At 67.0% G+C, this 56,729-nt stretch carries 49 protein-coding genes, 2 pseudogenes and 1 riboswitch; of the genes and pseudogenes, 22 read left to right on the forward strand and 29 right to left on the reverse strand.

Features of this window, described 5'->3' with window-relative positions; genetic code table 11:
* Positions 1–255: 255 nt before the first annotated feature.
* The 3 genes from BQ8420_RS16300 to BQ8420_RS16310 are packed head-to-tail and all read left to right on the forward strand — an operon-like array spanning position 256 to position 3,884.
* Positions 256–1,839, forward strand: a complete 1,584-nt coding sequence (locus tag BQ8420_RS16300; protein ID WP_087099984.1) for an MmgE/PrpD family protein — start codon at positions 256–258, stop codon at positions 1,837–1,839.
* A complete protein-coding gene (prpB, locus tag BQ8420_RS16305; protein WP_087099985.1) occupies positions 1,839–2,732 on the forward strand; it encodes a methylisocitrate lyase in 894 nt (297 codons plus the stop codon). The genes BQ8420_RS16300 and prpB overlap by 1 nt, the downstream gene beginning before the upstream one ends.
* A gap of 15 nt (positions 2,733–2,747) precedes the next feature.
* A complete protein-coding gene (locus BQ8420_RS16310; RefSeq protein ID WP_200815957.1) occupies positions 2,748–3,884 on the forward strand; it encodes a bifunctional 2-methylcitrate synthase/citrate synthase in 1,137 nt (378 codons plus the stop codon).
* Positions 3,885–3,896: 12 nt separating this feature from the next.
* On the opposite strand, the gene BQ8420_RS16315 is transcribed toward BQ8420_RS16310, so the two are convergent.
* Positions 3,897–4,628: a dienelactone hydrolase family protein gene (locus BQ8420_RS16315; RefSeq protein WP_087099986.1), complete on the reverse strand. Its 732-nt coding sequence runs from the start codon at positions 4,626–4,628 to the stop codon at positions 3,897–3,899.
* A gap of 134 nt (positions 4,629–4,762) precedes the next feature.
* Here BQ8420_RS16315 and BQ8420_RS16320 point away from each other — a divergent pair, with 134 nt between their 5' ends.
* Both BQ8420_RS16320 and BQ8420_RS16325 read left to right on the forward strand, forming a co-directional pair.
* The gene (locus BQ8420_RS16320) at positions 4,763–5,773 is read left to right on the forward strand and encodes a methyltransferase (protein WP_087099987.1); all 1,011 of its coding nucleotides are present in this window, start codon (positions 4,763–4,765) and stop codon (positions 5,771–5,773) included.
* 141 nt (positions 5,774–5,914) lie between these two features.
* Entirely contained in the window at positions 5,915–7,090 is a 1,176-nt protein-coding gene (locus tag BQ8420_RS16325; RefSeq protein WP_087099988.1) for a beta-1,3-glucanase family protein, read from the forward strand.
* Positions 7,091–7,154: 64 nt separating this feature from the next.
* Here the strand turns inward: BQ8420_RS16325 and mmsB are convergent, their stop codons facing one another.
* The 5 genes from mmsB to BQ8420_RS31975 form a co-directional block, all read right to left on the reverse strand.
* Positions 7,155–8,060, reverse strand: a complete 906-nt coding sequence (gene mmsB / locus BQ8420_RS16330) for a 3-hydroxyisobutyrate dehydrogenase (protein WP_087099989.1) — start codon at positions 8,058–8,060, stop codon at positions 7,155–7,157.
* A complete protein-coding gene (locus BQ8420_RS16335) occupies positions 8,057–9,133 on the reverse strand; it encodes an enoyl-CoA hydratase/isomerase family protein (RefSeq protein WP_087099990.1) in 1,077 nt (358 codons plus the stop codon). Before BQ8420_RS16335 ends, mmsB begins: the two co-directional genes overlap by 4 nt.
* On the reverse strand, positions 9,133–10,275 hold the full coding sequence (locus BQ8420_RS16340; RefSeq protein ID WP_087099991.1) for an acyl-CoA dehydrogenase family protein: 1,143 nt from the start codon (positions 10,273–10,275) through the stop codon (positions 9,133–9,135). Before BQ8420_RS16340 ends, BQ8420_RS16335 begins: the two co-directional genes overlap by 1 nt.
* Positions 10,272–11,771 carry a CoA-acylating methylmalonate-semialdehyde dehydrogenase gene (locus BQ8420_RS16345; RefSeq protein ID WP_087099992.1) on the reverse strand — a complete coding sequence of 500 codons (1,500 nt, stop codon included), beginning with the start codon at positions 11,769–11,771 and terminating at the stop codon, positions 10,272–10,274. Before BQ8420_RS16345 ends, BQ8420_RS16340 begins: the two co-directional genes overlap by 4 nt.
* A gap of 48 nt (positions 11,772–11,819) precedes the next feature.
* Positions 11,820–11,889, reverse strand: a riboswitch (cobalamin riboswitch).
* A gap of 35 nt (positions 11,890–11,924) precedes the next feature.
* Complete coding sequence (locus BQ8420_RS31975; protein ID WP_087099993.1) at positions 11,925–12,278, reverse strand: hypothetical protein; 354 nt, start codon at positions 12,276–12,278, stop codon at positions 11,925–11,927.
* Positions 12,279–12,309: 31 nt separating this feature from the next.
* On the opposite strand from BQ8420_RS31975, the gene BQ8420_RS16355 reads away from it, so the two are divergent.
* Together BQ8420_RS16355 and BQ8420_RS16360 are read left to right on the forward strand one after the other, a co-directional pair.
* Positions 12,310–13,644 (forward strand): hypothetical protein, encoded by a 1,335-nt coding sequence (locus BQ8420_RS16355; protein ID WP_087099994.1) that lies wholly within the window; start codon positions 12,310–12,312, stop codon positions 13,642–13,644.
* Positions 13,645–13,696: 52 nt separating this feature from the next.
* Positions 13,697–14,590, forward strand: a complete 894-nt coding sequence (locus BQ8420_RS16360; RefSeq protein ID WP_087099995.1) for a hypothetical protein — start codon at positions 13,697–13,699, stop codon at positions 14,588–14,590.
* Between the two features lie 21 nt (positions 14,591–14,611).
* On the opposite strand, the gene BQ8420_RS16365 is transcribed toward BQ8420_RS16360, so the two are convergent.
* Both BQ8420_RS16365 and BQ8420_RS16370 read right to left on the reverse strand, forming a co-directional pair.
* Positions 14,612–16,816, reverse strand: coding sequence for a hypothetical protein (locus tag BQ8420_RS16365; protein WP_087099996.1), 2,205 nt, complete (start codon positions 16,814–16,816; stop codon positions 14,612–14,614).
* Between the two features lie 169 nt (positions 16,817–16,985).
* The gene (locus BQ8420_RS16370; protein WP_087099997.1) at positions 16,986–17,579 is read right to left on the reverse strand and encodes a TetR/AcrR family transcriptional regulator; all 594 of its coding nucleotides are present in this window, start codon (positions 17,577–17,579) and stop codon (positions 16,986–16,988) included.
* A gap of 504 nt (positions 17,580–18,083) precedes the next feature.
* Between BQ8420_RS16370 and BQ8420_RS16375 the strand changes: the two genes are divergently transcribed.
* Positions 18,084–19,187: a sialidase family protein gene (locus BQ8420_RS16375; RefSeq protein WP_087100026.1), complete on the forward strand. Its 1,104-nt coding sequence runs from the start codon at positions 18,084–18,086 to the stop codon at positions 19,185–19,187.
* A 1-nt stretch (position 19,188) separates the two neighbouring features.
* On the forward strand, positions 19,189–19,473 hold the full coding sequence (locus BQ8420_RS16380; protein ID WP_087099998.1) for a MoaD/ThiS family protein: 285 nt from the start codon (positions 19,189–19,191) through the stop codon (positions 19,471–19,473).
* Between the two features lie 4 nt (positions 19,474–19,477).
* Here BQ8420_RS16380 and BQ8420_RS16385 read toward each other — a convergent pair whose 3' ends face one another.
* Positions 19,478–20,653 (reverse strand): DUF418 domain-containing protein, encoded by a 1,176-nt coding sequence (locus BQ8420_RS16385; RefSeq protein ID WP_235006292.1) that lies wholly within the window; start codon positions 20,651–20,653, stop codon positions 19,478–19,480.
* A 149-nt stretch (positions 20,654–20,802) separates the two neighbouring features.
* On the opposite strand from BQ8420_RS16385, the gene BQ8420_RS16390 reads away from it, so the two are divergent.
* From BQ8420_RS16390 to BQ8420_RS16400, 3 genes are all read left to right on the forward strand, one after another.
* Positions 20,803–22,023: a sensor histidine kinase gene (locus BQ8420_RS16390; protein ID WP_087100027.1), complete on the forward strand. Its 1,221-nt coding sequence runs from the start codon at positions 20,803–20,805 to the stop codon at positions 22,021–22,023.
* On the forward strand, positions 22,020–22,670 hold the full coding sequence (locus BQ8420_RS16395) for a response regulator transcription factor (RefSeq protein ID WP_087100000.1): 651 nt from the start codon (positions 22,020–22,022) through the stop codon (positions 22,668–22,670). The genes BQ8420_RS16390 and BQ8420_RS16395 overlap by 4 nt, the downstream gene beginning before the upstream one ends.
* 131 nt (positions 22,671–22,801) lie before the next feature.
* On the forward strand, positions 22,802–23,815 hold the full coding sequence (locus BQ8420_RS16400) for a zinc-binding dehydrogenase (protein ID WP_087100001.1): 1,014 nt from the start codon (positions 22,802–22,804) through the stop codon (positions 23,813–23,815).
* Between the two features lie 8 nt (positions 23,816–23,823).
* Here BQ8420_RS16400 and BQ8420_RS16405 read toward each other — a convergent pair whose 3' ends face one another.
* Entirely contained in the window at positions 23,824–25,290 is a 1,467-nt protein-coding gene (locus tag BQ8420_RS16405; protein ID WP_087100002.1) for an SDR family oxidoreductase, read from the reverse strand.
* A gap of 186 nt (positions 25,291–25,476) precedes the next feature.
* Here BQ8420_RS16405 and idi point away from each other — a divergent pair, with 186 nt between their 5' ends.
* Entirely contained in the window at positions 25,477–26,034 is a 558-nt protein-coding gene (idi, locus tag BQ8420_RS16410; RefSeq protein ID WP_087100003.1) for an isopentenyl-diphosphate Delta-isomerase, read from the forward strand.
* A gap of 21 nt (positions 26,035–26,055) precedes the next feature.
* Here idi and BQ8420_RS16415 read toward each other — a convergent pair whose 3' ends face one another.
* From BQ8420_RS16415 to BQ8420_RS16460, 10 genes are all read right to left on the reverse strand, one after another.
* Positions 26,056–26,355, reverse strand: coding sequence for a DUF6221 family protein (locus BQ8420_RS16415; protein ID WP_087100004.1), 300 nt, complete (start codon positions 26,353–26,355; stop codon positions 26,056–26,058).
* A gap of 131 nt (positions 26,356–26,486) precedes the next feature.
* The gene (locus BQ8420_RS16420; RefSeq protein WP_087100028.1) at positions 26,487–27,314 is read right to left on the reverse strand and encodes a glutamate ABC transporter substrate-binding protein; all 828 of its coding nucleotides are present in this window, start codon (positions 27,312–27,314) and stop codon (positions 26,487–26,489) included.
* A gap of 43 nt (positions 27,315–27,357) precedes the next feature.
* Positions 27,358–28,959, reverse strand: coding sequence for a hypothetical protein (locus BQ8420_RS16425; protein ID WP_235006294.1), 1,602 nt, complete (start codon positions 28,957–28,959; stop codon positions 27,358–27,360).
* A 9-nt stretch (positions 28,960–28,968) separates the two neighbouring features.
* Positions 28,969–29,646, reverse strand: a complete 678-nt coding sequence (locus tag BQ8420_RS16430) for an FHA domain-containing protein (protein WP_087100005.1) — start codon at positions 29,644–29,646, stop codon at positions 28,969–28,971.
* Between the two features lie 9 nt (positions 29,647–29,655).
* Positions 29,656–31,005, reverse strand: coding sequence for a VWA domain-containing protein (locus tag BQ8420_RS16435; RefSeq protein WP_087100006.1), 1,350 nt, complete (start codon positions 31,003–31,005; stop codon positions 29,656–29,658).
* Positions 30,989–32,176, reverse strand: a complete 1,188-nt coding sequence (locus tag BQ8420_RS16440; protein ID WP_087100007.1) for a PP2C family serine/threonine-protein phosphatase — start codon at positions 32,174–32,176, stop codon at positions 30,989–30,991. The genes BQ8420_RS16435 and BQ8420_RS16440 overlap by 17 nt, the downstream gene beginning before the upstream one ends.
* A gap of 17 nt (positions 32,177–32,193) precedes the next feature.
* Positions 32,194–34,533 (reverse strand): serine/threonine-protein kinase, encoded by a 2,340-nt coding sequence (locus BQ8420_RS16445; RefSeq protein WP_087100008.1) that lies wholly within the window; start codon positions 34,531–34,533, stop codon positions 32,194–32,196.
* Positions 34,530–35,786, reverse strand: coding sequence for a hypothetical protein (locus BQ8420_RS16450; RefSeq protein ID WP_087100009.1), 1,257 nt, complete (start codon positions 35,784–35,786; stop codon positions 34,530–34,532). The genes BQ8420_RS16445 and BQ8420_RS16450 overlap by 4 nt, the downstream gene beginning before the upstream one ends.
* Positions 35,787–35,951: 165 nt before the next feature.
* Positions 35,952–36,497: an AAA family ATPase gene (locus tag BQ8420_RS16455; protein ID WP_087100010.1), complete on the reverse strand. Its 546-nt coding sequence runs from the start codon at positions 36,495–36,497 to the stop codon at positions 35,952–35,954.
* Between the two features lie 90 nt (positions 36,498–36,587).
* The gene (locus BQ8420_RS16460; RefSeq protein ID WP_087100011.1) at positions 36,588–37,766 is read right to left on the reverse strand and encodes a macrolide family glycosyltransferase; all 1,179 of its coding nucleotides are present in this window, start codon (positions 37,764–37,766) and stop codon (positions 36,588–36,590) included.
* Positions 37,767–37,941: 175 nt separating this feature from the next.
* On the opposite strand from BQ8420_RS16460, the gene BQ8420_RS16465 reads away from it, so the two are divergent.
* Positions 37,942–38,250 carry a putative quinol monooxygenase gene (locus BQ8420_RS16465; RefSeq protein ID WP_087100012.1) on the forward strand — a complete coding sequence of 103 codons (309 nt, stop codon included), beginning with the start codon at positions 37,942–37,944 and terminating at the stop codon, positions 38,248–38,250.
* Positions 38,251–38,263: 13 nt separating this feature from the next.
* Here BQ8420_RS16465 and BQ8420_RS16470 read toward each other — a convergent pair whose 3' ends face one another.
* From BQ8420_RS16470 to BQ8420_RS16485, 4 genes are all read right to left on the reverse strand, one after another.
* On the reverse strand, positions 38,264–39,118 hold the full coding sequence (locus BQ8420_RS16470) for an HdeD family acid-resistance protein (protein WP_087100013.1): 855 nt from the start codon (positions 39,116–39,118) through the stop codon (positions 38,264–38,266).
* Positions 39,119–39,324: 206 nt separating this feature from the next.
* Positions 39,325–40,611 (reverse strand): citrate synthase, encoded by a 1,287-nt coding sequence (locus BQ8420_RS16475; RefSeq protein WP_087100014.1) that lies wholly within the window; start codon positions 40,609–40,611, stop codon positions 39,325–39,327.
* A gap of 774 nt (positions 40,612–41,385) precedes the next feature.
* Positions 41,386–43,008 (reverse strand): peptide chain release factor 3, encoded by a 1,623-nt coding sequence (locus BQ8420_RS16480; protein WP_087100015.1) that lies wholly within the window; start codon positions 43,006–43,008, stop codon positions 41,386–41,388.
* A 140-nt stretch (positions 43,009–43,148) separates the two neighbouring features.
* Positions 43,149–43,856: a TetR/AcrR family transcriptional regulator gene (locus tag BQ8420_RS16485; protein ID WP_087100016.1), complete on the reverse strand. Its 708-nt coding sequence runs from the start codon at positions 43,854–43,856 to the stop codon at positions 43,149–43,151.
* A gap of 147 nt (positions 43,857–44,003) precedes the next feature.
* On the opposite strand from BQ8420_RS16485, the gene BQ8420_RS16490 reads away from it, so the two are divergent.
* Entirely contained in the window at positions 44,004–45,158 is a 1,155-nt protein-coding gene (locus BQ8420_RS16490) for an acyl-CoA dehydrogenase family protein (protein ID WP_087100017.1), read from the forward strand.
* A gap of 64 nt (positions 45,159–45,222) precedes the next feature.
* Here BQ8420_RS16490 and BQ8420_RS16495 read toward each other — a convergent pair whose 3' ends face one another.
* Positions 45,223–46,038: an SDR family oxidoreductase gene (locus tag BQ8420_RS16495; protein WP_087100030.1), complete on the reverse strand. Its 816-nt coding sequence runs from the start codon at positions 46,036–46,038 to the stop codon at positions 45,223–45,225.
* Between the two features lie 96 nt (positions 46,039–46,134).
* Positions 46,135–46,377: a hypothetical protein gene (locus tag BQ8420_RS16500; RefSeq protein WP_087100018.1), complete on the reverse strand. Its 243-nt coding sequence runs from the start codon at positions 46,375–46,377 to the stop codon at positions 46,135–46,137.
* 179 nt (positions 46,378–46,556) lie between these two features.
* Here BQ8420_RS16500 and BQ8420_RS16505 point away from each other — a divergent pair, with 179 nt between their 5' ends.
* On the forward strand, positions 46,557–47,732 hold the full coding sequence (locus BQ8420_RS16505) for a sensor histidine kinase (RefSeq protein WP_087100019.1): 1,176 nt from the start codon (positions 46,557–46,559) through the stop codon (positions 47,730–47,732).
* The gene (locus tag BQ8420_RS16510; RefSeq protein WP_200815958.1) at positions 47,729–48,418 is read left to right on the forward strand and encodes a response regulator transcription factor; all 690 of its coding nucleotides are present in this window, start codon (positions 47,729–47,731) and stop codon (positions 48,416–48,418) included. The genes BQ8420_RS16505 and BQ8420_RS16510 overlap by 4 nt, the downstream gene beginning before the upstream one ends.
* A gap of 138 nt (positions 48,419–48,556) precedes the next feature.
* Here the strand turns inward: BQ8420_RS16510 and BQ8420_RS16515 are convergent, their stop codons facing one another.
* Both BQ8420_RS16515 and BQ8420_RS33060 read right to left on the reverse strand, forming a co-directional pair.
* Entirely contained in the window at positions 48,557–49,354 is a 798-nt protein-coding gene (locus tag BQ8420_RS16515) for an IS5 family transposase (RefSeq protein ID WP_087100031.1), read from the reverse strand.
* A 16-nt stretch (positions 49,355–49,370) separates the two neighbouring features.
* A pseudogene (locus BQ8420_RS33060) lies at positions 49,371–50,136 on the reverse strand (transposase family protein).
* A gap of 1,171 nt (positions 50,137–51,307) precedes the next feature.
* Here BQ8420_RS33060 and BQ8420_RS31455 point away from each other — a divergent pair.
* From BQ8420_RS31455 to BQ8420_RS16545, 5 genes and pseudogenes are all read left to right on the forward strand, one after another.
* Entirely contained in the window at positions 51,308–52,108 is an 801-nt protein-coding gene (locus BQ8420_RS31455) for a hypothetical protein (protein ID WP_143847341.1), read from the forward strand.
* Positions 52,109–52,380: 272 nt separating this feature from the next.
* A pseudogene (locus BQ8420_RS32795) lies at positions 52,381–52,536 on the forward strand (transposase family protein); the annotation flags it as partial.
* A 542-nt stretch (positions 52,537–53,078) separates the two neighbouring features.
* Positions 53,079–54,254, forward strand: a complete 1,176-nt coding sequence (locus tag BQ8420_RS16535) for a peptidoglycan-binding protein (protein WP_235006298.1) — start codon at positions 53,079–53,081, stop codon at positions 54,252–54,254.
* Positions 54,251–54,928, forward strand: a complete 678-nt coding sequence (locus BQ8420_RS16540) for an ABC transporter ATP-binding protein (protein WP_087100023.1) — start codon at positions 54,251–54,253, stop codon at positions 54,926–54,928. The genes BQ8420_RS16535 and BQ8420_RS16540 overlap by 4 nt, the downstream gene beginning before the upstream one ends.
* Positions 54,925–56,193, forward strand: a complete 1,269-nt coding sequence (locus tag BQ8420_RS16545) for an ABC transporter permease (protein WP_087100024.1) — start codon at positions 54,925–54,927, stop codon at positions 56,191–56,193. Before BQ8420_RS16540 ends, BQ8420_RS16545 begins: the two co-directional genes overlap by 4 nt.
* 79 nt (positions 56,194–56,272) lie before the next feature.
* On the opposite strand, the gene BQ8420_RS33220 is transcribed toward BQ8420_RS16545, so the two are convergent.
* A complete protein-coding gene (locus BQ8420_RS33220) occupies positions 56,273–56,608 on the reverse strand; it encodes a transposase family protein (RefSeq protein WP_369825508.1) in 336 nt (111 codons plus the stop codon).
* Positions 56,609–56,729: the final 121 nt, after the last annotated feature.

Consider the following 56,729-nt stretch of genomic DNA (forward strand, 5'->3'; position numbering starts at 1 on the left):
CTCGTGGGCTCGGAGAAGACTATAAGAGACAGCCCAAAGAACGCCCCACAACCCCAGCAGCCCTTACAGCTCCAGCAGCCCCCACAACCCCAGCAGCTCCCACAACCCCCACATCTCCAGAAGCTCCCACAGACTTAACAGGCTTAGCTGAATCACCCCTCACCCTTAGCCGAACTCAGCAGATTTAGGGCCTTCCACCTGCACGTTCACCCATGCCAACCTCGGCTGCACAACAACAACGTCGAGGGGAAGAACATGGTGCAGCACCGCGTCCGGGTCCACCGGAGCTCCGAGGGGCCCGCCAAGGAGGAGCAACTGGCTCACCGGATCGCGTCCGTGGCGACCGACCCGGTGAAGGTCGAGCCGGCCGTGGTGGAGATGATCGGAAACCGGATCATCGACAACGCCGCCGTGGCCGCCGCCTCGCTGCACCGCCGCCCCGTCCGGAGCGCGCGGGCGCAGGCCACCCGCCACCCACTGACCCCGGGCACCACAACCCCGGGCACCACAACCCCGGGCACCACGACCACAGACACCACGGCCACAAGCACCCCGGCCACGGGCGCCGCGATCATGGGCATGCCTTCCTCCACCCGGGTCTCTCCGGAGTGGGCGGCCTGGGCCAATGGGGTCGCCGTCCGTGAACTGGACTTCCACGACACGTTCCTGGCCGCCGACTACTCCCACCCCGGCGACAACATCCCGCCGATCCTGGCGGTGGCCCAGCACCTGGGCAGGGACGGCCACGCCTTGGTCCGGGGGATCGCCACCGGTTACGAGATCCAGGTGGCGCTGGTCAAGGGCATCTGTCTGCACGAGCACAAGATCGACCACATCGCCCACCTGGGCCCCTCGGTCGCAGCCGGGGTCGGCGCGCTGCTGGAGTTGGACACCGAGACCGTCTATCAGGCGGTCCAGCAGGCTCTGCACGTCACCACCACCACGCGCCAGTCGCGCAAGGGTGAGATCTCCAGCTGGAAGGCGTACGCCCCCGCGTTCGCCGGGAAGACGGCGGTGGAGGCCGTGGACCGCGCGATGCGCGGCGAGGGCGCCCCCTCCCCCGCGTATGAGGGCGAGGACGGCTTCATCGCCTACCTGCTCAGCGGCCCCGGTGTGGAGTACGTCGTCGAACTCCCCGCCCCGGGCGAGGCCAAGCTCGGCATCCTGGAGACCTACACCAAGGAACATTCCGCCGAGTACCAGAGCCAGGCCCTCATCGACCTGGCCCGCCGGATGGGTCCCAGGGTCGGCGACACCGCCGAGGTCCGCGCGATCACCATCCACACCAGCCACCACACGCATTACGTGATCGGCACCGGTTCGGGCGACCCGCAGAAGATGGATCCCTGGGCCGGCCGGGAGACCCTGGACCACTCCATCCCCTACATCTTCGCCGTCGCCCTCCAGGACGGCGAGTGGCACCACGAACGTTCCTACGCCCCCGAGCGGGCCCGGCGTCCGGACACCGTGGAGCTGTGGCGGAAGATCTCCACGGTCGAGGCCCCGGAGTGGACCAAGCGCTATCACGCCACCGATCCGAACGAGAAGGCCTTCGGTGGCCGTGTGGTCGTGGAGATGGTGGATGGCACGGTCATCGAGGACGAGATCGCCATGGCCGACGCCCACCCGCTGGGGGCCCGCCCCTTCACTCGTCCGGACTACGTCGCCAAGTTCCGCACCCTGGCGAACGGTGTGGTCTCCCCGAAGGAGCAAGATCGTTTCCTGGGGCTGGTGGATCGGCTGCCCGAGCTCACCGCCGAGGAGGTCCGAGAGCTGACCTTCACCGAGGACGCCGCCACCGCCCCGAACGACCTACCGACTTCGAAGGGGATCTTCTGATGCTGAACGCCACCGCCGCACCGAACGCCAAGCGCCGCCGTCTGCGCGAGGACCTGGCCTCGGGCCGGTTGTTGCGGGTTCCCGGCGCCATGAACCCGCTCACCGCGGTCCTCATCCAGGAGCTCGGCTTCGACGCCGTGTACGTGTCGGGCGCGGTGATCGCCGCCGACCTGGCCCTGCCCGACATCGGCCTGACCACCCTGCCCGAGGTGGCCGGTCGCGGGCACCAGATCGCCCGGGTCACCGACCTGCCGACGATCATCGACGCCGACACCGGTTTCGGTGAGCCGATGAGCGCGGCCCGCACCGTCCAGTCCCTGGAGGACGCGGGGATCGCGGGCTGCCACCTGGAGGACCAGGTCAACCCCAAGCGCTGCGGTCACCTGGACGGCAAGACCGTCACCGACACGGCCACCATGGTCCAGCGGATCCGCGCGGCGGTGAGCGCCCGCCGCGATCCGGACTTCGTGATCTGCGCGCGTACCGACGCCGCGGCGGTGGAGGGGGTGGACGCCGCCATCGAACGCGCGAAGGCGTACGTGGACGCGGGTGCCGACATGGTCTTCCCGGAGGCGATGCGCGGACCGGCCGACTTCGAGGCGTTCCGAGCCGCGGTGGACGTGCCGCTGCTGGCCAACATGACCGAGTTCGGCAAGAGCGAGCTGCTCACCGCCGAACAGCTCGAATCGCTCGGGTTGAACCTGGTGATCTATCCGGTCACCACACTCCGCCTGGCCATGGGCGCCGTCGAGGACGGGCTGCGCACCATCCACGACGAGGGCACCCAGGCGGGGATCCTCGACCGGATGCAGACCCGTCAGCGCCTCTACGAGCTGCTCGACTATCCCGCCTACAACGCCTTCGACGGCGACGTCTACAACTTCTCTCTCTGAACGGATGTGGTGAGCATGACCGAGACGGCGATCCGTAAGGGCCTGGCCGGGGTGGTGGTCGACACCACCGAGATCTCCATGGTCGACGAGGCCTCCAATTCCCTGACGTACCGGGGGTACCCGGTGCAGGATCTGGCGGAGTCGTGCACCTTCGAGGAGGTCGCCTACCTGCTCTGGTACGGGGAACTGCCGAACTCCACCCAACTGCGCGGGTTCACCGCGCGTGAACGCGCCACCCGGTCCTTGGATCGGCACACCCTGGAGCTACTGCGGAAGCTGCCCGAGACGTCTCATCCCATGGACGTGCTGCGCACCGCCATCAGCTACCTGGGCGCGGACGACCCGACGGAGGACGACGGTTCGGTCGCCGCCAACCGGGCCAAGGCGGAGTCGATGGCGGCGAAGCTACCGACGGTCGTGGCCGCCGACCACCGGCGTCGCCAAGGCTTGGAGCCGATCCAGCCGGATCCCGAGCTGGGCTACGCCGACAACTTCTTCCACATGTGCTTCGGGGAGGTGCCCGACCCCGAGGTGGTGCGCTGCTTCGAGGTGTCGATGATCCTGTACGCGGAGCACAGCTTCAATGCGTCCACGTTCACCGCCCGGGTGGTGACGTCGACCCTGTCGGACATCTACAGCTCGGTGACGGCGGCGATCGGCGCGTTGAAGGGGTCCCTGCACGGGGGTGCCAACGAGGCCGTCATGCACATGTTCGACGAGGTCGGTTCGGCGGACCGGGCCGAGGCCTGGTTGGACACCGCGCTCCGGGAGGAGCGCAAGATCATGGGCTTCGGGCACCGCGTGTACAAGCGGGGGGATTCCCGGGTTCCGACCATGCGCGCGGCCCTGGGCCGGATGGCGGACCGCCAGGGCGCGGACGATCTGATGGCGTTGTACGAATCCCTGGAGAAGGCGATGGTGGATCGCAAGGGCATCCACCCGAACCTGGACTACCCGGCGGGCCCGGCCTACCACCTGATGGGGTTCGAGACCCCCATGTTCACGCCGCTGTTCGTGATGGCCCGGATCACCGGGTGGACGGCGCACATCCTGGAGCAGCAGGCGGCGAACGCGCTCATCCGCCCGCTGAGCAGCTACACGGGTCGTGAGCGCCGCCCGGTGCCGCTGCCCGCGCAGCGTCTCGCCGGTTGACGCGTTCTCCGGTCACTCGGGTCCTGGTCCGATGTGTTCGGCGAAGAACGTCTCGATGCGCTGCCATGCGTCGGCGGCGGATTCCGGGTGCGGTCCGGTGCCCATCGCCCGCAGCACCACGCGCAAGGGTTTGGGGCCGTTGGGCGCTTCGTTGAGGAAGGAGTGGCCGGCGTGGGGATACTCCTTGACGTCGTTCGGCACCCCGGCTTCGAGAAGCGCGCGCCGCAGGCGGTCGGCCGCGCCGGCGAGCTGGCGGTCCTTGGCGCCGTAACTCGCCACCATGGGGCAGGAACGGGCGGCGACCGCCTGAACGTCCTCGGGCAGGAACCCGTAGTTGGGCGCGGAGACGTCGAAGTCGGGGGCGGCGGCGATCGCGAAGCCCCCGCCGAGACAGAACCCGATCACCCCGACCCTGCCGGTGCAGTCGTCCTGGGCCCGCAGCCAGTCGCGACCGGCGGCCAGGTCGGTGAAGGCCCTGCCGTGGCCGGCGTTGAGCGCCCCCATGACCCCGCGGACACAGCGCAGCATGCCGCCCTCGCTGTAGAGGTCGGGAACGATGGTGAGGTACCCGGCCCGCGCCAGACGGTCGGCGTGCAGGCGCATCTGTTCGTCGACCCCGAAGGCCTCGTGGGCGACGACCACGCCGGGCCAGGGACCTGAGCCCTCAGGGCGGGCCAGGTAGCCGCTCAGGCTCGGTGAACCGTCACCGTCTCGGGTCATGGCGCTGAGATCGATGTCCGGCATGGTGTCGCCTCTCGTGTTGGTCCTCTCTTGAACCTAGAGACCTGAGCGCCGTTGGGAAGGGGGTTCTATCGAAAAATCCGATTGACCGGATAGCCTCCCGGGAAAGTTCAGGGGCGTCACAGGGGGGGGTTCGGATGGGTGGAGAACGCGAACGGGAGGCGGCCGGCCGGCTCTGGGAGCTGGCCAGCCCGGTGACGCCGATGGCGATCCGGGCCGTGGCCACCCTGCGGATCGCCGACCATCTGGCCGAGGGACCCCGCACGGCGGAGGAGCTCGGCGCGAAGGTGGGCGCCGATCCGGAAGGTTTGGGCCGAGTGCTGCGGTACCTGGCACAACGCGGGTTGTTCGGCCAGTACGGTGATCGCTTCGGTCTCACCGAGGTGGGCGCGGCCCTGCGCGCGGACCACCCGTACTCGCGGCTCGGCTGGTTCGCCGGGGACGGCGCGCACGGGCGGGCCGACGAGTGTCTGACCGAGCTGGCCGAAGCGCTGCGCACGGGAAGGAGCGCCTACTCGCTGCGCTTCGAGGGTTCGGACTTCTGGTCCGACCTGTCCGCCGACCCGACACTGTCCCGTTCCTTCGACGAGCTGATGGGGGCGCGCATGGTGGCGCAGTCCCAGACCCTCGCGGGGATGTTCGAGTGGGATGCCCTGGAGCATCTGGTGGACGTGGGCGGCGGGGACGGCACCCTGCTGCGCACCCTGTTGGAGCGTTTCTCCCGCCCCCGAGGGACCGTCCTGGACCTGGCCGGGCCCGCCGAGGCGGCCCGCGCGAACTTCCGTGCGGCCGGCCTGGACGCCCGGGCCGACGCTGTCGGAGGCAGCTTCTTCGATCCCCTGCCCGAGGGCGGGGACGCTTACCTGCTGTGCTGGATCCTGCACGACTGGGACGACGCGTCGGCCATGGCGATCCTGCGTCGGTGCGCGGAGGCGATCGGCGCGGACGGTCGGGTCCTGGTCGCCGAGTACACGGGTGGAGACGAGGTGAGCGAACTGGACCTTCGGATGCTCGCCTACTTCAACGGCCGGGAGCGGAGCGCCTCGGCACTGGTCGCCCTCGCTGAGCAGGTGGGACTCAGTCTCGCGGGGAACCATGTCTCGAAAGGTGTCGCCCTGCTGGAATTCACGAGGAACCAACCAGTGTGAAGTAAGTCACATCCCACCCTCGTCACCATTGGTAACGCGAGCACCACACAAACACCTTCGCTCACCCCATTGACGCGCACTCTCCACCCCTGGCTCTATGGGTCCACCTCTTCAACCCGCTACTGAGGAGAAGCACGAATCATGATCAATCGCAGGCTCTTCCTGGGCGGGGCGTCGATCGCCGCCGCCACTCCCCTGCTGGGCACCGTCGGCTGCGCCGGACAGACCCAGACGGCCAGTACGGTCAACAACGCCGCCAATGCGGGAGCGCTCCCAGTCAGCGTGACCAATAACAGCGGTCGTTACGGAGACGACGAGGTCCTCCTGTACATCGTCGGCACCGACCTGACGACCGACCAGCACTGCTGGGTCGACTCCAACGGCACGCCCCACCCCGTCAGCGTCGACGACAACACCGACGACGGCTACACGGACTACTCGATCCCCCTGGGCGCCCTTCCCGCCGACATGACGCTCCCGTACATGTCCGGCCGGATCTACCTGGCCACGGGCGGCAAGCTCGGCATCCGCATCGTGGAGGACGGCAATGGCAACCCCGCCCTCCAGTTGCCCGCCGGCTGGGTCGAGGAGGACGACTCCTTCGACATCCTGCACGACACCGTGGAGTTCACCCACAACGAAGACGGGATGTTCTGCAACACCTCGATGGTGGACCAGTTCAGCGTGCCGCTCGGCATCCGTCTGACCGGTGACGACGACCAGAGCACCGGGTTCCTGCTGCCCGGCGGACGCGACGCGATCTTCGAGACGCTCGCCGCCGATCCGGTCTTCTCCTCGTTGGTCTTCGAGGACCGCATCATCGCGCCGGGACACGGCCTGAACAGCGGGATCTTCCCGACCGACTACTTCGATCCGTACATCGACCAGGTGTGGTCGCACTACGCGGGCACCGACCTGAGCGTCACCACCAACGCCGGGACCTTCACCGGCCGGGTGGAGGGCGACGAGCTGCTGTTCGACGGCGGGGTGTCCCCCATCGCCAAGCCCAGCACCCGGGACGTGCTGTTCTGCGACGGCGCCCTGGCCGCCCCCAACGACGGGATCACCGGGCCGGTCGCCGCCATCGTCGGCGCCGCGCTCAACCGTTCCACTCTGTTGGACTCCGCCGAGCAGCCCACCAACGACCCGGCGCAGTTCTACCTGAACGAGATCGCCAACCACTACGCCGCCGTCTTCCACGAGCACACCGAGGACGGCAAGGCGTACGGGTTCGCCTTCGACGACGTGGAGGACTTCGCGTCCTACGTCCAGGACCACGGAGCCAGCGGTCTGGAGATCACGCTGACCCCGTTCTGACCAGGGACAGAACGGAAGGAGAGGCGCCCCGCCACCCGCTCGCGGGCGACGGGGCGCCCTTCGTCTACGACTCCGACCGCGAGCGTTCGCGCACGGTCTCCACGATGGCGGAGAAGTCCCTCGGCTCACCGTCCAGGGCGTCGGCGAAGGCGCGGTAGACCTCGGCGGCCCGACCACCGATCCGCGCGTCCACCCCGGTCTGTTCCAGCGCGCTCATCGCCAGCGCCAGGTCCTTGGCCATGAGCGTGGCCGCGAACCCCGGCTTGTAGCCGTTGTTGGCCGGACTGGTGGGCACCGGCCCCGGCACCGGGCAATAGGTGGTCAGCGACCAGCACTGTCCGGACGCGGTGGACATGACGTCGTACAACGCCTGGTGGGTCAGGCCCAGCCGCTCTCCCAGCACGAACGCCTCGCTCACCGCGAGCATGGACGCGCCCAGGACCATGTTGTTGCAGATCTTCGCGGCCTGACCACCACCGGGACCGCCGCAGTGCACGACCCTGCCGCCCATCACCGACAGCAGTGGCTCGGCGGCGGGCAGGTCGTCCGCCTCCGCGCCCACCATGAACGTGAGCGTTCCGGCCTCGGCACCTGCCACACCCCCGGAGACGGGAGCGTCCACGGCCCGGTGCCCGGCCTCGACGGCGGCCGCGTTGGCGGCGCGGGCGTCGGCGACGTCCACCGTGGAGCAGTCCACGAAGAGCGTGCCGGGGCGGGCCGTGGCCAACAGTCCACCGACTCCTCGATAGGCGTCGAGCAGGTGACGGCCGCCGGGCAGCATCGTGATGACCACGTCGGCCCCGGACACCGCGTCCGCGGCCGATACGGCGACCCGAACCCCGTTCCGCTCGGCGCGGGCCAGGGCGTCGGGGGCCAGGTCGAACCCGTGGACCTCGTGCCCGGCGGCCACCAGGTTGGCGGCCATCGGACCGCCCATGTTCCCCAACCCGACGAAGGCGACGGTGCTCATACGCGACCTCCCGGGCCGCCGAGGTCGAGCGGACCGTCCGGCGCGGGCGCGAACGCCGCCTCGACGACGTCCGCGTCGACCTCCGCCAGGGTGGCCGGGGACCACTTCGGCGAACGGTCCTTGTCGACGACCTGCGCCCGGATACCCTCCACCAGGTCCGGCCAGGTGAGCGTGGCACGGGAGACCCGGTACTCCTGTTCCAGGACCTCCTCCAGCGAACCCAGGGCCCGGGCCCGGCGCAGTGCGGCCAGGGTGGTCTTCACGGAGGTCGGCGACTTGCCCGCGATGGTGTCGGCCGCCTTGGCCGCCTCGGGGTCACCGTGGGCGCGCAGCCGTTCGACGATCTCCTCGGCGGTGTCGGCGGAGTAGCAGGCGTCGATCCACGCGCGCCGGTCGGCGAGCGTGCCCGCCGGGGCGATCTCCGCGAAACGTCCCACGGCCTCGGTGACGGCGCTCCGCGAGTCCACGTCGGCGAGCGCGGCTACCAGGTCGGGCAGCCGCTCGGAGGGCACGAAGTGGTCGGCAAGGCCGACGTACAGGGCATCGGCGGCCCCGATCGGCGTGCCGGTCAGCGCCAGGTGGGTGCCGGTCTCTCCGGGCGCCCGCGACAACAGGAAGGTGCCGCCCACGTCCGGGACGAACCCGATGGTGGTCTCCGGCATGCCCACCTTGGAGCGTTCGGTGACCACACGGACGCCGCCGTGCGCGGACACTCCGACGCCGCCGCCCATGACGACGCCGTCCATGAAGGCGACATAGGGCTTGGTGTAGCGGGCGATGTGGGCGTTGAGGTGGTACTCGTCCCGCCAGAAGCGGGCGGCTCCGTCGTCGCCGTCGATGGCGCTGGAACGGATGGCGCGGATGTCGCCGCCCGCGCACAGGCCGCGGTCGCCGGCGCCGTCGACGAGCACCACGGAGACGGACTCGTCCTTCTCCCAGGTGTCGAGGGCGTCGGCGAGCGCCCGGACCATGTCGTGGTCGAGGGCGTTGATGGCGCGCGGCCGATTGAGGGTGGCGTGGGCCAGCCCCTTGTCGACCCGCAGGAGCACCGTGTCTTCAATGGCGTTGGACATCAGGCGGCCCCGGTCAATCCGCGAGCGATGATCAGGCTCATGATCTCGTTGGTTCCTTCCAGGATTCGGTGCACCCTCAGGTCGCGCACGATCTTCTCAATTCCGTATTCGGCGAGATAGCCGTACCCCCCGTGCAGTTGGAGGGCGTGGTCGGCGACGGTGTAGCCGGCCTCCGTGGCGAACCGCTTGGCCATGGCGCACAGGTGCGCCGTGTCGGGATCACCGTTGTCCAGGGACGTGGCGGCCCGCCACAGCAGGGAGCGGGCGGCCTCCAGTTCGGTGGCCATCTCCGCCAGCCGGAAACGCAGTGCCTGGGCGTTGATGAGGGGGGTTCCGAAGGCCTCGCGTTCACCCAGGTAGGACACGGTGTCCTCCAAGGCTCGCCGGGCACCGCCCAGCGAGCAGGCGGCGATTCCGAGACGGCCGCCGTTGAGGCCGTTCATGGCGACGCGGAATCCCTCGCCCTCCGCGCCCAACCGCCGATCTTCGGGCAGGCGGACCTCGTCCAAGAGGACCTGGCGGGTGGGTTGGGCGTTCCAGCCCATCTTCGCCTCGTCGACCCCGAAGGACACCCCGGAGTCATCACGGTGCACGACGAACGCGGAGATGCCCGTGGCGCCGTCGCCGCCGGTGCGGGCCATGACCACGTACACCTCGGAGGCACCCGCCCCGGAGATGAACTGCTTGGTACCGGAGAGTACGTAGTCGTCGCCGTCCCGGACCGCGCGTGTGCTCAGGGCGGCGGCGTCGGAACCGGCCCCCGGTTCGGTCAGGCAGTAGCTGCCCAGGGTCCGCATGGTGCACAGGTCCGGCAGCCATCGGGCGCGCTGGGCGTCGTCGCCGTAGCGGTCGACCATCCAGGCGACCATGTTGTGGATCGACAGGTACCCGGCAATGGACGGACACCCGGTGGCCAGCCCTTCGAAGACGAGGGCCCCGTCCATCCTGGTCAGGCCGGTTCCCCCGAACTCCTCGGAGACGTAGAGACCGCCCATACCGAGTTCGGCGGCCTTGCGGAGCACGTCGACGGGGAAGTGCCTGGCCCGGTCCCACTCGACGGCGCGCGGTGCGAGGTGTTCGTCGGCGAACGCCCGCGCGGTCTCGGCGAGCGCGCGCTGTTCGTCGGTGCGGGCGGCGTTCATCGGACGACCGGGATCGTGAACTCCGCGCCCTCCTTGACCCCGGAGAACCAACGCGAGGTGACGGTCTTGGTGCGGGTGTAGAAGCGGATCGAGTCCGGCCCGTGCTGGTTGAGGTCGCCGAAGCCGGACCGCTTCCAGCCACCGAAGGTGTGGTAGGCGATCGGCACCGGGATGGGCACGTTCACGCCGACCATTCCGGTGTTCACCCGGTGCGAGAAGTCGCGGGCGGTGTCGCCGTCGCGGGTGAAGATAGCGACCCCGTTGCCGTACTCGTGTTCGCTGGGCAGGCGCAGCGCCTCCTCGTAGTCGGCGGCGCGCACCACGCACAGCACGGGGCCGAAGATCTCCTCCTGGTGGATCCGCATGTCGGGGGTGACCCGGTCGAACAGCGACGGGCCGGCGAAGAAGCCCTCCTCGTGACCGGGCACGGTGTGACCGCGACCGTCCACGACCAGTTCGGCGCCCTCCTCCACGCCGAGCGTGACGTAGTCGTCGACCCGCTGGAGGGCCTCGCGCGAGACCAGCGGACCGAAGTCCGCGTCGGGGTCGTCGGAGGCGCCCACCCTGAGCCCCGCGATACGTTCCTTGAGCTTGGCGACCAAGGCGTCGGCGATCTCCTCGCCCACCGGGACCGCCACGGAGATCGCCATGCAGCGCTCACCGGCCGACCCGTACCCGGCCCCGATCAGCGCGTCCGCGACCTGGTCGAGATCAGCGTCGGGCATGACGATCATGTGGTTCTTGGCGCCGCCGAAGCATTGGGCGCGCTTGCCGTGCGCGGTGGCCGTGGAATACACGTACTCCGCGATGGGGGTGGAGCCCACGAACCCCACGGCGGCGATCCGCGGGTCGGTGAGCAGGGTGTCCACGGCCTCCTTGTCGCCGTTGACCACGTTGAACACACCCGGGGGCAGCCCGGCCTCGACGAACAGTTCCGCCAACATCGACGGCACCGACGGGTCGCGCTCCGAAGGCTTGAGAATGAACGCGTTACCGCAGGCCAGAGCGGGCGCGACCTTCCACAGCGGGATCATGGCGGGGAAGTTGAACGGGGTGATGCCGGCGACCACGCCCAGGGGCTGACGCATGGAGTGCACGTCGATGCCGGTACCGGCGTTGTCGGTGAACTCGCCCTTGACCAGGTGCGGGATGCCGGCGGCGAACTCCACCACCTCCAGACCGCGCTGGAGGTCACCGTGGGCGTCGGCGACGGTCTTGCCGTGTTCGGCGGACAGGGCCCGCGCGATGTTCTCCCGCTCGGTCTCGACCAGTTGCAGGAAGCGGAGCAGAACCCGGGCCCTGCGCTGGGGGCTCCAGGAGCCCCACTCGACCTGTGCCTGCTCGGCGTCGGCGATGATCTGCTCGGTCTCGGCCCGGTCGGCCAGGGGCACCCGCGCCTGGACCCTTCCGGTGTTGGGGTCGTAGACGTCACCGAAGACGCCCGATCGACCGCGGACCTTCCTGCCCTGCACGAAATGCGTCAGCTCGCTGACCATACGTGTTCGCTCCATCCTCGTGGATCACACGGTTCCTTGGCCGCGGGCGGTGACCTGACTTCCGGGGTCCTCCCCCGGTCACAGTGGCGGGACCGCGCCGGACTCGCACCGGCTTCCCCGCTCCGCGGTGGGGTCACCATATAGTTTGATGTCCTAGTAAATCCAGACCCATGCGCCCGGTAGGCTCTGCGATCTGTGACCGCCAAGGACGACACCCCCACCGGCAGACCCCTCGCCCTCACCCCCGCGTGGCGTACCGCCCGCGCCGATCTGCACGTCCTCCTGGTGGTTCACAGCCTCACCGCCGCCACCCGCATCGCCGACGTGCTCCCCGCCCTGCACGACCCGCGCGTGCAGCTCCACCTCACCCGGACCACCGGCGGCGTCTTCGCCAACGGCCTCGACGAATACCTCCGAGAAACCCGGATCCGGCGCATTTCCTGGGAAGAAGCGCGAGAAACAGAATTCGATCTCGCGGTCACCGCAAGCCTCGGAGACGACCTCCACGAATTAAAAGCAAAAGTCCTGCGCATTCCCCATGGCAACGGATACAATAAGAAATGGTCGCAGGAGTCAGGAGTCAGGAGTCAGGAGTCAGGAGTCAGGAGTCAGGAGTCAGGAGGTCTTCGGGCTCTCCGACAACACCCTCAAACACCAGGGTCGCCTGGTACCCAGCTCCATCGCCCTCTCCCACAGCGAACAGTTCGACCGCCTCGCCCAAGGCTGCCCCGACGCGCTCCCCCTCGCCTTCCTCTCCGGTGACCCCTGCTACGACCGGCTGCTCGCCGGCGTACCCCACCGACTCACCTACCGAAAGGCCCTCGGCCTACGCCCCGGACAGAAACTCGTCGTCGTCAATTCCACCTGGAAGGACGAATCCCTCTACGGAAGTCACCCGGGTATCGTCACCGAACTACTCGACCGACTTCCCTATGACCATTACCGGGTCGCGCTCATTCTGCACCCGAACATCTGGTCCTCGCACGGGCCGCGACAGATCAGGATCTGGCAGGACGAGGCCCTGCGTTCCGGTCTCCTCCTGATCCCGCCCCACGAGGGTTGGCGTGCCGCCGTCATCGCCGCCGACCTCGTGCTCTCCGACCACGGGTCCGTGAGCGTCTACGCCGCCGCCCTCGGTCGCCCGATCCTCCTCAGCGCCGAGGGCCGGGGCTCCGTCGACCCGGACTCCGCTCTGGGACGGCTCTACGAGGTCGCCCACCCCCTCGACCCCCACGCCGACCTCGTCCCCCAGTTCCGTCGGGCCGAGGAACTGCGCGAACGCACCCATGAGACCGCCCGTACCTGGGTGAGCTCCGCCCCGGGCCAGGCCCTCGACCTCATCCGCGCCGAGGCCTACCGGCTCATGGACGCCACGCCCCCACCCGGCCGTCCTCGCCTCCTGGCCCCACCGGAACCGGAGGTCCAGAGTCCGGAGCCGACCTCCCTCTGGATCCGGGTGCGCCCCACCGACGACGGCCTCTCCGTGCACCGCGGCCCCGCTCCCGAGCTCGGCGGTGTCCTGATCTGTTCCGATGCCGAGATGGACCACCGACTCGCCTCCGCCGCCGACGCCCTCGTCATCGCCGAGGACACGTTGCCCGCCGACGAACGCTTGTGGTCCGACACCGTGTTCGCGCACCGCCCCGGCGCCTGCCTCACCGCCGTGTACTCGGCCGAGGAGGTCCGCCTACGCACCCGCGACGGTGCTCTCCTTCAGGCCCGGTTCACCGGCCCCGTCGACGACCCCCACCTGGTCGCCCACGTGCTCGCCGAACGCCTGATCACCGTGGGCCGGCTACCGAGCGGCCCGCTCCACCTGCGCCTCTCCGAGGAACGAACCCTCACGATCCCCTTCGAGCACACCTCGGGCTGATTTTTTCCGTGTTTGCCGGACACCGGGCGATCACCGTCTGTAGTTTCCTGTCATGCCCGGATTCGAACACGAGCTTCAAGTACGCCTGCTCCAGAACAGGCCTGAGCTCGTCCCCCTCATGCTCCGCGACACCCTCGGCTTCCCCGTACCCGACTTCGCCCACGCGGAGCTCGGCTGCGGTGACCACACCAGGTTGAAGCCGAAGCCGTTCAAGTCGGACAACGTGGTCATTCTGTACGACGAGAGCGGTCGCAAAGTACTCGCCATCATTTCGGAGGTCCAACAAGGCAAGGATGACGACAAGCCCTACACATGGCCCCTGTACCTGGCCACCGTGCGTGAACAGTTGCGCTGCCCCGTACGCCTGATGGTCGTTTGTCCGGACATCGGCACCGAACGATGGGCGCGCCGCCCCATCGAACTCGAGACCGGCGGCGCCACTCTCAGGCCGGCGGTCCTCGGTCCCAGCAACACCCCGTACATCGACGACCTGGAGAAGGCACGGGCCCTCCCAGAACTGGCCGTACTCTCGGCTGCGGCCCATGGGTCGCACCTGCCGGTCCTCAAAGCAGCCGAAGCCGCTCTGGACAAGCTGCCCGAACACACCCAACTTCTTTACAATGACTACATCGAGTCGAAGCTGAACGCTGCGGCACGGAAAATGTGGGAGGACCTGATGGCGACCGGCACCTACGAGTGGCAGAGCGACTTCGCCCGCAAGTACGTCGGCCAAGGCCGTGAGGAAGGCCGTGAAGAAGGCCGTGAAGAGGGTCGTGCGGAAGGCAAGCAGGAAACGCTGATCCGTTTCTTGGAAGCCACCTCGGCGACCATCAGCCTCGACTCACGTCGACGCATCGAGGAGTGCGACGACGTCGCCCGGCTCGATGACTGGCTGGACAAGGCCTTCAAGTCCAAGGTCTCCGACGCCGACGAGCTCTTCGACTGATCTCTCGCGGCCGGGTCCGGTTCAGGCCCGGCCGTCGAGCTTCTCCCGAACGCGGCGGGCGGCCCCGACCGCGCCCACCAGCTCGAAGACCTCCAACGCCTGTCCCCACCGTTCCCGTGGGTTCCGGCCCAGCTCACCGAGGCGTTCCAGGACCTTGCCCGCCTGGTAGGCGCGGTCGGCCGTGACGAACCGTTCCAAGGCCTCCTCCAAGAGCCCGACCGCCTGGTCGGGGTGTTCCTCGGCGATGACGCGCGCCTGGTTGACCAGGAGCTTGCCCTCGTTGGCGTGGTCCCGCCGGCGCGAGGCCGCGTGCTCCCGGAAGAACGACAGCGACGTCCGGTAGTACTCCAGGGCCCGCTGGGGTTCCTCGGCCAGAAGCGCCACGTCGCCCATGTGCATGTGGTGCAGCCCGAGCGCCTTGGGGCGGGTGTGGTCGAGCAGCGGCAGCGACTCCTCCAGGTGGGCGCGGGCGGCGCCCACGTCACCTTCACGGCGTCCCAGGATCCCCAGCCACTCCAGGGCCGCCCCTTGGCCGCGCGGGTCCGCCCCATCGCCGCGAGCCGCCGCCAGCGAGCGTTCCAGGCATGTGCGCGCCTCGGTCAGGCGTCCCTGTCCGAGCATCGCCTCGCCTCGCTGGGCCAGTACCCGGGCCAGGGCATCGTCGTTCCCCTCGGCGTCGCGTTCGGCCAGGGCCAGCAGGGTGAGCCGCTCGTCGACGCGCCCGTTGGCGGTGAAGTAGCCGTTGGTGGCCTCCGCCATTCGCCAGGCGTAACCCGGTTCGGGACGGGTGCCCTGCCAGACTCGGCCCGAGCGTTGGACGAAGGCCAGGATGGCGTCCATGTTCGCCTCGAACCACTCGTCGGGGCTCGGAACGCCCGGCGTCTGTCGGGCACTGCGTTCACGCACGTGGCGCCGGTGTTCGAGCCAGGCGTCGAGGTCCACGGAACCGGCTTCGCGTTTGGTGGCCGCAAAGTCCGGGAGAGAGCAGGGCGCCTCCGCCCGGTACAGGTCGCTCACCCGCCAGCGGTCGGTGCGCACCTTGTCGGCGGCGACGGCGCCGAACAGGTAGTAGTCGGCGAAGCGCCGGTGGACCTCCCGGCGTTCGGCTGGCTCCTCACCCTCGGCGACCAGCCGCGCGTGTTCGTAGGTGAGGTCCTCCATGACGTAACGGCCCGCCCAGTCCACCTTGACCAGACTGCGGCGCAGGAGCACGTCCAGGGCCTTGTCGCCCTGGTCCGCGTCCCCGGGGAAGACCGCTCGGGCGAGCCAACGGTCGAAGTCACGGGTGGGATGCACCCCCAGGGCCCGGTACAGCAGTCGGGCGTCGGGGTCGAGTTCCCGGTAGAACACGTCGAAGACGGCGGCCGGGCGGGTGGCGGTCCGGGCGGCCTCCTCCAAGTGGGCGAGTCGACCCGTGTCCTCCATCCGGGCCACCAGGTCGGCGATGGCGAGTGCGGGTTCGTCGCTGAGCAGGCCACCGGTGTGCCCGGCCAGCAGCGGCACCCCGGCGCACAGCCGGACCAGCCGGGTGAAGGCCTCGGGTTCACGGACCGGGCGCTCGTCGCCGATCAGGTCTCGAAGGAGCTCTTCGACGGCCTCGTCCCCGAGAGGCCCCAACGGTGCGACCACGGGGCGGCGTTGGGCCAACCCGGGCACGGGCTCACGGCTGGTGACGACCACCACCATGCCCGCCAGGTCGGACAGGAACGGCTGGACCTGGGCGGCGGTGCGCACGTCGTCGAGGAGCACCACCACGGGCTGTTCGGCGATCTCCCGGTGGAACCGGTTGAGCTTGCCCTGGAGGGTGCCGAGTCCGGGTGCGTCGGTGTCCACTCCGACCGCGTGCAGGTACTGGTCGCAGAGTTCCTCGATGCCGCGTCCCTGGCCCTCACCGGGGTCGCCGCCGCAGGCCACGGCGAGCTGAGCGTGACCGAAACGGCGCCGGTTCCGCAGGATCCAGGTGAGCGCGGTGGTGGTCTTACCGATGCCGGGCGGTCCGACCAGGTTGAGCAGCAGGCTCTGTTCGGACTCCAGGGCGTGGTCGAGGTGGGCGTCGAGCCCGGCCAGTTCGTCGGTGCGGTTCTGGAAGAGGGTGGTCTCGCGCTGGGGGACGATCCGGATGGCCTTCGCGGCGCGCTGGTGCAGGTCCATCGAGGCGTGCACCACGCCCGCCTGGATGTGGACGCCTTGATTGTGGCCGTGGGAGGTGTTGTATGTGCCGCTCACAGCGCCCCATCCTGACCGAGAAGGCCCGCACCCACCAGCCCCACAGGTCAGGACGGATTGTCCGGTACCGGTCACGGTGCGTTCCCGGCCGCCGGTTCCGGGCCGGGTGAACGCCGCCATGCGCACGGTCAGCTGAGGTGTGAGCGCCGTGTGCATGGCGGCCGGTGGCTCAGCTCCCCAGGGTGCGGAGCATCCGGTGTGCCTCGTCCATGCGATGCGGGTAGGCATCCGGGCTGTCGGCGAGTTTCATGGCGGTGAGTTCACAGGCCATGGCGGTGTGCGCGGCCAGGACCGCGGTGGTCTCCTCCGCTCCCGCGTCGACGAGGGCCCCGGCGAGGCGAAGCGCCCGTTGCTGGCGGGTGAGCAGGTAGCGGGAACGCAGGTCCACGCTCTCCCGAAGCAGACGGACCAGGACCGCCGAGTGTGCCGGGGACAGGGACGCGTAGGGCCGGGCGACGGCGCCGGCTTCCCGGAGCAGACCGATCGCCGCCGCGAGGTCGGTGCCGAGGGTGCGTCCGGCCTTGTCCCGAACATAGGCGCACATGTGGTCCACCTCGGCGGCGTCGTCGGCGAAGAGGACCTGTTGCTTGTCGCCGAAGTACCGGAAGAAGGTGGTCCGACCGACCTCGGCCCGTTCGGCGATGGCCGCGACGGTCACGTTGTCGAATCCGTGTTCGGAGAAGAGTTGGAAGGCGGCTGACACGATCATGGCTCGCGCCTTACGTCGTTTGCGCGCGTGGAGCGTGTCCGGGGGGTGTTGCATGAGGCGACCCTATCGATGGGAACTCGGTGCTGATCGGTACGCGGGACCGTCCATAGGGACAGTGGTCCCGAAACGGACCGAGAGCCCGAGAGAGCGGGAAGTCGTCCGGGTTGTTGAAGTGGTGGGATACGACCGGCGACCGTGGGCCTGGGGGAGCTTCGGGTAACCGCCGGTTGGCCCGGGATTTTATTGCAAAGAGGTAGGGGACTGACAACCGCCTTCCACTAACCGGTGAACCCCTGCCCGGAAAGGGTTCCCCCCTGGCGTAAGTTATGCCTCCCAGGAGTGCCCTTTTCCCACGAGCTCCACGGCGCCTCGGATAAAACACCGAGGGAAAACCGTTCGGGTTCCTACCTATTAACTTTCCGAGACATCCGGAACCCCTACACACGGCACAATCGGTCCTCCGCCGACATCTATCGGACACCCGTTCACCGCCGGTCGTTCCCCGATTGTCGGCGCCCCGTGCCACAGTGGAGATATCCATCACACTTGGGGTTCGACATGGCATATCTCCTGGTCATAGGCACACGCAAGGGGCTGTTCACCGCGCGCAGCGAGAACCGGCGCACGTGGGAGCTGACCGGTCCGCACCGACTCGACGAAGCCGACGACGCCGGGATGAGCCCGGTGTACACCGTGGGCATCAATCCGCGCTCGGGACGCCTGCTCGCCGGCACCGAGAGCTGGCACTTCGGTCCCAGCGTCTGGCACAGCGACGATCTCGGCGCCACATGGTCCGAACCCGCGGAGGCTCCGATCCGCTTCCCCGAGGACACCGAGGCCTCGCTCACCCGCGCCTGGCAGTTCGCGTTCGGGGAGGAGGCCGACACCGTCTACGCCGGGGTGGAACCACACGCACTGTTCCGCTCCACCGACGGTGGCGACAGCTTCACCCTGGTCAGGGCTCTGTGGGATCACCCCCACCGGGCCGAATGGTTCCCCGGCGCGGGTGGCGGCGCGATCCACACGATCCTGCCCGGCACGATCGGCGCCGGCGAACGCTCACCCGAGGCCATCACCGTGGCCATGTCCACGGGTGGTGTTTACCAGAGTGCCGACTCGGGCGCGAGTTGGGCGCCGGCCAATCGGGGTATCTCCGCCGGGTTCCTCCCAGGCGAGGAGCCCGAGTACGGCCAGTGCGTGCACAAGGTGGCCATGGCCCCGGACGGTTCGTTCTACGCGCAGAACCACCACGGGGTCTACCGCAGTTCCTCCCCGGCCACCGAGGGGTGGAGCCGGATCAAGTCGGGTCTGCCCACCGACTTCGGCTTCGCGGTGGTCGCCCACCCGCACCGACCGGAGTCCGCGCTCAACTTCCCGGTGGTGAGTCAGGATGTGCACCTGCCACCGGACAACCGGTTGGGCGTCTACCGCACCGACGACTCCGGAGCCACCTGGCGGGCGATCGACGCCGGTCTGCCACGGGACCCCTACTTCGGGATCGTGCTGCGCGACGCGGCCTGCACCGACGGCGCCGACGTGCCCGGCTTCTACTTCGGCACCCGCAACGGCGACGTGTACGCGGCCACGGACGACGGCGAACGTTGGCACCAGGTCGCCGCCCACCTGCCCGACGTGTTGTGCGTGCGCGCGGCGGAGGTGTGAGATGTGGGTGACCGTACACCTGCCGGGGCTGCTGCGCTCCGACGCCGACGGGGCCGCACACGTGCCCTTGGAGGTCAGGGACGCCGCGGTGCTGCGCGGGGTGCTGGACGCGCTGACCGACCGTCATCCGGGGTTGGACCGGAGGATCCGGGACGATCGAGGGGAGCTGCGCCGGTACGTGAACGTGTTCGTGGACAAGGACGAGTGCCGTGCGATGGGCGGATTGGACGCCCCCGTCCACGAGGGCGCCGACGTGCGGTTACTGCCCTCCGTGGCCGGTGGTTGAACTCCTACGCCGCGAGCCGCTCCTCCCGGCGCAGTTCCTGGGGGCGCAGGTGGGTGACGCTCCGCCAGACCCACTCCAGGGGGCCCAGCCGGAAGCGACGCAGCCACCAGCGGGCGACCAGGGCCACCACCACGAAGTAGCCGGCGGCCAGCGCGTACTGCGCGAGCATGGGCACCTCTCCTTCGAAGGGCTTCAGCAGCAGGAACACCGCGGTGCTGCCCAGGTAGACGGTGAGCGTCATCCGGCCCAGGGGCGCCAGCGTGCCCAGGGCTCGGGCCACGGCACCGTCGCGGCGCAGCAGCCACCACACCAGCCCGAGGTAGAACAGGCCCCCGCCCAGGCCGGTCAGCGTGGACGAGAGGTTGGTCATCATCTCGGCCGGCAGCGGGGTCACCGGGACACCGTCGGGGCCCAGGACCGGGATGCCGTCGGCATCGAACTCCCTCGGGAAGAGCAGGTCGGAGCCGGCGAGGAGGCCCATGCCCACGACCTCTCCGATCAGGCCGCCCCACATCATCGGGGCAATGAGCCGGTTCGGTCCCGTGAAGTCCGGGGAGAGCTCGGGGCGGCGGGCCAGCCACACGCCCACGCAGAAGAACCCGAGGGTCTGTGGGATCGGTCCGATCAGCATGACCTGGACCGTCCCCGAACCCATGAGGGGCTCGAACAGCGGTGAGAGGAGGAACGATCCGGCCGCGAACCACAGCGGCCGGTTCGGCGAACCCGCCGTCATCAGCGGCAGCAGCGCGGCCAGGACCAGCGCGGTGATGGCGTAGTGGGCGAGAATGTCCCCGCTGAACACCAGCAGGTGCGGGATTCCGAAGAGGACGCCGAGGGCGACGTACCGGCGGAGCATGGTCGCCATGGGGCGCCCGCCACGACGGGTGACGGAACTCCAGGCCAGGACGGCTCCCACCCCGAGCAGCACCATCAACATGGCCCGGGCCTTGCCGGACATGAGCACGGAGAGCCCGACCTCCAGGACCGACGTGAGAACACTCGACTCACGTTCACCGGTCATCTCGCCCGGAAAGACGACGGCGGTGGCGTTCATCAGGACGACACCGATCATCGCGATCGCACGGGCGACGTCCAGGAACGCCACCCGTCGACCGCGGTCCGGAACGGCCGGTACGGCGGCACCATCCGGCACCGCGTCCGGGTTCGTGGCTGTGGTCAAGGTAGCGCCCCTTTCGGTTTCGACGAGGAGTTCAGCTTCGTCCCCGCGCCCCCTCGCGCACATCCACCGAACAGCCGAGACACCGGTCGGCCCGCGTCATCCCTTCGACCGAGGCCCGGAAGGGGCCCGGCGGCCTAGCCTTGGTCACCATGAACCGTTCCACCCTCACGAACAGGCTGTTCGCCCTCGCCGAGCGCAGATCCCGGTCCCTGTCGCGGTTGGCGGCGGCGGGGCTGGCGGTCGCGTTGCTCGTGGCCTCCGTGGAGGATCTGCGCAGCGTCCTCCACGCGCGGGCGCTGGACGACTGGCCGGGGCCGCCGCAATCCTCAATGGACTTCGCTCCTTGGATCGCCGGCACGCTCTGCGCGCTGATGGTCGGCCTGGCGGTGTGGCCCTGGGTCGGCCGTTGGGCCACCACGGCCGCCGGGACGCTCGCGCCCACGGTGGTGCTCGTGACCTCGGTGCTGCTGTGGCCGTCGCCGATGGGTTTGTTCGGCTATCGCATCTCCAACGCGGAGATGCTCGGCCTCCTGATCGTGCTGACCCTGGTGGTCCTGCGCTGCCACCCTTGGCAGATCCTGTTGGTGTCGACCATGTGCTATTTCGCGTTCCTGTCCGACTATCTGCGCGAGCCCTTCAGTCTCCAACCGACCGCCGCGTTGTCAATGGTGCTGGTGGGGTTGGCACCCGGTGCGTACCTGCGCTGGCGGGCGATGGAACGGCGGGCCCGGGTACACCGGGTCCGTGCCGAGGAACGGCTGGCGATCGCCCGGGACCTGCACGACGTGGTGGCGCACGAGGTGACCGGGATCGTGGTCCGGGTCCAGGCGTTGCGGCACGTGGCCGATCGCAGACCCGAACTGATCGGCGAGGCCCTGCCGGAGATCGAGGAGGCTGGCACCCGGGCCCTGGAGTCGATGCGCGGTATGGTCTCTCGGCTGCGTGGTCCGGAGGATGCCCCCTTGACGTCCGACCCGGTCGACGGGCTGCTGGCGCTCGCCGCCCCCGCCGAACACGGGCGTCCGGAGGTGTCGGTGCGGTTGGAGGGCCCCATGGCGGAACTGCCCCCGGAGGTCGGCACCGCGGCTTGGCGGATCGCGCAGGAGTCGGTGACGAACGCGCTGCGCCACGCGCGCGGGGCGTCCCGGGTGGACATCGACGTGCGGGCCGACGCCGACGCGATGACGCTCCGGGTGGTGGACGACGGCCGAGGCGGGGCCCGAGGCTCAGGCCCCGCCGGGGGCGGTCACGGTCTGGTCGGGATGGGAGAACGGGCCCGGGTGCTCGGCGGGGAGTTGTCCGCCGGCCCGAGCGGACAGGGGTGGACGGTGTCGGCGACGATCCCGGTACCGGAGAGAGGAACACGTTGACGATTCGGGTGCTGCTCGCCGACGACCAGAGCATGGTCCGGACGGGTTTTCGCTACATGCTCGACGCCGAGGACGACATCGCGGTGGTGGGCGAGGCCGGCGACGGGGTGGAAGCGGTCCGGCTGGCCGGGGAACTCCGGCCGGACGTGGTCCTCATGGACATTCGGATGCCGGGGGTGGACGGTCTGGAGGCCACCCGGCGGCTCGCCGGTCCGGGTGTCGAGGATCCGGTGAGGGTGGTCGTGGTGACCACCTTCGACATGGACGAGTACGTGCACGCCGCGTTGACCGGCGGCGCCGTGGGTTTCCTGCTCAAGGACGCGGGTCCGGCGTTGCTCATCGAGGCGGTGCGGGCGGCGGCCCGTGGGGACGCCCTGGTCTCGCCGCGGATCACCGTGCGGCTGCTGCGGCACTTCACCCGACCGCAGAAGCGGGAACCCGAACCCGACGAGAGGGGATTGACCGCCCGGGAGATGGACATCGTGCGCGAGGTGGCACGCGGCCTCACCAACATCGAGGTCGCCGCGGAACTTTACGTCACCGTGAGCACGGTCAAGACCCACCTGGCCCGGGTGCAGGAGAAGCTCGGTGCTCGCAACCGGGTGGAGGTCGCCATCTGGGCCCACCGCAGTGGTCTGGTCGCCTGAACTGTCCCGCTTGGCGAAAAAGTGAGCGGGTTCTGACCCTTTGGCCCGTGTCGCCCCCGTACCGACTCATGTGCGAAGCGTGATGATCGTGGAGGATCGCGTTGCGACGACACGTCTGCGAGGAATACCCCATGGCCACCATGCGTGCGGCCCGGTTGAACATCACCGAACGGACCCTGAAGGTCACCGACGTTCCCAAACCGGTCCCGGGACGGGGACAGGTCCTGGTCCGAGTGAGGGCCGCGGGTGTCTGCCTGTCCGACGTGCACCTGATCGAAGGCGGCCTGACCCCGCTCCACCTTCGGGAGGACGCCGTCACCCTGGGCCATGAGGTGGCGGGCGAGGTCGAGGAGATCGGCCCGGAGGTCTTCGGCCACCAGGTCGGTGACCGGGTGGCGCTCCAGGCCGGTGAACACGACCGCCGCGGACGACTGCTCACCCGCGGGGTGGACTACGACGGCGGATGGGCCGAGTACACGTTGGCCCATGAGGACACCCTCGTTCCGATCCCCGCCGACCTGCCGTTCGAACAGGCGGCGATCATTCCGGACGCGGTGTCCACCCCTTGGGCGGCGGTCTCCGTCACCGGTGACGTGCGCGCCGCGGAGGCGGTGTGCGTGTGGGGCGTGGGCGGTCTGGGCGCCCACGCGGTCCAGCTGCTGCGGATGGTCGGCGCGGCCCCGATCATCGCCGCCGACCCGGATGAGAGCGCGCGTGAGCGCGCCCTGGAGTACGGGGCCGACGAGGCGCTCGACTCCACCGCACCGGACTTCCTCACCCGGGTCGGGCAGCTCACCCATGGCCGCGGTCTGGACGTCGCCTTCGACTTCGCCGGGGTGCCGATCGTCCGGGAACAGGCCATTCGGCTCCTGGGCGAACACGGTCGGCTCGTGCTGGTGGGGCTGACCGAAAAGCCGCTGCACGTCGAGGACGGCATCCGGTTCGGTTACCTGCGCCAGCGGATCCTCGGCCACTACGGTTCCGAGGCCGAACACATGGTGGAGCTGATGGACCTGGTGCGCGCGGGCCGCCTGGACTTCTCCCGTTCCATCAGCGACACCTTCACCCTGGAACAGGCTCCCGAGGCGGTGGAACGGTTGGAGAAGCGGGTCGGGTCACCGGTCCGCCTGGTCCTTCGACCCTGATGCGCGACCTACCAGTCGCCGGTCCTGTAGTCCTTGAGGAAGCAGCCGTACAGGTCCTCGCCCAGCTCGCCACGGACGATCGGGTCGTAGACCCGCGCCGCCCCGTCCTCCAGGTCGAGAGGTGCGTGGAACCCGGCGTCGGCGAGGCGTTCCCGGTCCGGGTGCGGACGCTCGTCGGTGATCCACCCGGTGTCGACGCTGGTCATGAGGATGCCGTCGGACTCCAGCATCTCCTCGGCGCTGGTCCGGGTGAGCTGGTTCAGCGCGGACTTGGCCATGTTGGTGTGCGGGTGTCCGGGTCCCTTGTAGCCGCGGCCGAACACACCCTCCATCGCGGAAACGTTGACCACGTACGTGCGCCGGGCCGGAGACGCCGCCAGTGCCGGGCGCAACCGGTTCACCAGCAGGAACGGAGCGCTGACGTTGCACAGCTGGACTTCGAGCATCTCCACGGGGTCGATCTCCCCCGTCGCCTGAGTCCAGCTGTTGACCGGAGCCAGGTCGGGGACGAGGCCGCCGGCGTCGATGGCACCGCCCGCACGGACCCGGTCGGGGTGAGCGGCGCCGGTGGTCAGCGCCAGTGAGGTGAGCATCTCCGGGGTGAGAACGTGCGGTGCGACGCCGGCGATCTCCGCCTCGCCGGCGCCCTCCACGGCGCGTGGGCGCACGCCTCCGAGCACCAAGGGTTCGGGCAACCCGTCACCGGTGAGCGGTTCGGCCTCCGCGGCGATGAGCGGCGCGTAGGAGCCGGGTGAACGCCGTACGGTCTGCGCGGCGTTGTTGATGAGGATGTCCAGGTGACCCCGCTCGATCACCGAGTCGGCCAGCCGCAGGACCTGTGCGGGGTCGCGCAGGTCGATCCCGATGACGTCGAGCCGGTGCAGCCACCGGTCGCTGTCGGGCATCGCGGCGAAGCGACGCACGGCGTCGTTGGGGAAGCGCGTGGTGATGGTGGTGTGGGCTCCGTCGCGCAGCAGGCGCAGCGCGATGTACATGCCGATCTTGGCGCGACCGCCGGTCAGCAGGGCACGGCGACCGGTGAGGTCGGTGCGGGCGTTGCGGCGCTCCCGGTTGAAGGCCGCGCACCCCGGACACAGCTGGTGGTAGAAGGCGTCGACCTCGCGGTACTTCTGCTTGCACACGTAGCAGGGGCGGGCCCTGCGCAGGACCCCGGCGAGCGCTCCGGTGCTGCCGCTGGTGAGCGCGCGACCGTTGGTCTCGTCGTCGATCCGGTCCGGCGCCGCGGTGGCCGTGGCCGCCATGACGGCACCGTCGTGGAGCTTCTCCGCGGTCCGGCGTTCCTTGCGTCGCCGCTCCTTGAGCGCCTTGAAGAGGCCGGCTGTGGCCCGTTGGAGGACGAGCGAGTCGTCGTGGTCGGGGGGCAGCGTCTCGGCCTTCGCCAGGACCTCCAGGCATCGCCGAAGGTCCTCCGGGTCGATCCCATCGGCCGTCACCCTGGTCACCGTCTCCGTCATCTCCGCACCTACCGCTGTTCCTCGTGCCCGCTCGTCCGGACCAACTGGAACCTTATGTGCAGTATCGGACCGGGAGCGCCCGGCCCCGGCCGCTTCGATTAGTCTCCGCGTCCGCGAGGGGCGACCATGGGGGAGTCAACGTCGACTTGTGCGGCACCAGAGGTGTCCGCGAACGAGGGAGGCCCCATGTCCCAGCCCGGGTCCGGACCGAGCACCGCCGAGCGCGAGTTCGTGGTGCTGTTGGACGAGGAGCACCGTCCCATCGGTTCGGCGGACAAGGCCGTGGTGCACACCGAGGACACCCCGCTGCACCTGGCGTTCTCCAGCTACGTGGTCGGCCCGGACGGCCGGGTACTGCTCACCCGGCGCGCGCTGGACAAGACCACCTGGCCGGGGGTGTGGACCAACAGTTGCTGTGGGCACCCGGCCCCGGAGGAGTCCGTGGCGGACGCGATCCGGCGCAGGGCCCGTCAGGAACTCGGGATCGAGTTGACCGAGATCACCGACGCGCTGCCGGACTTCCGGTACCGGGCGGTGTCGGCCGAGGGCATCGTGGAGAACGAGTTCTGCCCGGTGTTCTGGGCCCGGACCGAGGACGAACCCGCTCCGAACCCCGATGAGGTGGCCGAATACGTGTGGGCGCCGTGGGAGGACGTGGTGACTCTCGCCGAACGCACCCCTTGGGCGATCAGCCCGTGGGCCGTCGAACAGGTACCGCGTCTGAACGCCGCGCGTAAGGATTGATGCCCGGCCCCGCCTGGGAGGTCAGTCTTCCCAGGTGGGGTCGTACAGGGGGTGGCCGCGGTAGACGGCGGCGAGGTACTTCACCGCGAGCCGCCATGCCAGCAGCTCCGACCAGGGGTCGCCTTTGACCTTCACGGCCGCTCCGGAGTCGTCCAGGATGCGCATGCTGGCGGTGTGCGCCTCGGTGTAGCCCTGGACGATCTTGCGCTTGGCCGCGACTTCGGCCAGCGCTCTCTCCCGACCGCGTGAACCCACGGGCACGGCCTTGGAAGCGCGTTCGTCCTCATCCAGACGTGCCTTCAGGAACTCGACGATGGTCAACGGACAACCCCTCCTCTGTCCCCCCAATGCCATATATAAGGTTCAGTATCTGCCATATGGCCCATTCGAGCCACCCCGGTAGACCCCCGTCGACCGATGTTCCCCAAGTGCTGTTCCCCGCTCGGATCGCCTTAGTCACAGCCCTCGAACTGCGGCACGCTGCGGACCACTTCGAGACCGGTCTCACCGAACCACTCGTCGAGCAGAACGGACGCCGTCTCGTCCTGGTACATCTCGCTGACCGCCTTGTTCACCGCCTCACAGGCCGCCACGTCACCGTAGGGCAACCCGACCCCGTACTTCTCGTCCGTGAACGGGTTGTTGACGAACTGGAACGCGTCGGGGTCCTCGGCGAGGAACCCGGCGAGGATCAGGTTGTCGGTGGACACCGCGTCCACCTCCCCCTCGGCGAGCCGCTCGATGCAGGCGCTGTAGCTCTCCGCCTCCTGTAGCTCGGACACGTCGATCCCCAGGCCGTCGGTGATCCGGAGCGCCGAGTTGGAGCCCTCGCCCTGGCAGACGCTGCGCCCCGCCAGGTCGCGGACCCCGGACACCTCGTTCTCGTCGGCGCGCACCAGGATGTCCTGCTTGGCCACGTAGTACGGACCACCGAAGGTCACCTCGGTCTTGCGGGCGGGGGTGATGGAATAGGTCGCCACGACCATGTCCACCTCACCGCTGATCAACTTGTCCTCGCGCTCGGCCGAGGTGACCCCGACCAGCTCCACGTCGGTGATCCCCATCCGTTCGGCGATCTCGTGGGCCATGTCCACGTCGAACCCGACGAGCTCGCCGCCCTCCTCCAGGCCCAGCCCGGGTTGGTCGGCCTTGACCCCGATGGTCAGCGAATCCGCGTCCACCAGCGACTTCTCATCCTCCGCCGAGCAGGCGGACAGCACCAGCGTCGCCGTGGCGACCAGGGCCGCCACGGACCACGCGCGACGGCGTCCGAACCACATGTGCGTGTTCCCCTCGATCCGACTGTTCATCTCGATCAGCCCGTCAGCGGTACTCGGCGAGCCGGGGACGGACCCCGATCACCACCAGGGTCAGCAGGATCAGCGCGCCGACCGGAAGACCCCAGGTCCACGGCGCGAGCGCCGCGTCCCCACGATCGATGCCGTCGGTGAACTCCTCCCGATGCAGGTCGATCAGCCCGTCCAGGGCGTCCATGTAGGCGGGGAAGACCCCCTCCTCGGTGTGGGACACACCCATCCGGACGTCGATGGCGGCCTCCAGGTCACCGTCGCGCGCGGCGGCGCGCAGCCTCTGGTCCTCGACCTGCACGTCGTTGTAGGCCGACAGCACCTCGGCGAGCGCGTCCTCCTGTCCGGGAAGCAGCGCTTCTTGGGCACTCTGTCCCAGGTAGCCCAACGTTCCGGGGTCCCGCGAATCCGAACCGTCCGATCCGGGCAGCTCCGGGAACGCCTCGGAGACCTCGCCGATCTCCGCGTAGTAGTCCTCCAGGGTGCTCGCCGGGCGGAAGAGCACCTGCTGCGACCGCTCCAGGTAGACCTGCTGGTAGTTGTCGGCGAACACGTCGTCGATCAGGTAGCGGCTCTGGTCCGCCTGCATGTCCGTGGTGATGGCGCCCGCACGAGCCAGCGCCATCGCGGCGTCCAACCCCTCGTCCTTCGCCTCGCTCTGATGTCCGCCACTGCTGTTGAGCGCGAGCGTGACCCCGACCGTCAGGACCATGGCCCCGACGGTGGCGACCAGGAGCGGGGCGTTGAACCGACGGCGGAACCGCACCCGCAGGTACAGCTGGAGGGCGATGAGGGCGGCGACGGTGGCCACCCCGACCCCGCCGACCCACACCAGCCCCATCGCGACGGCGGACTGCCCCTCCTCGTGGTTGGTGCGCACGATCGCTGATGAGTCCAGCCCCAGGTTGAACGCCTTGGGCAGGAGTTCGGTGTGCATCAGCCGCGTGGCCTGCCGGTAGCTTCGCAGGGCCTCGGGGTCGACCTCCCCCGGCGGGGCGCCGGCCTCGTCGTTGAGCAGACGGGCCTCCGCGGCCAACTGCTCATAGGCGCCGATCCCGTCCAGGACCGCCTGGACGTTGTACTCCTCGACCGTGTCGCCCTCGGTCAGCGAGGCCGCTTGAAGCAGGGCCTCGTTGGCCTGGCCCCGGCTGCTCTCGTAACCGGCCTCGGATTCCTCGCGCCCCGATCCGAGATCGTGGTCGGTGCCCATGAGGAGGATGTTCACCACCCTGGCGTCCATGTCGGCCAGGGCCAGGTACAGCTCGGTGGTGGCCATCGCCTGCGGACCGGCGTCCCGGCCCAGGACGTCGAGTCCGTCACGGGCCTGGCCGAGGGTGACGGTCGCGGACCCGAACAGTCCCACGATGGTCGCCACGCACAGCAGGGACAGCATCCACACCCGAGCGGGGGTGGTGCTCAGGGTCGATCGGAGCCCTGGTGACCAGGAGCGCGACCGCGGCGCGGGGTCTCCCCTGCCGGCCGCCGAGGCGACACCTGTTCCGTTGGGGCGCGGTCCGCCGGGCACCGGGACACCGGGTGCTCGGGGTGGTGGTCCGGGCGGCAGCGAGGGAGCGCCCGGTTCGGGTCGCCCTGCCACCTGTTCGGGGTTCGGGGGCATCAACGGGGTTCACCCCTTCTGGAGGAGGATGGCGGTCCACGCTCCGACGTAGATCCGGTCGCTGTCGTTCAGGGGGACCTCCACGTTGTGCGTTATGGGGTTGGCGGTCCCGTTGATCGTGGTCCCGTTGGTCGAGCCCGGGTCCAGCAACGACCAGGTGCCTCCGGGGCGGGCCAGCAGGATGGCGTGGATGTGGGAGATCGCGGGGTCCCCACCGGGCCCGCCCAGATCGATCTCGGGGAAGAACCCGCGTGAGCGGCTCCCCCGACCGATGTGCACACGGTCTCCCTCAAGGGTCACCCGGCGCTGTCGTTGACCGGTGGGGAAGTCGATCCGATCGGAGTCGAGCATCCCCTGGTCGGCCATGTACTGGTAGTAGGCGGGGTCGGCGGCGACGATCGCGCGCCAGCGCACCCCCGTTGGAGCGCTCCCGGGGTCCGACATCCGGCGTTGGTGGCTGCCGGACCGAGACGCGAAGTCGTAGCCGCACTCCTCGCAGAAGCGACCGGCCCGGAAGGTACCGCATTCCGGGCAGGGGCCGCCGCGCTGCGCCGGTACGGGTCGGGGCGGCTCCGGACGACGCTGTCCGGAGGCGATCGGTGGGACGGTCAGCGCTTGGAGGCGTAGCCCGCAGATGTCACAGAAGTCGGTGGCCGTGGAGTGGTGCCCTGAAGGGCAACTCGGCATGGGTCCCTCCTACCCGGGTCCGAGGGCACCGTCGGTGTCCGGCCCGCTCTGGCGGGGTCGGGTCCGTACGGTCCGGGTCGAGTTGGTGTCGAGGGTCATCTCGTCGACCTTGTCGACGCTGGACTTGAGCCGAACGGTTCCGGTGGCCGGGTCGATCACGTCGACGACCCGATCGAGCAGCTTCGCCGTCTCCTCGTTGCCCGACTCGTGTGCGAGCGCGACGGCCCGACCCAACCGTGTGGTGGCGGTCGACTCGTCCCCCTCGCGACGGGCCGTGAGCCCGTCCTGGATCGCCCGGGCCAGTTCCACCTGACCCGTGTAGTGGGCCACCCGAGGGTGGATCTCGGTGGCCCGGGCCTCATCCTGTGTCCACTCGGCGAGGATGTTCCCCGAGGCCAGGACCTCGTCCCGGTCCGGGGTCTCGCCGGGCATCACCACGCGCGCCCATCCGGCGCGCAGTTGCCGTCCGGGATCGCCCGCGGGCACCTCGACGCACACGTGGTAGTCGCGGCTCTCGGTGCCCCAGGACCCGGTCGGGTAGTCGTTGGCCTGCTGTACCCGTTGGACCGCCCGATCGGTGAGGTCCTGGACCGTGGGCGCGACCTGTTTGACGAAGCGCACCACGGAGTTCTGCGGGGCCCACAGGCGCAGCGCCACGTCGGCCACGGTCTTGCCCATGGACGCCTGGGCCATCGCCCGGAAGTCGGCGGTCAGGTCGGCGGGGTCGGCGACGATGCCGGGGCCGCCGCCCAGGAGCGCCGCGTCGATGCGGCGCAGTTCCTCGACCTTCCAGTCGGTGCCGACCCCACGGCAGTCGCAGACGAATCTGCCCGCGAGGCGCCGGAGCACCCCCTCGAAGACGTCGGACATCTCGTTGTTCTGACCGTCGGTGAGCAGGATGGCGTGCTTGATGCCCTCACCACCGGAGTCGAACAGCTCCGCGGCCTTGAGCAGCCAGGAACCCATCCGGGTGCCCCCGTCGGCGCACAGTCGACCCACGGCCTCCAGGGCCTCCGCCCGGGTCCCGTCGTTCACCTCGACCAGCCGGTCGGCGGTGGGGTAGATCATCTGGGCTTCGCGGTGGCCGGCGACCACCGCGAAGCGGACGCCGTCGCGCAGGGCCTCGATCGCGGCGCGGGCCGCCTGCTTGGCCGCGTTGATCTTCTCCCCGTACATGGACCCGGAGGTGTCGATGATGATCACTTCCGAGGCGCGCACCGAGGTTCCCACCAGGACGGGGCTGTGGGAGGTCACGCTCACCACGGCGTGCACCTCCGTGCCGCCCAGCGGTAGGTAGGGGTTCTGGTCGACCTCGACCCGGAACTCGGGGCCGGCGGCCCGGTCAGACGTGTTCGGCACGGTGACCCCCTGTGGGTACGGGTATGACGACGACGGTGATGTTGTCTCTGCCGCCGGCTCTCAACGCCAGGCCGACGTAGGTGCGAGCCGCTTCCAGGGGTGCGGTGCCCAGGTCCGGCACCGCGTCGGTCAGGGCCTCGGCCTCCGAGTAGTAGTTCCACAGACCATCGCTGCACAGCAGGACGGCGCCGGGTCCGATCGGAGTCACGGTGGAGATGTGCGCGTCGATCTCACCGGAGTCCGCGCCCATCCAGGCGATGAGCGCGTGGGCGTTGGCCGAACGCATGGCCTCTTCCCTGGACAGGGCGCCCATCTGGACCATCGCCTCGCTCCAAGAGTCGTCCCGGGTGAGCAGGGTCGAGGTGCTGGACGTGGGGCCTCCGGAGAGCCAGTAGGCACGGCTGTCGCCGACCCAGCCGACGGTCACCGCCCCCGTCCGCGGGCACGTCACGGCCGACACGAAGGTGCAGGCCGGCGCGGAGTCGGGCGATTCGGCGATGGCCGCGACGGCCCGGGCGGCCTGGGTCATCGCCACGCCGGTGGCCTCTCGGGGGTCCACACCCTGGCGCAGGCGTTCGGCGAGCACGGTCGCGCCCGTCTCGGCGGTCACCCTGGAGGCCTCGTCGGAGCGGGGCGAACTGGAGACCCCGTCGCAGACCACCGCGACGACGGCGCCCGCCGCGTGCGGAGAGTGCTCCTCGATCACCCGGATGGCCATGGCGTCCTCGTTGCGTTTGTGCCGCAACCCGCGGTCGCTGACCCCGAAGGCCTTTCCCGCGCGCACTTCCACGTGGTCGCGGCCGGTGGGCTGGAGGAAGCCGCACTTCTCGCAGTAGCCGTCCGTCACCCGCCCGGGACACCACACGCACAGACCGGGGTTGGCGACCGCGACCGGGTTGCTGCCCGTGGCGGGTGGCGGCCACTCGGGGGCGACGTTCGGCGAGACCGATATCGGACCGGCCTCCGGGATCACCGCGTCGCGGCGTATGGGCTGTGTGACCTGAGCGTCGGCGTCGTCCAGGGCGATCCCGGCCATGCTCTCCTGGGGCGCGGTCGGCACCACATCGGGTGCCGCCGCCTCCACGGGGAGGTTCCGGCCGCAGCTCTCGCAGAAGGCGTCGCTCATCGACACGGTGTCCGCGCAGGCGGGGCAGGTCCGGACCATCGTCATCGCCGTTCCTTCGATCCTCAGAGCAGGGTCACGGGGCGTAGGGAGTTCGCCTTGTCGATGAGCGCGTAACGCTCCCGGCCGCGGCCGGTCCGGTGGGCCAGGGACCGGTAGCGACGTTCCAGGTTGGAGCGCACTCCGTCCTCGGTGAACCCGTCATCGAGAAGGCGGCTCCCAGGGGGCGGGGCCCCGCCTGTCCGGAGCCACTCCAGGGCGGACTCCAGAACCCGTGCGGCCAGTCGGTCGACGGACTCGCTGTCCAGGCCGATCCGGTCGAGCCGCTCTCCCGCCCTGACGAGGTCCATGCCGTCGCCGGTGCCCCTGGCCAGCACGGAGATCAGGGCGGTCTGGGCGTGGACGTACATACTGGACAGTTCCGGGACGGTGTCCAGGACCTCGATGGCGGCGGTCCGGTCGCTTTGGGCCAGCCGGATCCGGGCCAGCCCGAACGCCGCGCTCACGTAGGAGTGGTCGGTCATCCATACCGTGGCGTACCGGCGTGCGGCGACGTCGTGTTCACCGGTGCGTTCGCAGGCCAGGGCGAGCCCGAGCTTGGGGGCGGCCTCCCCGGGCAGGTGATCGTACAACTCGGCGAAATGCTTCCGGGCCTCGTGGAAGCGGCCGGTGCTCAACTCGGCGACGGCGAGGTACCACATGGTGCGCCAGTCGCCGGGGACCGCGAAGCTGAACCGTTCCAGTACGTCCAGCGACTCCTTGTAGCGGCCGACGGTCATCAGCGCCCGGGACAGCATGAGCAGGGTCTCCGGTGAGGGCGTCCTCGCGGAGCGCAGGATCGGGATGAGCTCGCTTGGGGCCAGGCCCACGTGGTTGCGCAGGTGTTGGGCGGCGGGGTCGAACTGGTCGATGAGCGGTGCGGGGAGCAGCGCCGCGGCCTCGATGGCGCTGGGTGGGGACAGCATCCGGTCCGCGTCGGGGGCGCCGGATTCGGGCAACCCGGTGAAGGTCTCGCCACCGAAGAGCACGGAGGCGGCCGGGTGAGGCGTCCCCTGGATCTCGGCGAGCACCTCGCGCAGCACACCGGTGAGCTGGTCGGCCATGTCCCCGGCGTCGTGGAAGCGCGCGTCGGGGTCCCGGTGGGTCGCCCGGCGCAGAAGCCGGTCGTAGGACTCGAACCGTCGCTGCAACGGCACCTCGTGCCGGGGCGGGAGGTCGTGCGGGTACTTGCGGATGAAGCTGAAGTGGAAGCTGAGCACCGCCAGGGCCCGTCCCACCGAGTACAGGTCGGCGCTGATGCTGGGGCCCGGGCCGCGTAGTTCGTCCTCGGGGACCCGGTATCCGGGGGTGGTGTAAACGGGGCTGAGCCCGTCGTCCATGCGTCGGACGCCGCCCAGGTCGATGAGCTTGATCTGCTCCTCGCTCTGGATGACGTTGTCCGGCTTGAAGTCGCAGTACAGCAGGCCCTTGGAGTGCAGGTACCCCAGGGCCCTCAAGCACTCCAACCCGTAGGCGATGACCTGTTCGAGGGGCAGGACCTCCTCGCTCGCCCCTTGATCCCGACACTCGATGAGCAACTCCCGCAGCGACTTGCCGCCCACGTACTCCATGACGATGTGGCCGCCGGGGATGCCGGTACGCGGGTCCGGGTGCTGGGAGAAGTTGATGATCTTGACGATGTTGGGGTGCTCGACCTCGGAGAGGAAGGCCCGTTCGGCGGCGGCCGCCTTGTGCGCCTCGGCGTCACCGGCGTTGAGCAGGCCCTTCAGCACGACCCAGCGGTTGTTGACGTTGCGGTCCCGGGCCAGGTAGATCCAGCCCAGACCACCGTGGGCCAGGCAGCCGAGCACCTCGTACTGGTCACCGACCACGTCACGATCGACCAACTTGGGGGTGAACGAGAACTGGGTTCCGCACTGACGACAGAAACCCTCGGTGCGTCCCGGATGGTCGCCGTTGGACCGGCCGACCTTCTCGGAGCAGTTGCCGCAGAAGCGGTTCTTCTCCGAGACGACCGGGGCGGTCATGATCGCCTCCGAGGGGTCCTTCGCCGGCACCAGGGGGACCTGGACCATGCCCAGTCCGAGCATGCCGCGTCGGGAACCGGCACTGGAGGTGCGTCCGCTGCGCGTGCTGCCGATGGAACCCGCGATGCTTCCGGGCCCGGAACGTCCCGAGATGCGGACGTTGCCGGAGCTGATCGGATGCGAGTGGACGGATATCTCGGTGATCTCCAGGTCCCGGCCGGAGGGGCCGGCGCCCTGCGGGGGGACGAAGGACGGCCGGGGACCGGCTGAGGGCGCCGGGGTACGCGTGGTCGGGGCGTCCATGGGCGCCAGGCCGCACACGCCACAGAAACCGTCCTCGATCAGCCCCTGACAGCCGGGGGAAGCGCACTCGCTCATCTGTTCACACCACCATCGTTCTCGCCGTCTGACGCGCGATCACCCGCTCTGGTTCTGATCGAGGGGGTTTCGGTTCCCGCGAGTTCCTGGAGCGTCCTCTGGTAGGCGGACAGCGCCACGGTGGCGGCCCGCAGGTCACAGGGGGCGTTCCACAGTTCCCAGTGCGCACGCCCATGGGATTCGACGAGTCGTTCGTCTTCGGCCAACCCCAGGCGCACCGCCCTGGCGCGGAAGGCGTCCAACCGCCCTCTCAGTTCGGCCCTGCGTTGGAGGAGACCGCCGAGGTTGCGTTCCCGATCGCGCGCGTCGTCCCCGGTCTCGTGCACGGAGCGTTCCAGTTCCCCCAGGCGGGCGCCCAGGGCCCGCCACCGTCGCCGGGATCGCAGGGCGTCCATCGCGGTGACGGCCGCGCGCAGTTCCGGAACCGGGTCGGGGACGTCGATGGCCGCCGGGGAGGAGATCTTCGCGACCACGCGGGTGCGCAGTTCACGGCAGCGCGTCACCACCTGTTCGACGTCGTCGATGGCCGAATCGAGTCGACCGACGCTCTCGTCGTAGGAGTCGCGCATGCGCAGGGCGTCCCGGAGTTCGCCCCGGGTCCGATCGAGGACCGAACGCAGACGGTCCAGGGCGGAGGTGTCCACGCCACCGTCGACGACCAGTGCCAACGGGTCACGGCGTACGGTGTCCCCGACCCGCTCCAGCTCGGCGCGCAGGCCCTCGTGCGCGTCGTCGGGGACCTCCACCATGTCCGAGAGCGTGCAGACCTCCTGCCACATGGCGTCGAGTTCGTTGAGCCGGGGATGGAGGGCGTCCCAGGAGGTCTCCACCGCGGAGACGACCTCCGTGATCGCCTCGTAGTCGGCGGTCATCCGGGCGGTGGCCTCGGCCAGGGTGATGCTCTCGGTGTCGGGGTCGAGCAGGCCGCGTTCGTGCACGGGGACTTCGTCCAAGGGCAGGATCACGGACTCGCCCGTGAGCAGCCGGGTGAGCTCGTCCTGCGGTTCGGCCACGCCGGTCTCGCGCAGGCGCACGGCGGTCTCGACCACCGACTCGAAGACGGCGTGGGTCCGCCACAACCGGTGGGCGTGCCCGTCCGCGACCGCCCAACGGCTTCGGGTCCCGCCGACCGGATCGGCGCCGCAGAGGAGGCGGTACGTCCCGTGCCGCTCCAGGTCGGTCAGGTTCAGGGAGATCCGGTCGACCTCACCACGGACACGGTTGAGCGCGTGGTCGATCCCCTCCCAGCTCATCGGCGGCATGCCGAGCCCCGACGCGTTCGCCACCTGCCGAATCACCCCCACCGGTATCTAGAACGAGTGTGGCGGCGCACACCCCGATCCACAAGGGACTTCTCGGTATACGGCCACGTACGGCCACAAGCACAACACGGGCGTCATCGCGAGCATCACAGTGGCTCACTCACCGGCGTCGGCGAGTGTTTCCAGGACGAAACGGGCACGATCGGCGACCGGGACCCGGGGCAACAGGACCGTCTCGTACCCGCAGGAGGGATAGGCCCGCAGCATCGCCTCGAAGGTGCGCTCCGCCTCCTCCGGTGATTGGTGCCGTTCGGTGTCACCGGCGTAGATCTCCGTCCAGGGTGGGGCGAGGAAGACACGGCGGTGGTAGCGGAACAGCCGGGCCGCCTCCCGCACGTGTTCGGGGACCTCCCGACCACGTTGGAGGAAGTAGCCGACCATGTCGGGCACGCCGCGATCGCAGAAGACGAGGCCCTCGCGGGCGTCCGATTCCCGATGGGAACGCATGTCCCACGAGAGCATCAACTCGACGAACAGACCCTCGTCACGCCAGGACAGGCCGGTGCCGCCGATCGCCCGTTGGTCACGGATGATCGCCCGGCCGGCCTCCACGGTGCGCCCGTGGCCGAGCCCGGCCAGGTGGTCGATCAACGTCGTCTTGCCCGAGCCGGGTCCTCCGGTGACGACGACGAGGTGGCCCATGGGGGTTCCCCTTTCGATGGACTTCGGTGGGTACGGACACCACCGGTGCGCCGACCACGGGGACAGCGCACCGGTGCGGGTCGGATCGGATCAGCTCTCGGGGAGCGCGGCCTCGATGAGGTCGGCCGCGTAGGGAGCGCCGCTGCGCTGGAGCCGGCCACCGATGTCGGCCAGCCGGCGCGCGACCTCGGGGTCGGAGGTGAGGTCGATCAGCGCACCGCGCAGCGCCTCGGCGGTGGCCTCCTCGGTGTCGATCCGGCGGGCCACCCCCAACCCTTGGAGACGGTCGGCGTTCTCGAACTGGTCGACCGCCTGCGGCACCGCGATCATCGGCGTGCCGGTGTAGAGCCCCTCGCTGGAGCCGCCCATGCCCGCGTGGGTGACGAAGGCGTCCGCCTGCCGAAGGATGTCCAGCTGCGGGACCCACCGATGGACCTCGACGGTGTCGGGGACCTCCCCCAACACGGACGGGTCGACGAATGCGCCGATCTGGAGGACGGTGCGCCACCCGGGCAGGTCACCGAAGGCCTTCACGCACTCGCGGTAGAACTTGGGCCGGTCGGTGTAGGCCGAACCCAGTGACACCAGGACGACCTTCTCCGCGTCGGCCGGTCGGGTCCAGGACCCATGCCCCTCGCGCTCTCCCAGGCAGGGGCCGACGAAGGTGACCGTGTCGGCCACGGTGTCGGCGAAGGGCTGCATCTCGCGCGGGATCATGGCCAACGCCCGGTCCGGTTCGCCCGGGAAGCTCGCGTGGTCCAGCCCTTCCACCCCGTTCTCGACCAACCAGGCGTCGAACTTGGCGAAGAACTCCTCGGCCCCCGGTTGTTCGCGCAGCCAGGTCATGACGGTGGCGCCGTGATCGGCCCAGGCCACGTAGGTCGGGGACAGTTGGATGCTGGGAATCCCCCACCCGATCCCCATGACCCGGGCGGTGTATCCGCCGATGTCGTAGAGGAACAGGTCGGGGCGGTCGCTTTCGTAGGACTCCCGAAGCACGGGCAGGCTGTTGATGGCGTCGTCGAGGAAGATGTCCATCCCCTCGATCGGGTCGTCGCCCCACTCCTCGTCCCCCGTGGGCAGGGTGGTGGTGAAGGGGACGATCTCGGCGCCGGTGGACTCGATGAGCTCACCGATCCGACCGACGGGGTCGTTGGCGTAGGTGACTCGGTGGCCCCTGCGGACCAATTCCCGGATGATCTCCAGGCTGGGCAGGACGTGGCTCACCGCGGGGACGCCGACCATGGCGATATGGGCGCGACGGGTCATGGTTCTCTCTCCAGAGGCTGTCTACGGGTAGGAGTGCGAAGCGCCGGTCCCCGGGGGACGGCGCGGAGGCGTCGAGGACGCCGGGGTCCTACTGGTAGAACAGCTGCTGGAAGGCCATGGTCTTTACCGTAGTGGACGTCCCCTCTCCCCGTCCTCCCCTTTTCTCGGAGCCCTCATGAACCCGGTCGCCCTCGTCATCTCGATCCGGGTGCTGCCCGGCCGACGCGACGCCTTCCTACGCGGGATCTCCCGCAACGCCGCCAACGCGCTCCGGCACGAACCCGGGTGTAGGAGGTTCGACGTGGTGGGCGACCCCACGGACGAGAACGCCTTCTGGGTGTACGAGGTGTTCGCCGACGAGGACGCTCTGGCCGCTCACCGGCGCACACCGCACTTCCTGCGCTGGCAACGGGAAAAGGCCGAGCTGGTCGTCCCGGACAGTCAGGTCGACCGGCTCGGCCCTCTCCTGGTCGGCGGGGCCTGACCCAGGGCTACCGTTACCGGGGGTCCGTGTCCTCCGGCGAGCCCTTGGGCGCGCGGTGCTTGCCCACACGCGAGGCGCCGTCCTCGTCCCCGTACACGGAGGCGTCGGTGGCGCCCGCCGGGCTCGGGTCGCCCTCGTAACCGTCGCGGTAGCCGTCAGAATAACCGTCGTCGAAGGCGTTGACGTCCCGGTCGTCCCCCTCGGCGTAGAAACCGTCGAGCAGGTCCCCGCCCTCGGTGTCCGCGGCGTGCCGCGCCTCGACGGTCTCACTCCCGGCGCTCTCCGTCTCGTCCTCACCGGACGAAGCGACCGCGTCGGCCGCGCCCCTGAGCCGGAAGCCCGCGATCACCAGGGCGATTCCGAACACGATCGCGTAGACACCGACCACGGCGACCATCGCCATCGCGCCCAGTCCCGGCCACAGCCACAGCAGCAGACCGAAGATCACCGACAGGGCTCCGGCGAAGATCAGCAGCCACTCGGAGGTGAGATGCGCGCGCAGACGGACGGCGGTGACGATCTCCGCGACACCCGTGACGACCGCCCAGGCGCCGATGACGAAGACCAACGCGACCACGGCGACCATCGGCCAGATCAGGGCGGCCGCCCCCAGCAGGATGCCGAGCACCGACTGGATCACCAGCGGCAGGCGGGTACCGGAGGCCGCCCGAAAGGCGGCGAACGCCAGCACGATACCGTCCACCAGCGCGAAGGCACCGAAGACGAACGCCAGGGCCACCGTGGTGACCCCGGGCCAGAAGAGCGCCACCAGACCGAAGAGCACGGCGGCGACACCGCGAACGACCACGACCCACCAGCTCCGGCTCAACTCACCGAGCATGTCACCGGCCAACGCGTACCGGACCATAGCCTGGCCCCCTCCCTCGCGCGGCCTCCTTCCGCAGGAGGCCGCTTCGTTGCCACTTCTCTCAACGTCGCACACCGATGACAGAAGGTACGCAAAGTACGGGGAAAGGGAGGTTCTACTCCGTGCCTTCTTCGTGGTGCGCACACGAGAACGCCCGCCCTCGTCGGTGACGTGGGCGGGCGGTCGGATGCGCTCTCGGGCGGGTGTTACCCCTGACCCGGGTAGCGGCGCTCGGTGGAGCCGATGTAGTGCTGACGCGGGCGCGCGATCCGGAAGGCCGGGTCGTGCAGCTGCTCGCGGTAGTGGGCGATCCAGCCGGGCAGACGGCCGAGGGCGAACAACACGGTGAACATGTTGGTCGGGAAGCCCATGGTGCGGTAGATGACGCCGGTGTAGAAGTCGACGTTCGGGTACAGCTTGCGCTCGGTGAAGTACGAGTCCTGGAGCGCGGCGGCCTCAAGCTTGAGGGCGAGCGCGAAGAGCTCGTCCGGGCTGTCGTGCTGGTCGAGGATCTGGCTGGCCAGAACCTTGATCTCCTTGCTGCGCGGGTCGAAGTTCTTGTAGACCCGGTGCCCGAAGCCCATGAGACGCATCTCGCGGGCCTTGACCTTCTCCAGGAAGTCCTCGATGGAGATACCCGAGTCGCGGATCTCCTCCAGCATCTCCAGCACGGCCTGGTTGGCGCCGCCGTGGGACGGGCCGGACAGGGCGTTGATACCGGAGGCGACGCTGGCGAAGATGTCGGCTTTGGAGGAACCGACCACGCGCACGGTGGCGGTGGAACAGTTCAGTTCGTGGTCGGCGTGCAGCACCAGCAGCATGCCGACGGCCTTGTTGAACAGGTCGCCCAGGTCACCGGTGGGGGCCTTGTCCCCGAAGGTCATCCGGATGAAGTTGTCGACGTAGTCGAGCGAGTCGTCCGGGGCGATCGGGCTCTCACCGATCGAGTTGCGGTAGATGCGGGCCGCGATCGTCGGCAGCTTGGCCATCAGCCGGATCGTGGCGAGCTCTACCTGGTCCTCGTCCTCGGGGTCCGCGCTGTCCTCGTAGTACGCGGCGAGGGTGTTCACGGCGCTGGAGATCAGCGCCATGGGGTGGCCGTTGCGGGGCATCGCGTCGATGAGCGTGCCCATGTCGGCCGGGATGTCGGCGTTGTCGCGCAGCTTGTCGGAGAACTCCTTGAGCTTGCCGGGGTCCGGCAGCTCCCCGTAGATCACGAGGTAGGCGGTCTCCAGGAAGGTGCTGTGAACGGCGAGGTCCTCGATCGGGTACCCGCGGTAACGCAGGATCCCGGCGGCCCCGTCGATGTAGGTGATCTTCGAGCTACACGAAGCGGTGTTGCCGAACCCGGGGTCCAGGGTCGTCATACCGGTCGACCCCAGCAGGGTCTTCAGCTCGATGGTGCTCTCACCCTCGGTACCGGTGAAAACCGGCAGCTTCAGCACGCCGCCCTCGTAGTGGAGCTCCACCGTGCGCTCTTTGTCATCGCTCATGCCCGAGGTCAACCTTTCCAGGCGGGGGATACGTGAGGTGCGTCGGAACGCAGGGCGATCCGCCGCCGCGTTCTTGATTCACTCGTTATTGTTCTGTTTTGTTAAACGACAGTTAAGCAAAATCATATAAGTTTCACCGATTCACGAACAGGTGACATCCAACACATACCCACACGTGATCAGAATTATCGCAGAGTGAATATTTACAGACTTTGCCGACTGTCGATAACAGCGTGATCGCCCTGAGACCTTCTCGGGGACGGCGGGGTTCTCCCACCCGTCTTCCGCGGGTCTCCTGGACAGGTCCCCTGGGCACCCCGAAACCCACCCGAACCAGCCCCGGCAGGGATGCCCTTCACAGATCCAGACAAACCCGAACAGAACTCGGTGCGGCCAGGTGTTCGAACGCGCCCTAGCGGCCTGAGATCAGGGTACCTTCGCCCTGATCACAAGGCTTGACGCGGGGTACCTCCGGCTCGGTGATCTTGGACTCTGACACCCGTCCCGGTGGCGCCGACCACCCTCCAGGACCACTGTCCCTACCCCTCAACGGGTCGGAGTATGTGCCCCGGACACGAGACTTCACAGCCACCCCGCGGCACCCGCTCACCACCGGGGCGAACGCCCCTCGGAGAACCCACCGAGGGCCCGAAAGGGAAAGCCGCTGGAACCGGAACACGGGACCGAAGCACACAAAGGGTCACCGATATTAACCCGGGGTAAACGAGGCGAACGCTCTTTGTGAAAAAGCGGCTTCACGTCGGGAAGCACGCCCTAACCCTCGTCGACGCCGCCCGCGAGCAAGGGCTCCATCAACAGCGACGGGTGGTCACGCTCGATGACCCGCAACCGCCACTTGTTGTGCACCAGTACCAAGAGCTCGCCGTCATTGCGACGACGCAGCACCTCCGCCCCCGACAGCGCGTGCAGGGTCGGTCCGGACTCGGCGTCGGTACGTCGGGCCACCGAGTACTCCAACGGCGAGGTGTCGATGGGGCTGCGGAACTCCTGTTCCATGCGGTGCCTGACCACGTCGAACTGGAGCGGACCCACCGCCGCCAGCACCGGGGCCTGCTCACCGCGCACGTCCGAGGTGAGCACCTGCACCACACCCTCGGCGTCGAGCTGGGCGATCCCCCGCTGGAACTGCTTGTACTTGCCCGCGTCCAAGGCCCGCGCCACCACGAAGTGCTCCGGCGCGAAGCTGGGGATCGGCGGGTAGGACACCTTGGGGCCGTCGTAGAGGGTGTCCCCCACCGCCAACGCCTGGGCGTTGACCAGGGCGATCACGTCACCCGGAAAGGCGGTGTCGATGGTGGAACGGTCCGAACCGAAGACCGCCTGGGTGTACTTGGTGGCGAAGGGACGGCCCGTGGCCGCGTGGGTGAGCACCATGCCCCGGTCGAACCGGCCCGAACTGACCCGAACGAACGCCATCCGGTCCCGGTGGTTCTTGTCCATGTTGGCCTGCATCTTGAAGACCTGACCGGAGAAGGGTCGCTCCACCGGGCGGGGTCGCTCCTTGTCGTCGACCTTGGCCGACGGTGCCGGGCCCAGACCCACGACCGCTTCCAGCAACTGGCCGACCCCGAAGTTGGACAGCGCCGCGCCGAACAGCACCGGGGAGGACTCACCCGCCATGAAGGACTCGTGGTCGAAGTCGGCGCCCAGCGCCTCCAACAACTCGATCTCCTCCTTGGCCTGCACCCAGGCGTCCTGCTCGATCTCGGCGGCCCGGTCGTCGTCCAGGACCTCCTCGATCGCCTTCTTGGCGCCGCCGGGGGTCCGGGTCATCTTGGTGTAGATACCCGAGGCGCGGTCGATCAGGCCGCGGAAGTCACCGGCGATGCCGACCGGCCAGTTCAACGGGGTGGGGCGCAGGCCGATGCGCTGCTCGATCTCGTCGAGGAGTTCGAGGGGTTCGCGACCGGGGCGGTCCCACTTGTTGACGAACGTGAGGACCGGCATCTTGCGGGCACGGCACACGTCGAAGAGTTTGAGGGTCTGCGGCTCCAGGCCCTTGGCCGAGTCCAGCAGCATGATGGCGCAGTCGACGGCGGAGAGCACCCGGTAGGTGTCCTCGGAGAAGTCGGCGTGGCCGGGGGTGTCCACCAGGTTGAGGACATGGTCCTTGTAGTCGATGCGCAGTGCGGCCGAGGTGATGGAGATCCCGCGGTCCTGCTCCATCGCCATCCAGTCGGAGGTGACGCCCTTGCGGTCGCCCTTGCCGTGCACCGCGCCGGCGGAGGAGATGGCCGCGGCGTGCAGGGCCAAGGCCTCGGTGGTCGTCGACTTACCGGCGTCGGGGTGGGAGATGACCGCGAAGGTCCGTCGTCGCTCCGCCTCGTGTGCGACCTCGGACCCCTGTTTGTCCGTGCCCGCCGTGTCCACGCTCATTCCCGTCGTCGCCTCGCCTCGTGTGATCTCCCGTTTTTCGGCCCCATACAGCCTATGCCCGCGTGGGCCGTGCCGGAGACAGCGGCCGAAGAGCGTATACGCCGCCTGACACCGCCCCCGGCCGGCACTCGACACGGTTCCTACCGGCGGTCCCGAACCGTCTCCGCCACGCGGCGCGAGAGTTCGTCGGGGTCGGTGTCCCCCGGGTAGACGGCCACCACGATCCGGTCCCGCCCGACTCTCGTGGGCCGGCCGGGCACGGGTTCGTCCGGCACGCCGAAGAGGGGAGCGGCCAGGGCACGGACCCGTTCCATGGCCTCGTCGAACCGCCGCCACACACCATCGTCGTCGGGGTCGCGGAGCCAGCCGCGCAGGACGTGGTTGTGCGCGGCGATGACGGCGGAGGCCACCACCTCCACCTCCAGTGAAGGGCGCCCGCCCCCGGCGGCTTCGGCCATGTGGCGGCTGAAGGCCGCCTGGTAGCGGGCGGTCATGGCGACCTCCCGGTCGCGCAGCCGCGAGTGGGCGCGCACCAACCGGTAGCGGGGCACGGTGATCTCGGGGTCGCGCACGTACCCCTGGAAGACCAGACGGGCGGCGGCCAGCACCGAGTCCGTCGGCGATTCCGGAGAGGCCTCCATGTAGCGGACCACGGTCTCGAACAGTTCGTCGTGTTCAGCGAAGAGGACGTCCTCCTTGGAGCCGAAGCGGCGGAAGAGACTGCGTCGGCTCACCCCGGTCACCTCGGCGATCCCCGCCATCGTGGTGGCGTCGTAACCGGCGTCGGTGAACAGGCGTACCGCCGCCAGCACCACCGCCCGGGTCCCGCCACCATTGCGTTCGGCCATCGTCCGTCTCCTCCCCGCCGAGGACGACCCTTGCCGTGGGTCGACGACGGTCGGTGTACTTCATCGCCTCTACCCTCTAGTCTGGCACTGAATGCCATACATCGGCACCTAGTGCCACAGCACTAGTGCCATACACCGGGGAAGAACATGAGCGACTTCGACCTGTTCAAGACCAGCGAGGAGCACGAGGAGCTGCGCGAGGCGGTGCGCTCCGTCGCCGAGGACAAGATCGCGCCGCACGCCGCCGAGGTGGACGAGAAGTCGGCCTTCCCTCAGGACGCCCTCGACGCCCTGACCGCGACGGACTTCCACGCCGCGCACATCTCCGAGGACTACGAGGGCATGGGCGCCGACGCGCTGGCGACCTGCATCATCATCGAGGAGGTCGCCCGAGTGTGCGCCTCCTCCTCGCTGATCCCCGCGGTGAACAAGCTCGGCACCATGCCGCTGATCCTGGGCGCTTCCGAAGACGTCAAGCGGCGCTATCTGACCCCCGTGGCCCGCGGCGAGGCGATGTTCTCCTACGGCCTGTCCGAGCGAGAGGCCGGTTCCGACACCGCCTCCATGCGCACCCAGGCCACCCCCAAGGGCGACGACTGGGTCCTCAACGGCCAGAAGTCGTGGATCACCAACGCCGGGGTGAGCGAGTACTACACAGTGCTCGCCGTCACCGACCCCGAGGGCAAGCGCGGCAGCAACATCTCCGCGTTCGTCGTGCACGCCGACGACGCCGGTTTCTCCCTGGGCGAGCCCGAGCGCAAGCTCGGCATCAAGGGCTCCCCCACCCGCGAGCTGTTCTTCGACGACATGCTCATCCCCGGTGACCGCATCATCGGCGCGCCGGGCGAGGGCCTCAAGATCGCGCTGCGCACCCTGGACCACACCCGCGTCACCATCGGCGCGCAGGCCGTCGGCATCGCCCAGGGCGCCCTGGACCACGCCGTGGCCTACGTCAAGGAGCGCAAGCAGTTCGGCAAGTCCGTCGCCGACTTCCAGGGCATCCAGTTCATGCTGGCCGACATGGCCATGAAGCTGGAGACGGCCCGCCAGATGGTCTACGTGGCCGCCGCCAAGTCCGAGCGGGGCGACGAGGACCTGCCCTTCTACGGCGCGGCTGCCAAGTGCTACGCCTCCGACGCCGCCATGGAGATCACCACCGACGCCGTGCAGCTGCTGGGCGGCGCCGGCTACGTGAAGGACTTCCCGCTGGAGCGCATGATGCGCGACGCCAAGATCACCCAGATCTACGAGGGCACGAACCAGATCCAGCGCATGGTGATGGCCCGCCAGCTCCTGAAGTAGGCAGGACCCGGACCCTCAGAGCCCCGGACGGCCGACCGTCCGGGGCTCCGTCATCTCCGAGACACTAATGGACCGCCTCGCGGACGAACTTGGCCATGGGGACGGGGTCGCGGCCCAGGGCCCGACGGACGTCCTCGGTGACCTTGGCGGCCCGGCCGTCGGCGATGGCGCGGAAGCGCTCGTTGAGGGTGTCCACGTACCGATCCGACCAGCCCGTGTTCGTCGCGCGGAAGTAGAAGCCCGCCTCGTCGACCTTCTTGTACCGCCACACCGGGCTCTCGGTTCCCTTCGTCCCCCTCACCACCTCGCGGAAGGTGACCGGGGCGGGGCCGGTGAGCGTGTACTCGCGCTGGTGGTGCGCGTCGTCGGTGAGGGCGGCCACGATGGTGTGGGCGACGTCCCGGGCGTCCACGAAGCTCACCGCGCAACGCTTGGACACCGGCAGTTCCAGCCGGCCGTTACGAGAGCGTGCCAGACGGGCGAACACGCCCTCGGTGAAGTCCTGGTCCAGCCAGTTGGGACGCACGATGGTCCAGCGGCCGAACAGTTCGCGGACCTTGGCCTCCAGGCGACGCTGCTCGGAGTCGGGTGGGCCGTCCTCCGCACCCATCGCGGTGACCAGGACCGCGGTGCCCACTCCCGATTCGGACGCCTGTTGCAGGAAGGCCTCCGCCCGCTCGCTCAACCCACTGGCCATGGGTACGGACACGAACAGGCTCTCCACGCCCTCCAGCGCCGGTTTCCAGCTGCTGGTGTCCGTCCAGTCCAGACGGACCTCCCCGCCCCTGGAGGCTCCCGCGGCAGGTAGGCCGCGTCTGCGAAGCTCGGTCAGGACACGTCGGCCCACCTGTCCGGTGGCTCCGGTGACCAAAGTGCTCATCGGGTGTTCTCCCAGCTTCACGCGCGGGTGCTCCGCCTGCTGACGCTACCTAGTCACGCGCGTGAAACGGGCGTGAAACGGCGTGATCGGTGGGATTCACGTGGTTCTTCGGGGCCGGGAGAGCGCTTCGGTCACCACGATCAGCAGGATCCCGCAGGCGGCCAGCCCCAGGTTGGCCAGGATCGCGTTCTCTTGGAGCCCGGGGACCCGTTCCACGACGAAGCGGTTGAACGCGTTGAGCACGATCCCCAGGATCGGTTGCGTCCAGAGGTGGTCGATCGCCCCGCTGATCCCCATGAGGGTGAGCAGGAAGCCCATGCCCTGTAGTGACTTGCGCATGGTTCGAACCTAGGAGAGGAGCCCTCGCCGATGGATCGGGCGCGGGGATGGGACCGGTGAACCAAGGTCTTCGCCTCGGCTCGGGGTCTTCGACCAAAGTAGCGTCCGGCCGGCCTTCGGTACCGAGTCCGCTCGGCGGCGCCCCACCCGCGGTCGCGCGCTCGTAGACTCCGGAGGCGATGAACGACACGGACCCCTCTCGGCAGCGGCACCGGCGCAGCGCGCGCGACTGGATCGTGGATTCCCTGATGTTCCTGATCGCCCTGGGGTTCGGGCTGCTCGGCGCGGTGACCTTCCCCGACGATCCAGCACCCCCTCCCATCCCGGACCCGTTCCGAGTGGCCGACCAACTCATCGCGTTGGCGGCCTGTGCGGCCCTGTGGTGGCGACGGCGGTGGCCCGTAGGGCTCGCGGTGGTCCTCGTGGTGCTGTCGGCCTTCTTCCCCCTGATGGGCGGGGCCATGCTCGCGGCGCTGTTCTCGCTGTGCGTGCATCGACCGCCCAAGGTGGGTCTGTGCGTGCTGGGTCTGAGCTTCGTGGCCTCCTTCGTCAACGCGGCCCTGCATCCCGACCCCCACGCGCCGTTCCTGGTGATGTTCCTGCTCAGCGCGGTCTTCCAGGGGGCGGTCGCCGGGTGGGGGATCTCGGTGCAGCACCGACGTCAGCTCTTCGCGTCACTGCGTGAGCGGGCCGTGCACGCCGAGGCGGAGGCCGAGCTACGGGCCGAGCACGCCCAGCACCAGGTGCGCGAGTCGATCGCCCGGGAGATCCACGACGTGCTCGGACACCGGTTGTCCCTGCTCAGCGTGCACGCGGGCGCTCTGGAGTACCGACCGGACGCCCCCGCCGAGGAGGTCGCCCGATCGGCCAAGGTCATCCGGGAGAGCGCTCACCAGGCCCTCCAGGATCTGCGCGAGGTGATCGGGGTGTTGCGCGCCCCGGTGGGCGAACTGCCCCAGCCCACCCTGGCGGATCTGGCGCAGCTGATAGAGGAGGCCCGCGACGCGGGAGTCGTGGTGGAGTTCGTCGACGGTCACACGGGCGAGGTGCCCGAGCGCACCGGGCGCACGGCCTACCGGATCGTCCAGGAGGCGCTCACCAACGCCCGCAAGCACGCGCCGGGGGCCGACACCACCGTGCGGGTCCGCGGGGCGTCGGGAGAGGGGCTGACCGTGTCGGTGGTCAACGGTCCGCCCGACCCGGCCCCGGAGGGCGGACCCTCCACCGGAGCGGGCTCCGGCCAAGGCCTGGTCGGTCTGGCCGAACGGATCTCGTTGGCGTCGGGACGCCTGGAGTACGGAAGCACCACGGATGGCGGCTGGAGCCTCTCCGCCTGGCTACCGTGGTCGCTATGAGCGAACGGGACCAAGAGCGGCGGATCGGTGTGCTGATCGTCGACGACGACGCCCTGGTGCGGGTCGGCCTGGTGATGATGATGGGCGGCGCCCCCGACCTACGGGTGCTGGCCGAGGCCGAGGACGGCGGTCAGGTCGAGGAACTGGTCCGCGAGCACTCCCCCGACGTGGTGCTCATGGACATCCGGATGCCCACCGTGGACGGGCTGACCGCCACCGAACGGCTACGGACCATGCCGGACGCTCCGGAGGTCCTGGTGCTCACCACCTTCGACGCCGACGAACATGTGCTGCGGGCCCTGCGCGCGGGCGCGGCCGGGTTCCTGCTCAAGGACACTCCGCCGGAGGAGATCGTGGAGTCGGTCCGCCGGGTGGCGCGGGGGTTCCCGGTGCTCTCCCCCGCCGTGACGCGACGGCTCATGCAACGGGTGGCGCACGGTGACCACAGTGAGCGGGCGGACCGGGCCCGGCGACGTCTGGCCGTGCTGAACGCCCGCGAGACCGACGTGGCGGTCGCGGTCGGCGAGGGCCGTTCCAACGCCGACATCGCCGCGCGGCTGTTCCTGAGCGTGCCGACGGTCAAGACCCACGTGTCGAGCATCCTCACCAAGCTGGAGCTCAACAACCGGGTACAGGTCGCGCTGTTGGTGCACGACGCGGAACTGCTGGACTCCGACCGCGACTGAGGTTCGGGTCCGGAGATCCTGGGTTTGTTTCAACACAGTGCAAGAGGAGTCAAGCCGCTAGCGAGGTACGAGCTTGATTCAAGCCTGCGCGCGTCAGAGCTCCCTTGGGGTGGCTAGCGGAGACCCTACGAGCTCATCTCATTTGGTGAGTCTGCGGAAGCAAATCAACGTGCAGGCGATACCGGCGAACGCGAGGAAGTGCTCGGCTTTGCGCTCGTAGCGACGATGGAGACGGCGGCATCCGGCTAGCCAGGCCATGGTGTGCTCGACCTGCCAGCGGTGCCGCCCCAACCGCTGGGAGGATTCCACACCCTTGCGGGCCAGACGATGGACGATTCCGCGTTCTCGGAGCCACCGGCGCAGGTGGTTGTAGTCGTATCCCTTGTCACCGTGGAGCTTGCCCGGCTTGCGCCGCCTGCGGCCTCGCCTGGACCTGATGGGCGGTATCGCACGAATCAAAGGTTGCAGCGCCTGGCTGTCGTGCAGGTTCGCACCCGAGATCGCCATCGAGATCGGAAGTCCGGTCCGATCGGTGATCAAGTGGATCTTGGCGCCCTTCTTGCCCCGATCGACAGGATTCGGACCCGTCAGGTCCCCCCTTTTGAGAGCACGCATGTTCACCGAGTCGACCGCACACCGCGACCAGTCCAGCTCACCACGGGCACCGAGTTCATCCAAGACCAGGCGGTGCAGCTTCGCCCACACCCGAGCCCGACTCCACTCGGTGAAACGCCGATGTGCAGTCGGCCCGGAGGGGCCGAACACCGGTGGGAGCTGAGCCCAAGTACAGCCGGTCGTGGCGACGAAGATGATCGCGGCCAATACCTCGCGATCCCCGTGCCCGAGGCGCCCACCACCTTGAGGCCGGGTGGGCACCTCGGGCACCACCCGTTGGAACAGCTCCCACAATCCGTCCGGCACCAACCGCTCAACCATCGACACTGAGCCTTTTTCATCCTGCTTCTCGGAGCTGAAGTACGAGTACGGCTCGGGTGATCTCTCCTGCCCGTTGTGGGCAGCAGCGTAGGCGGCGCAGAATGTCCCAGTTCTTGAGTTGGGCGAACGCCCGCTCGCCGGGTGAGCGGAGCCTGGTGTGCTCGGAGTTGGCCTGCTTTTTCCACCACGGCTTGTCGCGGCCCTTGAACGGGCAGAACACCACCTCGGACAAGCCGACGTAGCCCTTGTCTCCCAGCCCGAGCAGACCTGAGGCCTTGATGCGCTCGGCGATCTTCCACACCCGGGCCGCCAAGGCGATCGTGCACCGCCCCGGGCAGCGACCAGGACGTCCACAGCGGTTCGCCGTCGGGTGCAGCCACCACCTGGATGTTCATCCCGTGTCTTTTGTGCTTGCCCGAGTAGAACGGCTGATCGGCTTTGAGGCGATCGCAGGCGATGAGTGTGCCATCCACGATCACGAAGGCTCAGCCCTTGCGGCGGGCGCGATGCAGCCCTTGTTCGAGGGTGGGGGCCTGGGTGGCCAGTAGGCGGGTGGTCTCGCGCACGTAGCGCCAGGCGGTCGCGGTACCAACGCGAAAGCCGGCTGCGACCTGGCACAACGCTTCGCCCTTGTACAGGTGGACCAGCACCAGCAAGGCCTGCTGCGCGGGGTCCAGGCGCCGCCATCGGGAGCCGGTGTTCTTACGGTGGGCGCGGATCACGCGGGCCGCCAGGTTCAACGTCCGAGATGACAAGGGCAGTGCGGCAGGGTAGAACAGCATCAGGGCCTCTGGTGTGGCAGGTTTTCTTCGTCGTTAACCCACCTACCAGGGGCTTCTTGCTGTCATGGGTGGTTTCCACACTCCGGTAAGGGGCTGTGACCTGCGCTCTCAGGTTGAAAAAGTCTCACGGAACTTGTTTAGATCGTCACACCGCGTAGTAGCATGCCTTCATTTTGTAAGGGGAACGAGAAAACTTCTCCCAGGGAGGGGTATCGGTATTAATTTGTAATATTTATTCCTGTGCTGGTCAGGCGGACAAAACGTTACGGGGAGGGTCCCGTCTTGTCGGATCACCGCACCAAAAAGAGGTACTCGGCAAGTCGTTATATAGCTGCTGACCTGCACATTTGGGTTCGACCACCTGACTAGCACCTACCCTATGGCTATGGGTAAACTTAGTGATACGAACTGCTATTGTTATTCAGGTTGTGAAGTGCCTAATTTTTTATAGACCAAAAGATCGGATTGAAGAGATTGTTGAAAAAATGCATGGCTATGCTGGCATCGCTTTTCGTGGTACTTTCTCTTTTTAATGCTGCACCAGCATACGCGGCATCGTCCACGATCAACGGATGGCGAAGCCAGGAACCCTGTGGATATCCCGCTGTTTGTGTTCACTACCGACAGTGGGCTGAGGGGGCGAGGATTCTACACACCGGAGCCGTGCCTGTCTATGATATTCATAGGTTCTCGACTCACCCAGGGACCCGCGGCTCAGAAGGGAATCGTCAGGGCGTTAGGAATAATGCTGCATCTATGAACAACGTTTCCATTAAGACGGCCCGGATGTTCTATTCTGGAGGATATGCTGGAAACGTGGATGTTCTTGGTTCAGGGTGGGCCGGGAATCTAGTGCACACCAGAAACAACAATGCATCTTTTTCGCTTAGATAATAATAGGTTTAATAGAAAATCAATATAGTCACTGGATCTGCGCCCGGGATTCACACCCCGGGCGCAGCCTTTACCCCCACGCCTTATTTATGAAATCCGTCATCCTGGTGGAGTTTTGAATAGTTTAAAGTATGCCTCAATTTTCTTTATTCCTTTTCTCGTATCTGGCTGCTCCGAAGGAGCTAACTCTGTCTCCGAAAAACCTTTGGATCGAGAGTCCTATGAAGGTGAGGACGCAACCCTAACCGAACAACTCCACCTTCCTGTATACGACTACATGAATGACGAGAGCGAAGCGACACTTATAGAAAAGGCAACGAATCTATTGCTAGAGGATTGCATGCAGAACCTAGGATTCGATTTTTCATTTACAGTAGATGATGAAATCAACCAGGATAATATGGCTTTTTTTGGGCCAAACCGTGAATATAGAAGGTACGGTAACGCCAGCATCGAGAGTGCTGAGAAATACGGTTTTGGGGCGCCAGAGTTCCTACAAGAAGGAGAAAACGGCGGGGGTGCTGAATGGGAAATAGGGCACAGCGGACCCACCTTCCAAGATGCACAGGATTCCATCTTTGGGTCTCGGACTGGAATTCAGACTCCCTCGGGAGAATCGGTTCCGGAGTACGGATGCCAGGGATGGTCCCAGCAGCAAATTGATCCAGGAGCTAAATTTATTTCAAAGAGCGAGGCTCAGTCTGGGGAAGTTAGCGAGCAGGCGGGTGTGAACAGCATCGCTGAAAATATCAAGCGAGATTCTTTCTTTATGGCGCTCAGCGATCCCCAAGTCCAATCCGTGATAGATGACTGGGATGCTTGCATGCTTGAGGCTGGATATCCGAATGAGGATATCTGGGAAATTGGGACGGGTGACACCCAAGTACAAACCGATGACCGTGAGGCCGCGCTCACTGATGTTGAATGCAAGAATGACACAAGCCTACTGGACACCTTCGTGGAGTCAGAGACTCGGGTGCAGGAGCACATGATCTCCCAAAATGAAAACTCTTTGATGATCCGGTACGATGAACTGCAAAATGGTGTGGACCTGGCTGTCAATGCGCTCTCTTCTTGACCTGCGAGGATACCGTAATGGTAACTGTTCACCAACACCGATGGATGAGCTGTATATAGCAGGACCACCATATTGACCTAGTATTCTCAGCGCATGGTTAACCTTTAATTGGTTGTCACACAGAAAATCATGGAAGCTACTTATAGGAATACAGGCCAGGAGCTGTGGAGAATAAATATCAGGGCCAAAAAATTTGGTTCCCGCTGCTAGCCGAGCAAGCTCCCATCCTCGAATAGGGTTCGCGTCACGCAGACCGAAAAGGCTGAGGTTTCGTGATCGTAGACGGCACCCTTACCTCCTGCAACGGTCGGGTGGTTGCTGACTGGCCTTTCTACTCAGGTAAGCACAAGCGCCATGGGATGAACGTCCAATTCGTGTCTGCACCCGACGGTGAGCTGTTGTGGACCTCCTTGTCATTGCCCGGGCGGTGCACGATGCCAAGGCGGACCGAGTGTGGAAGATTGCTGAACGAATCCAATCCTCAGGCCTGCTGGGCTTGGGCGAGGAGGGCTATGTGGTCCTGTCGAAGATGGCGTTCTTCCCGTTCTAGGGGCGCGCTAATCCGCAGCGGAAGGAAGACGCCAACTCCGCTCATACCAAACTCCGATAGTCCGGGCGAGTGGACCATCGTCTAGCTCAAGAACTGGTACATCCTGCGCCGTTTAAGCTGCTGCCCACAAAGGCAGGAGAGATCACCCGTGCTGTGCTGATTCTTTAGCTCCGAGAAGCAGGGGCAAAAGGATACTTAAACCGCTGTTATCTTGTCTTGAGCACCCATGAAGTTGCAGGCCCAAGGCTTAGGGCCAGCAAGAAAGTTTAGTAAAATAATGGCGCATTGCAGAGATTTTGGTTCTATTTTGAAAATTTTTAATAGCATACAGCGATCCAATATGGAAGCCTAGGGACTGACATTTTAACGCTGTGCAAAGATCCGAAATAAATGCATTAATATCCTGGAAGGAGATTAATTGTGAAAAGGATCTCTCCTGAGGTGCGAAAACTCAGTTTAGTAATTTCTGTGTGTATTCTAGCATCCCTGCTTGCCTTTTTCTCCACATTTTTTATCCGCTCTCCTCAACAACAAGCCGCTGAAGCTGACCCACCATCTCCCAGCATCCTGACTGCTACTAGCGAGGAACGCGAGCTTTCCCAGACCGTAGTCCTTAGGGGAACAATAGGATCCGAGTACAGTGAATCGATTCTAGCTCCAGAAGCTGGAATAGCTGGCGACCCAGTCGTCACCGATTCGCAGCTTGATGCAGGTGATGAAGTGCATAGCGGAACTGTTCTAGCCGAAATTGCTGGACGCCCCATGATTGCACTTCCGGGAAGTTTCCCGATGTATCGGGATATTCATCCTGGAATGGAAGGAAAAGATATTACCCAGTTGCAGGAGGCATTAATTTCTTTGGGTTTTTCTCTTCCTACACCTAACGGCGTCTATGGTCCTGCAACTCAGAATGCAGTTTCAGGCCTTTATGAAAACCGTGGGTACCTACCGCTGGAGAGTAGTGTTGCTCAAGGTACGGGAAGCCTAGAAGATGGTGAGGAAACGAATCATGATGTAGTCGATACAGAGGGTGGACCCATCATCGCTAAAGGAGAACTCTCTTTTTTGCCTAGTTTTCCATTTGTGATTGACGCATTTAACGCACGTTTAGGTGAGCTGGTGGAAGGTCCAATAATGGATGTATCATCTGGTTCATTGGCAGCCACTACCTCTGTCTCTGATGCCGAGCGTGAACTAATAGAGGTTGGAGATCCGGTTACCGTATATTCCGAATCCCATGGTGTTGAGATAATAGCTAGTATTGAAACGATTCTAGCGCCAGATGAGGTAAATGACGAACGCGATACTGAAGAGCCTGTTCATTCGGAAGGGCACCAGATTATCGTAACCGGCGATTTTGAGAATGAGATGGCTGGCTCTGATGCTCGTTTGACGATTGAAATCTCTTCAACAGAAGAGGAAGTACTTTCTGTGCCTTCGTCTGCGATTTTTTCCCGTCACGATGGAAGTACTTATATTGTTACTCCGGAGGATGAGGAAATTGACGTAAGGATCGGCATTTCAGCCGGAGGATGGGTTCAGATTGAGACGGGTTCGATACAAGCGGGAGATCCAGTGGTGGTATCGGATCAATGACCTACATCATCAATATGCAGGGAGTCGGTAGGACCTTTCCAGGTTCAGTTCCTGTACATGCCCTTAAAGATGTTAACTTCATGGTTTCTTCAGGTGAATATGTTACGGTCGTCGGACCATCTGGTTCTGGGAAATCAACTTTCCTTAACTTGATTGGTTTGCTAGATACTCCTTCCGTGGGTACTTATCTTATTGATGGAATCGATCCATCCACTATGGGGGAGAAACAACGGAGCGCTTTGCGTGGCACACGTATCGGTTTTGTTTTTCAGTCCTTTCACCTCATTGGACATCAGAGTGCGATCGCTAACACGCAGCTCGGTATGGTGTACAACGGGGTTCCTCGTAAACAACGTATTACACGGGCTCGTGATTCCTTAGCGCGAGTTGGCCTATCGCATAGGGAGGAGGCAGTGGCACAGACCCTGTCGGGCGGTGAACGCCAGCGTGTGGCTATTGCACGAGCACTGGCAGGGCGACCTTCTCTTCTACTATGTGATGAGCCTACAGGGAATTTGGATTCAAACAACGCCAATTCTATTCTCGCCTTGTTGGATGAGCTCCATGCTGATGATATTACTCTTATAGTCGTCACACATGACTCTGAAGTAGCAGCTCGGGGGCAGCGAATAGTAACGGTCAAAGATGGTCATCTATCGGAGAAGAGCCAATGAAGCGTATTTCAGCGAAAGGAATTAAATCATCTCGGATGTCTCTAGTAGACATTTTAGGGGAGTCAGTTTCGGGAATGATGACACGCCCAGGGCGGGCCGCGCTCACTAGCCTCGGTACGGTAATTGGTGTCACCGTTTTTGTTGCAACCCTCGGTCTTGCTTCTACTGCAGCTGGGCAGATCAGTTCGCGCTTCGACGCAATGGCGGCGACTGAGGTTACTGTTACGGACCAGACAAGCCTTCCAGATTTGCCTCTTGGTGTTATCCCCGGGTTTGGCGATGATCCGGAATTAGCCGCGTCGAAGATTAATGGTCTATCGGCTTCTGGAATTTACTTCACGCCGGATATTACGACAAGTGAAGATAATTCGGTGCAGGGTTCTTTGTGGCCGCCGGGTCCACCGAACGCTGAAAAGAATAGCGTCTCAGTCGACGTGATGGCGGTAACCCCTGGTTTTTTTACAGCTGTACACGCGGAACTGCAACAAGGACGAGAGTTTGATATTTTCCATCAAACTAGGGAGGAACCGGTGGCTGTCCTAGGGCGGGCCACTGCACAGCGCCTCGGTTTGGGTACTGTTGAACAACAGCCGACAGTATTCATTGAAAACCAACCCTTTTCAGTTATCGGTATCGTTGATGATGTTGAACGTGTCCCCATGGCTCTTACTTCGGTGCTTATTCCGGATACCACTGCCAATCGAATTTGGGGAGCTCCTGGACCTGGCGAAGGCCAAGTCTCATTAGTCGTTGACACAGAAATTGGAGCAGCCCAACAAGTCGGAGCAGAAATCGCAACTGCAATAAGACCTGACTATCCAGGGGTGCTCCAAGTACAGATGCCGCCCGATCCACGCACACTCAGGGATGGAATTAATAACGACATGACTGGGCTCTTCATGGCCTTGGCAGTAGTGTGTTTATTCGTGGGTGCGGTGGGTATCGCCAATACGACTTTAGTTTCGGTTATTGAGCGAGTTCCTGAGATTGGTCTCCGGCGGGCCTTGGGGGCAAGGAAATTCCATATTGCAGCTCAGTTTTTAATTGAGTCTGCTGGGCTCGGGTTCATCGGAGGTATGGTTGGAGCAACACTCGGAGCCAGTACAGTAATTGGTGTCTCTTTGGCACAAACCTGGGGGCCACTACTGGACCCCCGAACGATTATTTCCGCTCCTCTGGTCGGCGCAGGCATTGGTCTACTAGCGGGAGCCTACCCCTCATGGCGTGCAGCCCGTACCGAACCAGCTCAAGCGTTGCGCTCATGAGATGCCTTCCTTATGAAATATCCCTCATTCTAGAATAGTTGGATTGTTATATTCGAGGGGCTGGTTTATGGAGCCTTTTTCATCCTGCTTCTCGGAGCTGAAGGACCAGCACCGCGCGGGTGATCTGACCGGCACGTTGTGGGCAGCAGCGTAGACGGCGCAGCACCTTCCAGTTCTTGAGCTGAGCGATCGCCCTCTCACCAGGGCTACGCAGCTTGGCGTGGGTGGAGTTGGCGTCCTTCTTCCGCTGCGGCTTACCTCGCCCCTCGAACGGACAGAACACCACGTTCGAGAGTCCGACGTAGCCCTTGTCGCCCAGCCCGATCACCCTCGCGGCCTCGATGCGCTCGGCGATCTTCCAGATCGGGCCGCTTTGGTGTCGTGCACCGCGCCGGGCAGCGATCAGGAGGTCCACAGTGAGCCTTTTTCATTCTGAAGGCACTGGTCACAGCCGTGTACCGACCACGCGGAACCACCCCTGACAGCAAGGTCGGGTCGCCCGGAGGAGTCGCACCTCCGGGCTCCCACAGATCCCG

It is taken from the genome of Nocardiopsis sp. JB363 (genome assembly GCF_900143625.1).
Lineage (GTDB): Bacteria > Actinomycetota > Actinomycetes > Streptosporangiales > Streptosporangiaceae > Nocardiopsis.

Coding starts and splice junctions, on each gene's coding strand:
- BQ8420_RS16300 (WP_087099984.1), top strand. CDS start 256: ATGGTGCAGCACCGCGTCCGGGTCCACCGGAGCTCCGAGGGGCCCGCC.
- prpB (WP_087099985.1), top strand. CDS start 1,839: ATGCTGAACGCCACCGCCGCACCGAACGCCAAGCGCCGCCGTCTGCGC.
- BQ8420_RS16310 (WP_200815957.1), top strand. CDS start 2,748: ATGACCGAGACGGCGATCCGTAAGGGCCTGGCCGGGGTGGTGGTCGAC.
- BQ8420_RS16315 (WP_087099986.1), bottom strand. CDS start 4,628: ATGCCGGACATCGATCTCAGCGCCATGACCCGAGACGGTGACGGTTCA.
- BQ8420_RS16320 (WP_087099987.1), top strand. CDS start 4,763: ATGGGTGGAGAACGCGAACGGGAGGCGGCCGGCCGGCTCTGGGAGCTG.
- BQ8420_RS16325 (WP_087099988.1), top strand. CDS start 5,915: ATGATCAATCGCAGGCTCTTCCTGGGCGGGGCGTCGATCGCCGCCGCC.
- mmsB (WP_087099989.1), bottom strand. CDS start 8,060: ATGAGCACCGTCGCCTTCGTCGGGTTGGGGAACATGGGCGGTCCGATG.
- BQ8420_RS16335 (WP_087099990.1), bottom strand. CDS start 9,133: ATGTCCAACGCCATTGAAGACACGGTGCTCCTGCGGGTCGACAAGGGG.
- BQ8420_RS16340 (WP_087099991.1), bottom strand. CDS start 10,275: ATGAACGCCGCCCGCACCGACGAACAGCGCGCGCTCGCCGAGACCGCG.
- BQ8420_RS16345 (WP_087099992.1), bottom strand. CDS start 11,771: ATGGTCAGCGAGCTGACGCATTTCGTGCAGGGCAGGAAGGTCCGCGGT.
- BQ8420_RS16355 (WP_087099994.1), top strand. CDS start 12,310: ATGGCAACGGATACAATAAGAAATGGTCGCAGGAGTCAGGAGTCAGGA.
- BQ8420_RS16360 (WP_087099995.1), top strand. CDS start 13,697: ATGCCCGGATTCGAACACGAGCTTCAAGTACGCCTGCTCCAGAACAGG.
- BQ8420_RS16370 (WP_087099997.1), bottom strand. CDS start 17,579: ATGCAACACCCCCCGGACACGCTCCACGCGCGCAAACGACGTAAGGCG.
- BQ8420_RS16375 (WP_087100026.1), top strand. CDS start 18,084: ATGGCATATCTCCTGGTCATAGGCACACGCAAGGGGCTGTTCACCGCG.
- BQ8420_RS16380 (WP_087099998.1), top strand. CDS start 19,189: ATGTGGGTGACCGTACACCTGCCGGGGCTGCTGCGCTCCGACGCCGAC.
- BQ8420_RS16390 (WP_087100027.1), top strand. CDS start 20,803: ATGAACCGTTCCACCCTCACGAACAGGCTGTTCGCCCTCGCCGAGCGC.
- BQ8420_RS16400 (WP_087100001.1), top strand. CDS start 22,802: ATGGCCACCATGCGTGCGGCCCGGTTGAACATCACCGAACGGACCCTG.
- BQ8420_RS16405 (WP_087100002.1), bottom strand. CDS start 25,290: ATGACGGAGACGGTGACCAGGGTGACGGCCGATGGGATCGACCCGGAG.
- idi (WP_087100003.1), top strand. CDS start 25,477: ATGTCCCAGCCCGGGTCCGGACCGAGCACCGCCGAGCGCGAGTTCGTG.
- BQ8420_RS16420 (WP_087100028.1), bottom strand. CDS start 27,314: ATGTGGTTCGGACGCCGTCGCGCGTGGTCCGTGGCGGCCCTGGTCGCC.
- BQ8420_RS16425 (WP_235006294.1), bottom strand. CDS start 28,959: ATGCCCCCGAACCCCGAACAGGTGGCAGGGCGACCCGAACCGGGCGCT.
- BQ8420_RS16430 (WP_087100005.1), bottom strand. CDS start 29,646: ATGCCGAGTTGCCCTTCAGGGCACCACTCCACGGCCACCGACTTCTGT.
- BQ8420_RS16440 (WP_087100007.1), bottom strand. CDS start 32,176: ATGACGATGGTCCGGACCTGCCCCGCCTGCGCGGACACCGTGTCGATG.
- BQ8420_RS16445 (WP_087100008.1), bottom strand. CDS start 34,533: ATGAGCGAGTGCGCTTCCCCCGGCTGTCAGGGGCTGATCGAGGACGGT.
- BQ8420_RS16450 (WP_087100009.1), bottom strand. CDS start 35,786: ATGAGCTGGGAGGGGATCGACCACGCGCTCAACCGTGTCCGTGGTGAG.
- BQ8420_RS16455 (WP_087100010.1), bottom strand. CDS start 36,497: ATGGGCCACCTCGTCGTCGTCACCGGAGGACCCGGCTCGGGCAAGACG.
- BQ8420_RS16460 (WP_087100011.1), bottom strand. CDS start 37,766: ATGACCCGTCGCGCCCATATCGCCATGGTCGGCGTCCCCGCGGTGAGC.
- BQ8420_RS16465 (WP_087100012.1), top strand. CDS start 37,942: ATGAACCCGGTCGCCCTCGTCATCTCGATCCGGGTGCTGCCCGGCCGA.
- BQ8420_RS16470 (WP_087100013.1), bottom strand. CDS start 39,118: ATGGTCCGGTACGCGTTGGCCGGTGACATGCTCGGTGAGTTGAGCCGG.
- BQ8420_RS16475 (WP_087100014.1), bottom strand. CDS start 40,611: ATGAGCGATGACAAAGAGCGCACGGTGGAGCTCCACTACGAGGGCGGC.
- BQ8420_RS16480 (WP_087100015.1), bottom strand. CDS start 43,008: ATGAGCGTGGACACGGCGGGCACGGACAAACAGGGGTCCGAGGTCGCA.
- BQ8420_RS16485 (WP_087100016.1), bottom strand. CDS start 43,856: ATGGCCGAACGCAATGGTGGCGGGACCCGGGCGGTGGTGCTGGCGGCG.
- BQ8420_RS16490 (WP_087100017.1), top strand. CDS start 44,004: ATGAGCGACTTCGACCTGTTCAAGACCAGCGAGGAGCACGAGGAGCTG.
- BQ8420_RS16495 (WP_087100030.1), bottom strand. CDS start 46,038: ATGAGCACTTTGGTCACCGGAGCCACCGGACAGGTGGGCCGACGTGTC.
- BQ8420_RS16500 (WP_087100018.1), bottom strand. CDS start 46,377: ATGCGCAAGTCACTACAGGGCATGGGCTTCCTGCTCACCCTCATGGGG.
- BQ8420_RS16505 (WP_087100019.1), top strand. CDS start 46,557: ATGAACGACACGGACCCCTCTCGGCAGCGGCACCGGCGCAGCGCGCGC.
- BQ8420_RS16510 (WP_200815958.1), top strand. CDS start 47,729: ATGAGCGAACGGGACCAAGAGCGGCGGATCGGTGTGCTGATCGTCGAC.
- BQ8420_RS16515 (WP_087100031.1), bottom strand. CDS start 49,354: ATGGTTGAGCGGTTGGTGCCGGACGGATTGTGGGAGCTGTTCCAACGG.
- BQ8420_RS31455 (WP_143847341.1), top strand. CDS start 51,308: ATGAATGACGAGAGCGAAGCGACACTTATAGAAAAGGCAACGAATCTA.
- BQ8420_RS16540 (WP_087100023.1), top strand. CDS start 54,251: ATGACCTACATCATCAATATGCAGGGAGTCGGTAGGACCTTTCCAGGT.
- BQ8420_RS16545 (WP_087100024.1), top strand. CDS start 54,925: ATGAAGCGTATTTCAGCGAAAGGAATTAAATCATCTCGGATGTCTCTA.